Annotated in this window: 55 protein-coding genes (1 of these 55 running past the window's edge); 44 read left to right on the top strand and 11 right to left on the bottom strand. The window is 49.2% G+C overall.

What is annotated here, in order from left to right; genetic code table 11:
- The 3 genes from EV294_RS28275 to EV294_RS28265 form a co-directional block, all read left to right on the top strand.
- Positions 1–48: the end of a ThuA domain-containing protein gene (locus EV294_RS28275; RefSeq protein ID WP_132313112.1), read on the top strand. The gene continues 654 nt to the left of window position 1, outside the view; 48 of the gene's 702 nt are visible here — the last part of the coding sequence; its start codon lies beyond the left edge, outside the window; the stop codon is at positions 46–48.
- Complete coding sequence (locus EV294_RS28270) at positions 35–1,135, top strand: Gfo/Idh/MocA family protein (RefSeq protein ID WP_132313110.1); 1,101 nt, start codon at positions 35–37, stop codon at positions 1,133–1,135. Before EV294_RS28275 ends, EV294_RS28270 begins: the two co-directional genes overlap by 14 nt.
- A 128-nt stretch (positions 1,136–1,263) precedes the next feature.
- The gene (locus EV294_RS28265; protein WP_132313108.1) at positions 1,264–2,463 is read left to right on the top strand and encodes an alpha-D-ribose 1-methylphosphonate 5-triphosphate diphosphatase; all 1,200 of its coding nucleotides are present in this window, start codon (positions 1,264–1,266) and stop codon (positions 2,461–2,463) included.
- On the opposite strand, the gene sspI is transcribed toward EV294_RS28265, so the two are convergent.
- Positions 2,460–2,687 carry a small acid-soluble spore protein SspI gene (gene sspI, locus EV294_RS28260; protein WP_207918206.1) on the bottom strand — a complete coding sequence of 76 codons (228 nt, stop codon included), beginning with the start codon at positions 2,685–2,687 and terminating at the stop codon, positions 2,460–2,462. The two genes, EV294_RS28265 and sspI, sit on opposite strands and share 4 nt — an antisense overlap.
- Positions 2,688–2,844: 157 nt before the next feature.
- On the opposite strand from sspI, the gene EV294_RS28255 reads away from it, so the two are divergent.
- From EV294_RS28255 to EV294_RS28230, 5 genes are all read left to right on the top strand, one after another.
- Positions 2,845–3,510, top strand: coding sequence for a potassium channel family protein (locus EV294_RS28255; RefSeq protein ID WP_132313106.1), 666 nt, complete (start codon positions 2,845–2,847; stop codon positions 3,508–3,510).
- A gap of 8 nt (positions 3,511–3,518) precedes the next feature.
- On the top strand, positions 3,519–4,316 hold the full coding sequence (locus EV294_RS28250) for a TrmH family RNA methyltransferase (protein ID WP_132313104.1): 798 nt from the start codon (positions 3,519–3,521) through the stop codon (positions 4,314–4,316).
- A 673-nt stretch (positions 4,317–4,989) separates the two neighbouring features.
- The gene (locus EV294_RS28240; RefSeq protein WP_132313100.1) at positions 4,990–6,888 is read left to right on the top strand and encodes a putative thiazole-containing bacteriocin maturation protein; all 1,899 of its coding nucleotides are present in this window, start codon (positions 4,990–4,992) and stop codon (positions 6,886–6,888) included.
- Positions 6,885–8,822, top strand: coding sequence for a TOMM precursor leader peptide-binding protein (locus EV294_RS28235; RefSeq protein WP_132313098.1), 1,938 nt, complete (start codon positions 6,885–6,887; stop codon positions 8,820–8,822). Before EV294_RS28240 ends, EV294_RS28235 begins: the two co-directional genes overlap by 4 nt.
- Positions 8,823–8,879: 57 nt before the next feature.
- Entirely contained in the window at positions 8,880–10,466 is a 1,587-nt protein-coding gene (locus EV294_RS28230) for a SagB family peptide dehydrogenase (RefSeq protein ID WP_132313096.1), read from the top strand.
- A gap of 61 nt (positions 10,467–10,527) precedes the next feature.
- Here the strand turns inward: EV294_RS28230 and EV294_RS28225 are convergent, their stop codons facing one another.
- Entirely contained in the window at positions 10,528–11,037 is a 510-nt protein-coding gene (locus tag EV294_RS28225; protein WP_132313094.1) for a hypothetical protein, read from the bottom strand.
- 200 nt (positions 11,038–11,237) lie between these two features.
- Between EV294_RS28225 and EV294_RS28220 the strand changes: the two genes are divergently transcribed.
- A complete protein-coding gene (locus EV294_RS28220) occupies positions 11,238–11,462 on the top strand; it encodes an alpha/beta-type small acid-soluble spore protein (RefSeq protein WP_132313092.1) in 225 nt (74 codons plus the stop codon).
- A 97-nt stretch (positions 11,463–11,559) separates the two neighbouring features.
- Entirely contained in the window at positions 11,560–12,426 is an 867-nt protein-coding gene (locus tag EV294_RS28215; protein WP_165930834.1) for an ATP-dependent DNA ligase, read from the top strand.
- 41 nt (positions 12,427–12,467) lie between these two features.
- Here EV294_RS28215 and EV294_RS28210 read toward each other — a convergent pair whose 3' ends face one another.
- The gene (locus tag EV294_RS28210) at positions 12,468–14,621 is read right to left on the bottom strand and encodes a heavy metal translocating P-type ATPase (protein ID WP_132313088.1); all 2,154 of its coding nucleotides are present in this window, start codon (positions 14,619–14,621) and stop codon (positions 12,468–12,470) included.
- Positions 14,622–14,806: 185 nt separating this feature from the next.
- Between EV294_RS28210 and EV294_RS28205 the strand changes: the two genes are divergently transcribed.
- Entirely contained in the window at positions 14,807–15,214 is a 408-nt protein-coding gene (locus EV294_RS28205) for a YkvA family protein (protein WP_132313086.1), read from the top strand.
- A gap of 64 nt (positions 15,215–15,278) precedes the next feature.
- Here EV294_RS28205 and EV294_RS28200 read toward each other — a convergent pair whose 3' ends face one another.
- Complete coding sequence (locus EV294_RS28200) at positions 15,279–16,142, bottom strand: alpha/beta fold hydrolase (protein WP_132313148.1); 864 nt, start codon at positions 16,140–16,142, stop codon at positions 15,279–15,281.
- A gap of 403 nt (positions 16,143–16,545) precedes the next feature.
- Here EV294_RS28200 and trxB point away from each other — a divergent pair, with 403 nt between their 5' ends.
- From trxB to EV294_RS28180, 4 genes are all read left to right on the top strand, one after another.
- A complete protein-coding gene (trxB, locus tag EV294_RS28195; RefSeq protein ID WP_132313084.1) occupies positions 16,546–17,472 on the top strand; it encodes a thioredoxin-disulfide reductase in 927 nt (308 codons plus the stop codon).
- A gap of 52 nt (positions 17,473–17,524) precedes the next feature.
- Positions 17,525–18,046: a thiol peroxidase gene (tpx, locus tag EV294_RS28190; RefSeq protein WP_132313082.1), complete on the top strand. Its 522-nt coding sequence runs from the start codon at positions 17,525–17,527 to the stop codon at positions 18,044–18,046.
- A 183-nt stretch (positions 18,047–18,229) separates the two neighbouring features.
- A complete protein-coding gene (locus EV294_RS28185; protein WP_132313080.1) occupies positions 18,230–18,688 on the top strand; it encodes a MarR family winged helix-turn-helix transcriptional regulator in 459 nt (152 codons plus the stop codon).
- A 112-nt stretch (positions 18,689–18,800) separates the two neighbouring features.
- On the top strand, positions 18,801–19,307 hold the full coding sequence (locus EV294_RS28180) for a P-loop nucleotide/nucleoside kinase family protein (protein WP_132313146.1): 507 nt from the start codon (positions 18,801–18,803) through the stop codon (positions 19,305–19,307).
- A gap of 30 nt (positions 19,308–19,337) precedes the next feature.
- Here the strand turns inward: EV294_RS28180 and EV294_RS28175 are convergent, their stop codons facing one another.
- The 3 genes from EV294_RS28175 to EV294_RS28165 all read right to left on the bottom strand — a co-directional run bounded on the left by EV294_RS28175 (position 19,338) and on the right by EV294_RS28165 (position 21,764).
- Positions 19,338–20,177, bottom strand: coding sequence for a DUF2935 domain-containing protein (locus EV294_RS28175; RefSeq protein ID WP_132313078.1), 840 nt, complete (start codon positions 20,175–20,177; stop codon positions 19,338–19,340).
- A 120-nt stretch (positions 20,178–20,297) separates the two neighbouring features.
- Positions 20,298–20,945, bottom strand: coding sequence for a glycosyltransferase (locus EV294_RS28170; RefSeq protein ID WP_207918205.1), 648 nt, complete (start codon positions 20,943–20,945; stop codon positions 20,298–20,300).
- 150 nt (positions 20,946–21,095) lie between these two features.
- The gene (locus tag EV294_RS28165) at positions 21,096–21,764 is read right to left on the bottom strand and encodes an S-layer homology domain-containing protein (protein ID WP_132313074.1); all 669 of its coding nucleotides are present in this window, start codon (positions 21,762–21,764) and stop codon (positions 21,096–21,098) included.
- A gap of 201 nt (positions 21,765–21,965) precedes the next feature.
- Between EV294_RS28165 and EV294_RS30970 the strand changes: the two genes are divergently transcribed.
- Positions 21,966–22,094, top strand: a complete 129-nt coding sequence (locus EV294_RS30970) for a hypothetical protein (RefSeq protein WP_279513620.1) — start codon at positions 21,966–21,968, stop codon at positions 22,092–22,094.
- 43 nt (positions 22,095–22,137) lie between these two features.
- Here the strand turns inward: EV294_RS30970 and EV294_RS28160 are convergent, their stop codons facing one another.
- Entirely contained in the window at positions 22,138–23,022 is an 885-nt protein-coding gene (locus tag EV294_RS28160; RefSeq protein ID WP_132313072.1) for an AraC family transcriptional regulator, read from the bottom strand.
- A 148-nt stretch (positions 23,023–23,170) separates the two neighbouring features.
- Here EV294_RS28160 and EV294_RS28155 point away from each other — a divergent pair, with 148 nt between their 5' ends.
- The 6 genes from EV294_RS28155 to EV294_RS30965 all read left to right on the top strand — a co-directional run bounded on the left by EV294_RS28155 (position 23,171) and on the right by EV294_RS30965 (position 29,075).
- The gene (locus tag EV294_RS28155) at positions 23,171–24,085 is read left to right on the top strand and encodes a DMT family transporter (RefSeq protein ID WP_132313070.1); all 915 of its coding nucleotides are present in this window, start codon (positions 23,171–23,173) and stop codon (positions 24,083–24,085) included.
- A gap of 108 nt (positions 24,086–24,193) precedes the next feature.
- Positions 24,194–24,712, top strand: coding sequence for a spermidine/spermine N(1)-acetyltransferase (gene paiA / locus EV294_RS28150; RefSeq protein ID WP_132313068.1), 519 nt, complete (start codon positions 24,194–24,196; stop codon positions 24,710–24,712).
- 165 nt (positions 24,713–24,877) lie between these two features.
- Positions 24,878–27,052 (top strand): alpha-glucan family phosphorylase, encoded by a 2,175-nt coding sequence (gene glgP / locus EV294_RS28145; protein WP_132313066.1) that lies wholly within the window; start codon positions 24,878–24,880, stop codon positions 27,050–27,052.
- A gap of 178 nt (positions 27,053–27,230) precedes the next feature.
- A complete protein-coding gene (locus EV294_RS28140; protein ID WP_132313064.1) occupies positions 27,231–28,169 on the top strand; it encodes a glycoside hydrolase family 43 protein in 939 nt (312 codons plus the stop codon).
- Between the two features lie 123 nt (positions 28,170–28,292).
- Positions 28,293–28,856, top strand: a complete 564-nt coding sequence (locus EV294_RS28135; protein WP_132313062.1) for a hypothetical protein — start codon at positions 28,293–28,295, stop codon at positions 28,854–28,856.
- Between the two features lie 90 nt (positions 28,857–28,946).
- Entirely contained in the window at positions 28,947–29,075 is a 129-nt protein-coding gene (locus EV294_RS30965; RefSeq protein WP_279513619.1) for a hypothetical protein, read from the top strand.
- A 43-nt stretch (positions 29,076–29,118) separates the two neighbouring features.
- On the opposite strand, the gene EV294_RS28130 is transcribed toward EV294_RS30965, so the two are convergent.
- Positions 29,119–29,553: a DUF2663 family protein gene (locus tag EV294_RS28130; protein WP_132313060.1), complete on the bottom strand. Its 435-nt coding sequence runs from the start codon at positions 29,551–29,553 to the stop codon at positions 29,119–29,121.
- A 118-nt stretch (positions 29,554–29,671) separates the two neighbouring features.
- On the opposite strand from EV294_RS28130, the gene EV294_RS28125 reads away from it, so the two are divergent.
- Positions 29,672–29,905 carry an HPr family phosphocarrier protein gene (locus EV294_RS28125; protein WP_015842777.1) on the top strand — a complete coding sequence of 78 codons (234 nt, stop codon included), beginning with the start codon at positions 29,672–29,674 and terminating at the stop codon, positions 29,903–29,905.
- A 173-nt stretch (positions 29,906–30,078) separates the two neighbouring features.
- Positions 30,079–31,710, top strand: a complete 1,632-nt coding sequence (locus tag EV294_RS28120) for a response regulator (RefSeq protein WP_132313058.1) — start codon at positions 30,079–30,081, stop codon at positions 31,708–31,710.
- Between the two features lie 72 nt (positions 31,711–31,782).
- Here EV294_RS28120 and EV294_RS28115 read toward each other — a convergent pair whose 3' ends face one another.
- Positions 31,783–34,515, bottom strand: coding sequence for an alpha-mannosidase (locus tag EV294_RS28115; protein WP_132313056.1), 2,733 nt, complete (start codon positions 34,513–34,515; stop codon positions 31,783–31,785).
- Positions 34,516–34,713: 198 nt separating this feature from the next.
- On the opposite strand from EV294_RS28115, the gene EV294_RS28110 reads away from it, so the two are divergent.
- The 13 genes from EV294_RS28110 to EV294_RS28050 all read left to right on the top strand — a co-directional run bounded on the left by EV294_RS28110 (position 34,714) and on the right by EV294_RS28050 (position 51,117).
- Positions 34,714–36,519, top strand: a complete 1,806-nt coding sequence (locus EV294_RS28110; RefSeq protein ID WP_132313054.1) for a sensor histidine kinase — start codon at positions 34,714–34,716, stop codon at positions 36,517–36,519.
- 53 nt (positions 36,520–36,572) lie between these two features.
- On the top strand, positions 36,573–37,898 hold the full coding sequence (locus tag EV294_RS28105; RefSeq protein WP_132313052.1) for an ABC transporter substrate-binding protein: 1,326 nt from the start codon (positions 36,573–36,575) through the stop codon (positions 37,896–37,898).
- 162 nt (positions 37,899–38,060) lie between these two features.
- Positions 38,061–38,369, top strand: coding sequence for a PadR family transcriptional regulator (locus tag EV294_RS28100; protein WP_279513621.1), 309 nt, complete (start codon positions 38,061–38,063; stop codon positions 38,367–38,369).
- Positions 38,366–38,713 carry a DUF1048 domain-containing protein gene (locus EV294_RS28095; RefSeq protein ID WP_132313048.1) on the top strand — a complete coding sequence of 116 codons (348 nt, stop codon included), beginning with the start codon at positions 38,366–38,368 and terminating at the stop codon, positions 38,711–38,713. The genes EV294_RS28100 and EV294_RS28095 overlap by 4 nt, the downstream gene beginning before the upstream one ends.
- 32 nt (positions 38,714–38,745) lie before the next feature.
- Positions 38,746–39,075 (top strand): DUF1048 domain-containing protein, encoded by a 330-nt coding sequence (locus tag EV294_RS28090; protein ID WP_132313046.1) that lies wholly within the window; start codon positions 38,746–38,748, stop codon positions 39,073–39,075.
- Between the two features lie 208 nt (positions 39,076–39,283).
- Positions 39,284–40,267 (top strand): ABC transporter permease, encoded by a 984-nt coding sequence (locus EV294_RS28085; RefSeq protein ID WP_132313044.1) that lies wholly within the window; start codon positions 39,284–39,286, stop codon positions 40,265–40,267.
- Positions 40,268–40,282: 15 nt separating this feature from the next.
- Positions 40,283–41,164 (top strand): carbohydrate ABC transporter permease, encoded by an 882-nt coding sequence (locus EV294_RS28080; protein WP_132313042.1) that lies wholly within the window; start codon positions 40,283–40,285, stop codon positions 41,162–41,164.
- Between the two features lie 65 nt (positions 41,165–41,229).
- Entirely contained in the window at positions 41,230–42,822 is a 1,593-nt protein-coding gene (locus EV294_RS28075) for an extracellular solute-binding protein (protein WP_132313040.1), read from the top strand.
- Positions 42,823–42,918: 96 nt separating this feature from the next.
- The gene (locus tag EV294_RS28070; RefSeq protein ID WP_132313038.1) at positions 42,919–44,736 is read left to right on the top strand and encodes a beta-L-arabinofuranosidase domain-containing protein; all 1,818 of its coding nucleotides are present in this window, start codon (positions 42,919–42,921) and stop codon (positions 44,734–44,736) included.
- A 117-nt stretch (positions 44,737–44,853) separates the two neighbouring features.
- Complete coding sequence (locus EV294_RS28065) at positions 44,854–46,626, top strand: sensor histidine kinase (RefSeq protein WP_243711826.1); 1,773 nt, start codon at positions 44,854–44,856, stop codon at positions 46,624–46,626.
- On the top strand, positions 46,574–47,320 hold the full coding sequence (locus EV294_RS28060; protein ID WP_132313034.1) for a response regulator transcription factor: 747 nt from the start codon (positions 46,574–46,576) through the stop codon (positions 47,318–47,320). Before EV294_RS28065 ends, EV294_RS28060 begins: the two co-directional genes overlap by 53 nt.
- A gap of 6 nt (positions 47,321–47,326) precedes the next feature.
- Complete coding sequence (locus EV294_RS28055; protein WP_132313032.1) at positions 47,327–49,645, top strand: glycoside hydrolase family 95 protein; 2,319 nt, start codon at positions 47,327–47,329, stop codon at positions 49,643–49,645.
- A gap of 107 nt (positions 49,646–49,752) precedes the next feature.
- A complete protein-coding gene (locus EV294_RS28050) occupies positions 49,753–51,117 on the top strand; it encodes an MATE family efflux transporter (protein ID WP_132313030.1) in 1,365 nt (454 codons plus the stop codon).
- A 244-nt stretch (positions 51,118–51,361) separates the two neighbouring features.
- Here EV294_RS28050 and EV294_RS31155 read toward each other — a convergent pair whose 3' ends face one another.
- The gene (locus EV294_RS31155; protein WP_481856098.1) at positions 51,362–51,484 is read right to left on the bottom strand and encodes a hypothetical protein; all 123 of its coding nucleotides are present in this window, start codon (positions 51,482–51,484) and stop codon (positions 51,362–51,364) included.
- A gap of 119 nt (positions 51,485–51,603) precedes the next feature.
- Here EV294_RS31155 and EV294_RS28045 point away from each other — a divergent pair, with 119 nt between their 5' ends.
- The 7 genes from EV294_RS28045 to EV294_RS28015 all read left to right on the top strand — a co-directional run bounded on the left by EV294_RS28045 (position 51,604) and on the right by EV294_RS28015 (position 57,392).
- Entirely contained in the window at positions 51,604–52,509 is a 906-nt protein-coding gene (locus EV294_RS28045) for a DUF3885 domain-containing protein (RefSeq protein WP_132313028.1), read from the top strand.
- A 631-nt stretch (positions 52,510–53,140) separates the two neighbouring features.
- On the top strand, positions 53,141–53,614 hold the full coding sequence (locus EV294_RS28040) for a UPF0158 family protein (RefSeq protein WP_132313026.1): 474 nt from the start codon (positions 53,141–53,143) through the stop codon (positions 53,612–53,614).
- 149 nt (positions 53,615–53,763) lie between these two features.
- Complete coding sequence (locus EV294_RS28035) at positions 53,764–54,165, top strand: hypothetical protein (RefSeq protein ID WP_132313024.1); 402 nt, start codon at positions 53,764–53,766, stop codon at positions 54,163–54,165.
- A 153-nt stretch (positions 54,166–54,318) separates the two neighbouring features.
- Positions 54,319–55,137: a helix-turn-helix transcriptional regulator gene (locus EV294_RS28030; RefSeq protein ID WP_132313022.1), complete on the top strand. Its 819-nt coding sequence runs from the start codon at positions 54,319–54,321 to the stop codon at positions 55,135–55,137.
- Between the two features lie 85 nt (positions 55,138–55,222).
- Entirely contained in the window at positions 55,223–55,600 is a 378-nt protein-coding gene (locus EV294_RS28025; protein ID WP_132313020.1) for a VOC family protein, read from the top strand.
- 573 nt (positions 55,601–56,173) lie between these two features.
- The gene (locus EV294_RS28020) at positions 56,174–56,566 is read left to right on the top strand and encodes a stalk domain-containing protein (protein ID WP_132313018.1); all 393 of its coding nucleotides are present in this window, start codon (positions 56,174–56,176) and stop codon (positions 56,564–56,566) included.
- A complete protein-coding gene (locus tag EV294_RS28015; RefSeq protein ID WP_165930833.1) occupies positions 56,490–57,392 on the top strand; it encodes a hypothetical protein in 903 nt (300 codons plus the stop codon). The genes EV294_RS28020 and EV294_RS28015 overlap by 77 nt, the downstream gene beginning before the upstream one ends.
- Positions 57,393–57,671 lie beyond the last annotated feature (279 nt).

Raw genomic sequence — 57,671 nt, 5'->3', positions numbered from 1 at the left:
AAAACGGCAGCGGTAAACGGAGGGACTCACGCTCATGCAAAAGCTTAAGGTCGGCGTTATCGGAACAGGCAATATCAGCAGCGCGTATTTGAACAACGGCAATAAATTCGATTCGATGGAAATTGTCGCTTGCGCGGATCTGGATGTAGAACGCGCGAAGGCAAAGGCTGAGGAATTCGGCATCCGCGGCTGCTCGGTGGAAGAGCTGCTCGCCGATCCGGAGATCGGAATGGTCATTAACCTTACGATTCCGCAGGCGCATGCGGCGGTATGCCTGCAGGCACTCGAAGCCGGCAAGCATGTGTACGTAGAGAAGCCATTTGCGGTGACCCGCGAAGAAGCGCAGGCCGTGCTTGAGCTTGCGGCACGCAAAGGGCTGCTTGTAGGCAGCGCGCCGGATACGTTCCTAGGCGGCGGTATCCAGACCAGCATTAAGCTGATCGAAGACGGCTGGATCGGTACGCCTATCGGCGCAACGGCCTTTATGATGTCGGGCGGACATGAGATGTGGCATCCGGCTCCGGAGTTTTATTATCAGAAGGGCGGCGGCCCGATGTTTGATATGGGGCCATACTATCTGACCGCTATGGTAGCTATGCTTGGACCTATCAGCCGCGTAACCGGCATGGCCCGCGCTTCGTTCCCGGAACGGACGATTACCAGCCAGCCGAAGTTTGGTCAAAAAATTCAGGTTGAGGTTCCGACCCATGTCGCTGGCATTATCGAGTTTGCATCCGGTCCGATTGGAACGATTCTGCAAACCTTTGACGTGAGAGGCGGATCCACTTTGCCTCGCATTGAAGTATACGGCTCCGCAGGTACTTTGCTTGTGCCGGATCCGAATACGTTTGGCGGTCCAATCAAGTTCAAACGCGCGGGCTCTCATGAGTGGTCGGAAATTCCGCTCGTGTATCCGAACACGGATAACGTACGCGGTCTAGGTGCTGCCGATCTTGCGAAAGCGGCGCTTACCGGACGCAAAGCGCGTCCAAGCGGCGAGCTTGCTTATCACGTGCTAGAAGCGATGCACGGCTTCTTCGATGCGGCAGAGCAAGGCGTACATTACACGATGAAGAGCAGCTGCGAGAAGCCGGCTCCGTTTACGCTTGGTCTTCAACCGAACAGCTTGGACTAATCTCTTATACTCTCTGAAACAAGTCGGCGGCTAAACCCGCCGGCTTTTTTTTTTCGCCGGGACCCTCTTATGAAGAAAGTTAAATTATGGTATCTTTTGGGGAGAAGCATGAAAGGGGTTATGGCCTGATGACTGCTCAAACGAAAAACCGTCTTCTTATCCGGAACGGGGTTGTTGTGCTTGAAGACCGGCTCGTTTCGAAAGCGATCGCCGTGAAGGGCGGAATCATCGACGCGCTTCTGTCGGATGACGAAGCTATTCGGCAATATGAGCATAGCTGCGGCGATGAAGCTCTGCATCAGATTGATGCAGCAGGGCGATATGTTCTCCCCGGCATGATCGATATCCATAACGATGCGATCGAGAAGGAAGTGCAGCCAAGACCTAATACCTTATTTCCCCTCGCCATGGCGTTCCTGGAATTTGAACGCAAAATGCCGCTTCACGGCATTACTACGATGTATCATTCTTTGTCGCTTGGCGTTGGCTTAAGCCTGCGGGGGGATCATCTGTTAACCGGAATGGTTGAATGTATTGATCAGTACCGCAAAGAGCGCTCGGTTATCCGCAATAGGATTCATTTGCGTTACGAGGTTTCTTATTTGGCAGGCTATTCCATCGTGGAGCAATATATCAACGAGGGGAAAATCGATTATTTATCCTTCATGGATCATTCCCCGGGTCAGGGACAATATCGGGCACCGGGTTCTTTTGAACGATATGTGATGAAAAATCAAGGCGTAGGCATAGAAGAAGTACAGGTTATCGTGGAAGAGCTGCTCATGCGCCGAAACCAGATTGATTGGGAGAATCTCCGCGAGCTTAGCCGTTTGGCTGAACGGCAGAGCATTCGATTGGCCTCTCATGATGATGATTCGGTTGAACAGGTAGAGCGTTCGAGGGCCTTTGGCGTTTCGGTAACGGAATTTCCGATTAATATGGAAACGGCCCGCTATGCCGCAAATTCAGGCCTATTCGTATGCGTGGGAGCACCTAATCTCGTCAGGGGAGGATCCCATGATCATAACCTGCGCGCATTGGATGTCATTAAGGAAGGTAAGGCCGCTATTATTTGCTCGGATTATCATCCGTCCTCTTTATTAAAGGCTATCTTTATGCTTGCAGAGCAGGGAGTGTTGGATTTGCCGGCGGCTGTACGATTGGGGACGCTCTACCCGGCGCAGGCGCTTGGCATTGCCGATCATTACGGAACGATTGCGCCGGGTAAAGCAGCAGATTTAATACTCGTTGATCAATACCAGGGTCATCCTTGGGTTACGCATACCCTTGTAGGCGGTAAAACGGTCTATACAGCGGATGTGCTTTAGGTCGCAGCCGGCTTCAGTTGCTGAAGCTTAGAATGCAAGGCATCAACAAGCCTTGACTGCTCCTCGGCGGATATCTCATTCCAGATCAGCTCGAACAATACACCAAGTCCGGGGAGCGTTTTTTCCTCATTGCCGATGGAGTCCTCAATAACGTCCTTTATTTCTTCTTTTGTGTTGTTTCCGACGTTGTTGATTATGGCTTGACGCAAATCCAGATTAATCAATCGGATTCCCTCCAAGTCTTCTTTAAATTGTACTTCTTTACTGTTTCCGAATCGGGCGATTTTCATCCGGGCGCGGTGGATATGCTATAATAATCGGGATTAGGCAGTGTCGTAAACGCATCTTGCAGGTTTTTTGAAGGGAGTAGGATGAAACGAAATGGCCAAGAAACAGTTTGCAGTTATCGGAATGGGGCGGTTCGGCTCCAGTATCGCCAGTTCGCTAACGGAAATGGGCTTTGAGGTGCTGGCTATCGATTCGAGCGAAGACAAAATCCAGGACGCCATTAATAAAGTTACCCATGCCGTATCGGCGGATTCGACGGATGAAGAAGCGCTTCGTTCGCTTGGCATCCGCAACTTTGACGTTGTCGTGGTGGCCATCGGGGAAGATATTCAGGCAAGCATTCTGACTACGCTGATCCTGAAGGATCTCGGCGTTAAAATGATTGTCGTCAAAGCGCAAAACGATTTGCACGGCAAAGTGCTAACGAAGATTGGCGCGGATAAAGTGGTCTTTCCGGAGCGGGATATGGGTCTGCGCGTCGCTCATCATTTAATTTCCCCCAATATTCTCGAGTATATCGAAATTTCGGAGGATCATAGCATTATTGATCTGAAAGCACCGGAAGCCATGATCGGGAAGAGCTTGAAGCAGCTGGATATCCGGGCGAAATTCAAATGCAATGTAATGGCGATCAAGACTAATGGTCAAATGAACATCGCTCCTTATGCCGACGATCTTATCCGTCAGGAGGATGTATTGGTTATCGTTGGAAGAAACGCGGATTTATCCAATTTGGAAATAGCTTATTCGGAAGGCTGAGCGGAATTATGAATCATTTATTATTAACCTCCATCCAAAATGACCGGGTGAAGCAATGGGCTTCCTTGTTGGATAAAAAATACCGGGACCGGACAGGCCTCTTTATCATTGAAGGCGTCCATCTTGTGCTAGAAGCATTCAAGTCCTCCGCTGCCGTGCAAAGCGTCGTGTATAATACGGAGCGCGGCATTCCGCATGAGCTTGAGCAGCTCGCCCGGGAAGGCGGAGCGGAATGGGTGCAGGCAACGACCCAAGTGATGGCGAAATGCACGGGGACCGATACGCCGCCGCCGGTGTTCGCCGTGCTGGAGAAGCTGAAGCGGGACGATACCGCTTTGTTTCGCAATGACAGCCTTGTTGTTGTCCTGGACGGTGTACGCGATCCGGGCAACGTCGGCACCATCATCCGCAGCGCCGATGCGGTGGGCGCGGATGCGGTCGTGCTGGGCAAAGGCAGCGTTGATCTGTATAACCCGAAGACGGTGCGTTCCACGATGGGCTCTTTATTTCATCTGCCGATTATCGAGGCGGATCTTGCGGAGCTGCTGCCCGAGGCGCAGAGCAAAGGAATCAAGCTTGTTGGGACAAGCCTGCAAGCTACGCATACCTGCTATACCTATGACTGGACCGTCGGCACTTGGCTCCTGATGGGCAATGAATCGGAGGGGCTGTCCGAAGCGCTGAGACAGACGGTTGATGAGTCGGTTATTATTCCGATGCAAGGCGAAGCGGAATCGCTGAACGTTGCGATGGCCGCGACCGTGCTGCTGTACGAGGCTTTGAGACAGCGGAAATTTAACAAATAAACAATAATTGATTTGGCAGAAATAACAGGGCTATACTTACTTGCAGTCGTCTTGTCGGTATTTCACTTTGTTCAGCCAGGTAGGCTATTGGAGTAGTAACACCAGCGGAGATTTCTTCATACGTATATGTCATGAACGATTATCGGCATATGTCCAACTTAGGCTGTATCTTTTGCCTATTTTGCGGGGGGCTGATGATCATTACATGAACATATACGGAGGCTAATAAGATGAATGAGTTTAAGAACAATCTTCAAAATCTGAATACGGATGCGTTTAAAGCGAGCAGTTTGAAGCCTAATGCGGGGCAAGGTCAAGTGGATCCCAATAATGCTCGTCTATGTATAGGCTTTTGCATCGGATTTTGTATCGGGTTTTGTTCTTGCGGAGGTTGCGGGGGTTGTGGCGGCTGTGCGAGATGCGGAGGCTTTGGCGTCTGCGGTGGCTGCGCACGTTGCGGTGGCTGTGCCCGTTGCGGCGGCTGTGCCCGTTGTCGCTAAGAATTATCTATGGAATGTAAATAAAGCTTCAAGACACCTCTGCAAACGATTTAGGTTTGCGGAGGTGTCTTTTTGTGCATGCGCGGGCATGACGGACAAGTGGAATCACATACCATTGTAAAGGAAGTCATGTTTCGAATAGTTAGATTTCATCATGTAAGGAGGAATGAAATTTGGATCCTTCTACGCGTCTAAAAGTAAGAGGAGATACTTTTTTTCTCCCCGGCTCGGACGGAAGTGTCTTTTTTCGCAACAATATCGGTTCATTGCGGATGGAAGGCAGTACAATCGATCAATGGATTGAAAAATTAATACCCGTATTTAATGGCGAGCATACGATGCATGATTTAACGGATGGATTGCCGGAACAACACCGTAATCATGTTTATGAGATTGCTAAAGTATTGTATGCGAACGGTTATGTCCAAGATGTAAGTCGGGATCGTCCGCATCAGCTGCCGGAGAGCGTTGTTAAGAGATATGACTCTCAGATTGAATTTTTGGACAGCTTTGACGGGTCAGGTGCATACCGATTTCAATTGTATCGTCAGTCCAGCGTGCTTGTCGTTGGAACTGGCACTTTTTTGGTTTCTCTTGTCAAATCATTGTTTGAATCCGGCTTGCCGCAATTCCACTTTGTAGGCTTGAACTTGGAAACGGCGAATCGAACACGGATATGGGAGCTGGAACAGCATTATCGTAAGTCTGATTCAGAGGTCAAGGTGGACGAGATCGGACTGCCGAAGAATGCGGCTGTGGATTGGTCTTCCATCGTAGAGCCTTATGCTGCTGTATTATTCGTCTCGGATCGAAATGGAGAACCGGAGCTAAGATTGCTTAATGAGGTTTGCCGACAAAAAAACAAGGATCTACTGCTGGCTGTTATTTTTGAGCAAGCTGGGTTAGCGGCTCCATTTTCGTATTCTAATTCGGAAGGCGATTGGGAATCAGCATGGCGCAGAGTTCATCATTCCGCGATTTATAAGGATACGGATGTTCATGCTGCTTCATCCGTTGCGGAAGCGCTGCTCGCTAATGTAATCGTCTTCGAATGGTTGAAAACAGCAGCAGAGGTAACGAAACTTGAGAAAAACAATAAGCTGTTTCTACTTAATTTAGAGACGTTGGAAGGGAATTGGCATCCGTTTCTTCCCCATCCTTTAGTTAATGGTCACCGATTCATCGAGAGGATCGAGGATGCCCGGCTGCAAGCGGGAACGGATGCAGAGAAACCGGCTTCAAGCGATTTGCTGCCTTTTCTCAGCCAGCTGACATCAACGGAGACAGGCATCTTCCATATTTGGGAAGAAGGGGAGCTAGGGCAGCTTCCGCTTTCGCAGTGCTGTGTTCAGCCTGTTGATCCGCTATCAGTCGGCCCTGCGCTTCTTCTTCCTGAAATAATATGCAATGGTTATAAGCATGAAGAGGCACGAAGGGAAGCCGGTCTTAGGGGAATCGAGGCTTACGTGTCGCGAATGGCGAATTTTGATGAGATTGCTCATGTAGGTGCTGGCGAGACGATGGAGGAAGGCGTTTGCCGCGCTTTGCAAAAGTATTTAATGAATGCACGAATAAAATCATATGAAGCTCATACACCGTCGATCTCGCCGGTGAAGCTGAGTCATGTGGCCGATGAACGATGCCGTTATTATTTGAATGCCCTGACAACGATGCAGGGGGCCCCAACGCTTGGACTGGGTGAGGACGTATTAGGTTTTCCTGTCGTATGGTTACAGGCAAATGACCGGTGGTATGATGCCGCTGATCTTAATGTAACTCGGGCGCTTCGGAGCGTGTTAATGCATGCCTTATTTGATGCTCAAAATAATGCCGCTCAAATTGCGGGGAAAGCGGAACATGTTGCAATAAACGCAAAAGAATCTAATGTGGAATCTATTTTGATACCCGCGTGCGATCCATTCGAGCATCGAGGGGTATTGCAGATGGCCGTGAAGCAATTGAATCGCATCCACAAGCGTCTGCTCGTATTTGACTTAACACCGGAACCTTTTTTGAGAGAGGGACTGGCGGGCGTATACGGCGTCTCGCTTCGAGAGGTGGTAGAAGAATGAGCGCTATTGTGGCGATTGTTGGCGTAGGTCAGCTTGCGGACTATGTACACGATATTTTATCTGCAAGTTGTCAGCTTGTAGTGGTGAACGATCTGGCTTCCGAATTGCCGGAAACGACTGAGCTTGCGCTCGTGCTTAGTGATGGCAACGATGCATACTCTCATTTTACCGCTGAGAACGTATTTAAGAAATCGGGTATTCCTTGGCTGCGCGGGTTCGTAGCATTTGGTGAAGGCGTTATTGGTCCGCTTGTCGTTCAAGGGAAGGCAGGCTGCTCGCAATGCGCTGATTTGCGGCGTTTAATGGCAGGAAATGATCGGAGGGACATGTGGGAGCTGCAACAGTTTATGCATGGGGAAGCTCTCCCTGATATTTGGTCATCCCGCAACGGACTATTGCATATGGCTCATCTGATTGCAGCGGAAGCCCAAAATTTTCTTGTTCGTCATACGGCCTATCTTGAAAATCATATTAAGCTCATACACTTGCAAACGTTCAACAGCTCTGCCCATTTTTTTTTGCCGGATCCTCAGTGCACCGTATGCGGGGAAATACCGGATGATACTGCCATAGCTTCGCGAATAAAGCTGCAGTCCAGCCCGAAAGTCAGTGAAAGCAGCTACCGCACCCGTTCAATGGTTGAGCTCACGGCGGTTCTATCCAAAGATTATCTGGACAATCGAAGCGGCCTCCTGAACGGAAAAATGATTGACCTTATGTCGCCATTTGCCGACGCCAGCATCATTTTACCGATGTTCTCAGGTGATGAAGGCTGCGCAGGGCGTACGCATTCTTTTGCGGTCAGTGAAATGACAGCGATATTGGAAGGATTGGAACGTTATTGCGGCATATCGCCGCGAGGAAAGAAGACTGTGGTTCATGACAGTTACAATCATTTAACAGAGTTTGCGCTGGACCCAACTCGGGTAGGAACGCATGATAAGGCGCAGTATGAGCGGTCCGATTTTCCGTTTCAACCATTTGACCCAAGCAGGAACATCGATTGGGTTTGGGGATATTCGTTCTTGCGGGAGAAGCCGATTCTCGTGCCAGAGCTGCTCGCTTATTACAGCTCCGGCTGCGGTCACGGCTTTGTATATGAGACCTCAAATGGCTGCGCTCTAGGAGGAAGCTTGGAGGAAGCTATATTTTACGGCATATTGGAGGTTGTAGAACGGGATTCTTTCCTAATGACATGGTACGCGCAGCTGCCGCTCGTTCCTTTAGATCCCTATTCCTCGGGTGATCTTGAAATGAATTTAATGGTGGAGCGACTACGCGATGTCGTCGGTTACGATGTGCATTTATTCGATTCGACGATGGAGCACGGCATTCCAAGCGTGTGGGCGCTTGCTAAAAACAGAACGAATCAAGGCATAAATATGATTTGCGCCGCAGGGGCGCATCTTGATCCCATGAGGGCTGCAAAAGGCGCAATTCACGAGATAGCGGGTATGCTGCTCGCATTCAACGAAAAGTTAGAGACCAACCGCGAGCACTATCAACAAATGCTGCATGATCCTTATCTCGTTCGGCAAATGGAAGACCACTCCATGTTGTACGGCTTGAAGGAAGCAGAAGAACGCCTGAGTTTCTTGCTCGATAATGATCGTCCGGTCCTTTCGTTTAAAGAAGCTTTTAAACCAAAGGCACGGCATGCGGATTTAACGGATGAATTAAACCTGTTGATCAAGACTTTCAGCAATCTTAATCTAGAGGTCATTGTTGTGAATCAGTCAACTCCAGAGACGCTGAGAAACGGACTTCATTGTGTGAAAGTGCTCATTCCCGGCATGCTTCCCATGACGTTCGGTCAACACCTTGTCCGCTTGACTGGCCTAGAGAGGGTGCTGCGAATACCGGCAGAGTTAGGTTACGTGAAGGGGCAGCTTAAGCAAGAAGAGCTTAATCGTCATCCGCATCCGTTTCCGTAAGTAATTTCTTCTCATATGCGTTCGTTTTCCTTGTGCCGGGACTTAGGAGGGGGAGAAATGAGTCTGAAGGAATTTTTGTACCACTTGCAATACGAGCCTGACAAAACGAAACCGCAAGACATGGAGGTGGATTGGGAGAACGCGCCTCTGCCGTATAAGTTGTACCGTCATTTGCCTGTATTTCCTCTCCCTTCCGATGTTCCGTTAGATCTGACGGGTAAGCAAGGGCAAGAGAAAGAGAAACCAACTCTCCGGGATATCGGGTATTTTCTTTGGCACACCTTCGGTCTGGCACAGCTTAGTCAATCGGTTATTGAGCAATATACGGGGGAGAAATGGGAAAGCTCATTGCAGCTTTGCAGACGATTTGTTCCTTCGGGCGGAGGTCTTTATCCGAGCGAAATGTATATGTATTTGAAGCTGGAGGAATTGCCTTGCGGCATTTATCATTATGATGCGGCTCATCATCGTTTGATTTTATTGCGTGAAGGTCACTTTGATTCCTATGTGGGCAAGGCCTTAGGCAATCGCTGCGACGTAACAAGCTGCTTCGCGGTTGCTTTCGTATCGACTGTATTTTGGAAAAACTTTTTTAAATACAATAATTTCTCGTATCGTTTACAGGGGTTGGACGCAGGTTTGTTATTGGGCCAGCTGCATGAGGTGGCGAAGCGATTTGACTTTGAGACAGGAGTGTACTTTCAGTTTCTTGACCGTGCGATCAACCATTTGCTTGGATTACCTGAAGCAGAGGAAAGCGTATATGCTGTAATTCCGCTTGCGGTAGATTCAAGCATGGAATGGTTCCACCATGACATTGACCATAAAAATCGGATTTCGTCAGCAGAGTTATGCAGTCAGCTTCCAATCATTAGGCACGATCATTTTATGCGTTCAAGAAAAGTACTGGATTACCCAATGCTGACCCAATTGAATGAAGCGTCCCTGATGGATACCACCTTTTCATTTAAACGGCTTGGAAGAAAGCAAGAGACAGTCCCTCAAACCGATGTTCATGTTTTGCCTCAAGTAAACAGACTGACGTATGATTTAGCAGAGGTATGCAGGCAGCGTTACTCGCCAGAAATTGAATTTGTATTGGAAGCAGTGAGTCAGTCGGATTTAGCGGCACTATTGCAAGAGGTTATGATTTCCTATCGCTATCGAAATGATTTGGATGGTTCGATCCAGAGTCCAATGTCTCGAGTAAAACTGTTCGGGTGCTTTTATGGCGTTGAGGGCATTCGTGACGGTGCCTATCTTTATGATGAAAAAGCGCATACGTTGCAGCTGGTTAGGGCTGGTGATCAACGGCCATGGCTTCAGAATGGGATGTCGCTGGATAACTTGAACTTATTCCAGGTGCCGCTGAGTTTTCATGTGGCGGGTGATCGGGGACATCTTCACGCCGAGCTTGGTTATCGCGGTTATCGGATTCAACAAATGGAAACGGGAATGTTGGTTCAGCGCTTGCTGCTCGCTGCTTGCGCGTCCGGAATGGAAGGACGTCCGCTGCTAGGCTTTGACGTTAGCTCCATGAACGAACTTTATGGATTAACTCCGTTCGGCCAAACGAGTTTGATCCAAATTCCAGTCGGCCCATGCCGGAGTCGTTCACGGCTTGAGGGTAGTTTATCGCAATAACTGAAATAAAAGGCAGATTGAATGTCATTGCCATTCAATCTGCCTTTTATAATTTTTAACCTTAAGGCTGGTGAACTGCTGTCTTCTTCTGGAACTCACCGACTGGGTGATGCAGATGATGATGCACATGCATTATAGGATGGAACCAAGCATGATGATAATCTAATGTTTCGAGCTCCCATCCATCGTGATGATGATCGTAGTGCATGTGGTCATCCCACATTTCATGCATCATCGGATGATAGTCATGCATCATCGGATAATAGTCATGCATCATGGGATGGTAATAATGCATGTAGTGGAAGTCGTCGTACATGTAAGGAAAGTGATGCATGTGATTAGAATCAACGTCGTAATGATGAGAAGGGAGAACAGGCTGTTCATGAATGGCTTGAGGTCCCCAATTGGACTGGCTTGGACTTGATTGCATTTGAGGACTCCAATTGGCCTGATTCGGGCTTGATTGCATCACTTGTGGTCCCCAGTTGGCCTGATTCGGACTTGATTTCATCTGTTGGTAATAATCGGGCTTAACAGCCGATTGTGGCGTATAAGGTTGATTGCTTATCATGGTGCGCCTCCTTTTAATTATACACTACAATATGCTTTGAACGAAAAAGGGGCACTTATCCCTATAAAATGGGCGAGTAGATGTTGCGAAAACGGTAAACTCAAACAGCTAGTTTATTTAAAAAAATATTTTATTTTACAACGCATAAATTTCCATCCATTCCACAAAATAACCTCACATCCAAGAAGGAGTTGACTATTATGGCTAACCAATCCAACAATTTAGTTGTACCGCAAGCGAAAGAAGCTTTGAACCGCATGAAATACGAAATTGCTACTGAGCACGGCATTCCGCTCTCCGAAGGTTACAACGGCAATCTGATGACTCGCGAAGCGGGTACAATTGGCGGCAACATTACGAGACGTCTTGTTCAGATGGCAGAACAAACTTTAAGCGGAGCACAATTCTCCAATACAAGAAGATAGCAAGCAACACAGTCATTCCCCTCCATCTCGCGCATCACTTACCATCGGCTAGCAGTAAAGGGCGATGATATAATGGTGAGATGAGAGGGGAATGTTTATGTTCATCTCGCCTATGCTGCCTATGAAAGCCGAGGAGCCCTTCGACTCGGAGGAGTATTTATTCGAGCCCAAATTGAACGGTCATCGGCTAATGGTTTCTTTTATTAACGGCCAAGTGAATATGTACACCAGGAATAACAATGAAGTGACAAGACAGTACCCCGAGCTGTTTAATGTTCCGGTGGACAGCGGTATGGATGTCGTTTTCGACGGAGAGGTTATACGGCTCAGGGAAGACGGAACGAATGATTTCGATGAACTTATACAAAGATTCCGGATTGGCAAAGCAACCAAAATAAAGGAAGCGTCCCGAACTCGTCCCGTGCATTATTACGTCTTTGACATTTTGTATCTGAACGGAAAAAGCTTGGCTCATCTGCCTCTTGTGAAACGAAAAGAGATTTTGGCCAAGATCCTGCAACCAAGCATTTATTACCATGCAACCATGTCGATTGAGAACCGGGGCAGAGCGTTGTTCAAAGTAATGGAGGACAAAGGTCTGGAAGGCATGGTGGCAAAGAAGAAGAACTCGAAGTACGTGGGCAAAAAGTCCGAGAATTGGCTCAAGGTCCTTCACTATCGATACCTTGAGGTTTCCATCAGCGCTTACAGGCGCAAACAATTCGGCTGGCTCGTCGAGCATGAAGGAAAAACGGTCGGCTGTATTGAAGAGACGATTCCGACGGAGGACAGGAAAGTCTTTTACAAACTGGCTCAATCGCTTGTTACCGGGCAGGACAAACACTTTGTATATGTAAAACCCGTACTTAAGGTAAGGATAAGGTTCCGTGACTGGACCGCCAATCATATGCTTCGGACCCCCGAATATGTGGAATTTACCGGAGAAAAGATAAAAAGCCTCTAAGATAGATGGTATCTTGGAGGCTTTTTGCTGTGCATGCGTGGTTAGAGCTTTGCTTTCCTGCCTTCAATGAGTATGGTCAAGCTTACAAGCGTAACAAATATGGTGGCGCCCATATCCGAGAGGATGGCGATCCATAAGGTCAACCAGCCCGGGATGGTGAGCAATAACGCAATGATTTTCAAGCCGAGGGCAACGATAATGTTGAAGCGAATAATATAGTTAACGCGCTTGGCGACCGTAACGGCAGCCGGCAGCTTGCCTAAGTGATCCTGCATCAGTACAATATCTGCCGTCTCGATGGCGCTGTCCGTGCCTTTCCCCATGGCAATGCCAAGCTGGGCGGAAGCTAGAGCAGGGGCATCGTTGATCCCATCCCCGATCATGGCCACGACTCCCTTTGAGGACAGCTCCTTGATGCGATGGACTTTGTCTTCCGGAAGCAATCCCCCGTAGAAACTTGTGACGCCAACCGCCGAAGCAACCTTTTCCGCTGTTTTCCGATGATCTCCGGTAAGCATAACCGTCTTCCTGATTCCGAGTCTGTGCAGGGCGGCAATAACCGTTTTGCTTTCCTGACGGATCTCGTCCGCAATTCCGAATATCCCGAGTATTCGTTGTTCATCTGCCACCGCAACAAGCGTTAAACCATTTTCTTTAAAGAGATTGATTTGTTTTTGAACAGACTCGGGTATCGCGATATGCTCCATGCTTTTTTCATTCCCGAGCCAATAAGACTCGCCATTCACTTTTGCTTTTACTCCGCGGCCGGTCATCGTTTCAATCTCGTCAGGGTCGGGAGCCGTAATGTTTCTATCGGCCAATTCCTTCATGATTGCCTTGGCCAGCGGGTGAGAAGAGGACTTTTCGATAGCACCTGCTACGGTCAAGAAACGGTCCTCATCAAAAATCTCTAATTGCTCGACATGCGGCTCGCCTTTCGTTAACGTACCGGTTTTGTCAAACGCAAGGGTATCGATCTTGCCAAGCTGCTCCAGAAAAACGCCGCCTTTAACGAGAATACCGTTTTTTGCCGTACGCGTAATGCCGGAAACAATCGCGATCGGCGAGGATAAGATTAGCGCGCAGGGACAGCCAACGATTAAGACCGACAGTCCCTGATACAGCCATGCGATCCAGCTTCCATGAAAAAGAAGAGGAGGGACCACGGTTACCAGCGCCGCAACGATCATAATAAGGGGCGTATAGAATTTGGCAAATTTATTGATAAACAATTCCGTAGGGGTTTTTGTTTCCTGCGCTTCTTGAACGAGATGAAGAATCTTCGCCAAGGACGAATCGTTATAGGCCTTTTCGATCTTTACGATAAGCAAGCCTTCGTTGTTAATACTGCCGCCAAAAACAGGTTTGCCGGTCTCCTTCTCGATCGGCAGCGACTCGCCCGTAATAGCAGCTTCGTTAACCGAGCTTTTCCCTTCTACTACTATGCCATCGGACGGAATTTTTGCGCCGGGTTTAATCTTTACCAGATCGCCAGCCTGCAAGGAGGCAATAGGGACAACGCTTTCTTGACCATTCTCGAGCCTTATGGCTTCCCTAGGGGCCACTTGCAGCAAAGCTTCCATCGATTGCCGGGCTTTTTCCATGCCGTAGCCTTCAAGGAGTTCGTTCAAGCCGAATAAGATCGCAACTAGCGTAGCCTCTCTCCACTCGCCAATCGCAACCGCGCCAACTAATGCGATGGTCATGAGCGTATCAATATTAAAGGTAAGCTTGATCAGGTTTTTTAATCCGCGAAAAAAAGTGGGATATCCGCTTATAACGGCGGCAATGAAATAAAGGATAATAACAGGCCATTTCGGCAGAACACCATCCAACAAGATTGCCGCTGCATAAAGAATTCCGGAGGCAATAAGGAGCTTTAACGTTTGGTTGCCATCGCCATGCTCATGATTATGATCGCCATGCTCATGATTATGATCGCCATGACTGTGGTTATGACTATTGCGACTGTGCGCATGGCTATCCGCTTGCCTATTTAGCTGCTCGGAGACATAGGCTCCATCAGATTTAAGAATGCGATTAACCTCAGGCATTGAGATCTCCGGACTAATCTTCAGCTTGCCTGAGTTGTAGCTGAGAGTCGCGTCTTCACCGTGATCAAGCTGCTTGATCTCCTTTTCGATTCTTTGCGCGCAGCCGGCGCAGGACAGTCCTTTAATGCGGTATTCATTCATAAGAACTTCCTTCCTTCTTTATATGAATACTTGCTCATATATTATGTTGCGTGGCGGGAATTGTCAAACCTATTTTGCCCAAAAGAAGGAAAGCTGCTTCTGGAATTGAAGGTTATAATGAATAAACAGATCCTTTGGTTAGAAATCCACGATCAGGAGGACATGCAAAAAAGGATGATTGGACAATGGACGCTAAAACGAATGAAACAAAGCAGCCCCTGCTTTATAAATGGAAGGCGATGGCGAAGAAGCTGAAAGCAAACCTCATGGTCATGTATTTAGCCTATCGGGACCCCCGAGTACCGTTATTTGCGAAGATAGTTGCGATTTGCGTTGTTGCGTATGCCTTTAGCCCTGTTGATTTGATTCCGGATTTTATACCCGTTCTCGGATATCTGGATGATATCGTTCTTGTTCCGCTAGGCATCTATATCGCACTGCGGCTGTTTCCCAAAGAAGTGCTTGAGGAATACCGTGCCAAGGCAGAGGAGCAAAGAAAATTAGGCAAACCGAGGAATTGGCTTACAGGCACGCTTATCATAGCCGTTTGGGTTGTATTAGCCGCGTTGTGCGGCTGGTATATTTTGAATTAATGTAAATAGATATCGGAAACTGCAAACAACCCGCCGGCTAGCCGGCGGGTTGTTCCATTGTTCATTATGGATTAACGAATTTGACGATTTCCTCGTTGAATTTGTCTTTTTCTTCGTAGAAGAGACCGTGGCCGCTGTTTTGGAACGGAACAAGCGTAGAGTTCCGAATGCCCTTATGCAGCTGTTCCGCGATGGCGAACGGGACCGCGTTATCGTGAACGCCGTGCAAGATAAGGGTAGGTACGCTGATTGTTTTCAAGCCGGCGCGCAGATCCGTTTCGGCGACCGATTGAATGCTTTCGATCGTCGCGCGGGCATCCGAAGATTGACCCATTTGATCAAACCATGCCCGGAATGCCGGACTTGGCTGCTTGTAGAAGAAGTCGTCGCCGAAGCTTTTCAGCATGTTCGGGCGATCCGCCTTCAGATTGGCTACGATGTTATCGATATCCTTCCGCATAATGCCGTATGGATAGCCTTCGCGCTGGCTCCAGCTGGGGGAAGCGGCTCCGAACAGCATCAGCTTGGACACCGCATGTCCTTTATGTCTAATCATGTAATTTGTCGCAACCGTACCGCCCATCGAGAAGCCGGCAAGCGTTACGTCCTTTAATTCCAGCTTGTCGATAACCTGGCGCACGTCGTCCGCGAAGGTATCCATATCGTAACCATCGTAAGGATGATCGGATTTACCGAAACCGCGCAGGTCGATTCCGATGAATCGAATGCCTTTTTCAGGCAGCTCGGTTTGCTGGTATTCGTACATTTCGTGATTGGCCGGCCATCCGTGAATGAAGACAACGGGTTTACCTTCGCCTACGTCTTCGACGTACAGCTTCACGTTGCTGCCAACCGTTACATAATGGCCGCTGCCCGTATTTACGACACCGGACGAATAATGCTGCGCTTCCGCGACATGCGGTTTCATGAGGCTGGCTCCGATTCCCGTTCCCGTACCGATAAGCGCAATTGCGAGCGACAGTGTTAATACCTTATTGCTTGTTAGCCTTTTCATCATAATTTCCTCCTTAGAAATGTGGATTGTACGAACCGAAAAATTGCGCCTCCTTGCCGTGGTAAGTTTTGGTTTGTTTGCTCCTTCATATTATTTGCATACAAATCATTTGTCAACAAATTAAATTAAAAAGTTTTGCCGATAAAGCACTTTAATGTAGGGATAAAAATATGGATATTTGAGCAGTTGGGCTGCATTCGAATTTAAGTTGTTTAAAATTAATTTGTTGACAAAGTAATTCGGAATGAGTATGATTGGTTCATAAGATTTGTGCGCAAATAATTTGCTGGCAAATGAAAATGAGGAGGAATACACGATGCATCAACAAACGGTTATTATCGGAACAGGTCCTGCGGGACTAACGGCAGCGATTTACTTGGCTAGGGCGAACCTTTCTCCGCTTATTATCGAAGGATCGCAGCCGGGCGGACAATTAACAACAACGACGGAGGTCGAGAACTTCCCCGGTTTTCCCGACGGAATCACGGGACCGGAGCTCATGGATAATATGCGTAAGCAAGCCGAGCGATTCGGCGTGAGATTTCAATCCGGCTTCGTAACCCGCGTGGATGCCTCGAAACGTCCGTTCACGTTATACCTGGAAGGCGGCACCGAAATAACGGCGGACGCGGTAATCCTATCGACCGGCGCTTCCGCGAAAATGGTTGGCATTCCCGGCGAAGTCGAAAATATCGGCCAAGGGGTTAGCACATGCGCAACCTGCGACGGATTCTTTTTCCGCAACAAAAAAATTATCGTCATCGGCGGCGGCGACACCGCGATGGAGGAGGCGTTGTTCTTAACGCGATTCGCTTCCGAGGTTCGCGTCGTGCATCGCAGAGAGGATCTTCGGGCTTCCCAGATCATGCAGGATCGCGCGCGCGGAAACGCCAAAATCTCATGGAGCCTTAACGCGACCCCGCTGGAGGTATTGTCCGGCGACAAAGGGGTGACCGCTCTCAAAGTTCGCAACAACGCGACGGGTGAGGAAGAGGTGCTGGAAACCGACGGAATCTTCCTTGCAATCGGGCATCGTCCGAACACCGCGTTCTTAGGCGGGCAGATCCAAACCGACGAGCAAGGCTACGTGGAAGTCGTTCCGGGAACTTCCCGCACGAACGTTCCCGGCATATTCGCCTGCGGAGACGTTATGGATCCGATCTACCGTCAGGCGATCACGTCAGCGGGCAGCGGCTGCAAAGCGGCGTTGGATTGCGAAAGCTTCTTGTTTGAGCAGCACTAATTCAAACTTATAACAGCACATTAAAAAAATGATCTAATGGAGGTTATTTCTCATGACACAAGAACGCACAGGTAAAGCAACCGTAGGCGGACAACCGATTACGCTGGTAGGTCCGGAGTTGAAGGTCGGGGACAAGGCTCCCGCGTTCACCATTAATAAAGATCTTATGACCGAAGCAAGCCTCTCCGACTATACAGGCCACATCAAGCTTATTTCCGTCGTGCCTTCGCTGGACACCGACGTTTGCGACGCGCAAACGCGCCGGTTCAATCAAGAGGCGTCGAAGCTGGGCGATGGCGTGGTCGTATTGACGATCTCGGTTGACTTGCCGTTCGCGCAAAGCCGGTTTTGCGCAACTGCCGGCATCGAGCGCGTGATCACTTTGTCGGATTATAAACACCGCAGCTTCGGCGAGGCGTATGGCGTGCTGATCAAAGAACTGCAGCTGGATCAACGCGCCATCTTTATCGTCGACGCCGACGATACGATCCGCTATGTGGAGTATTTGGGTGAGATGTCGGATCATCCGAATTACGATGCCGCTCTTGCTGCGCTGCGCGAGCTGGCTCGGTAAGCGGCCAATCCGCAGGAAGATGCAGAGCCCTTTGACCGGCATTCGCTCAAAGGGCTTTTCTGTCATGGTTAAGCAGTATCCGTCTTGCAGCTTAGCGCTGCATTGTTTTTTTGGAAAAAGGGATGTAATATGAAGGGCGACAGACTGTCGAAGAACGAGGAAACGTTAGAGGAGGGATGACCGATGAAACAAGATAATCAAGGACCTCATATACCTTTGGATGCCCATTTATGTTTTTCGTTATATGCGTGCTCGAGAGCTATTTTCCGGATGTACCGTCCGCTGCTGGACGATTTGGACTTAACTTACCCTCAATACCTGGTGCTGCTTGCGTTATGGGAGCATGAGACGATGTCGGTCAAAGATATTAGCGAGCAATTGGTCTTGGATTCCGGTACGCTGACGCCGATGCTGAAACGAATGGAAGCTGCGGGACTTGTCCGGCGGGAACGTTCGAAGGAAGACGAGCGGGTCCTGCATATCCGGATTACCGACAAAGGAATTGCGCTTAAGGATCAATCGATGTGCGTGCCGATGTCGCTTCTTGAAGCGAGCGGGATGTCCGAAGCGGAAATCGGCGTATTGAACGGAGCGATCCAGAAGCTGCTTCATCAGATTAACGAAAGCTCATCGGCAAAATAAAATCCCTCGCGGAAGACAGCGCGGTCAGGTTGGGCAAACCTGAACACGGCTTTGTCGACCGGAGGGATTTTTGTGTCTATCTTTTTCGACATAAGTGAAGGAGGGGAGTTATATACTTTACATATTTAGCGGGCTGCCGGGCGCCGGGAAGACAACTTTATCGTCGGCTTTGGCCAGGGAGCAGCGGGCTGCGTATCTCCGGGTAGATGTCGTGGAGCAGGCTATGCGGGAAGCGGGAATGCTCGTCGATGGACCTCAGGGTTACATGGTGTGTTATGCGATTGCATCGCAGAATCTCCGGTTGGGTCTTGACGTGATAGCGGATACGGTCAATCCCATCCAAATAACGCGCGAGGCTTGGCGCAACGTGGCGGAATCTCTTGATACTCCGTTTGTGGAAATCGAAGTGGTCTGCTCCGACGAACGCGAACACAGGCATCGAGTCGAAACGCGCGAAGCCGATATTCCCGGCTTTGTTCTACCTGCATGGGAGCAGGTCAGGAACCGGCAGTACGACCCTTGGGACCGACATCATATCGTCATTGACACCGCTCATCAAACGGTTTCCGAAAGCTTAGAGACATTATATGAACAGTTAAACAACAGCCGGTCACAGTGACCGGCTGTTGTTCAAATAACTAAAGGAAGCTCAATGCAATGAATGATAATCAAAATCCGGCGGCCTATTCCCTTTCAAATGATTTTCGAACATATCGATAATTTCCAGGAAGCGCTCGGCTTCCCTATAAACATGATCGGCAAGCAAAGGATGAATGATACTCTTAATGCGGCAAGCCTCGATAAGATCCCGGGCCGTCTTCTTAAAATCACGAAGGCTGACAACGGAAACACGATTCTGATCCAAAAATTGAGTCAATAAGGGTTGGGTTTGTGACTGGGGTCTCATGGAGCTTAAATCCTGAGCCTGCCAAAGCAAGGTATCAAAATCATTGCTAAATTCCCGTGCTTGCTCGACTAATTTCCGTTCTGAAGGATCAAGTAAATGCCCTATGAATTTGGCGTGGTCAGCCATGATTTTCAAGAAGAATACATTCTCATCGATAATAGCATCATGCAGCGGTTCCAACTGACCGTTATTTAGTTCGGCGAGACGGTTTCTAAAGTAGTTGGCTTCTCTGCTGGTATGATCTACCAAGAGAGGGAAGTTGTTTGCGCCAGGGAGCTTGCAGTTAATGATTAAACCAAGCACCTTGCGTTTAAAAACATATATATGAACGGCTGCATTATAGACCTCTGCATTAAATGCCCTAATGGTTTGAGGGTCAGTGTTAGCATTATATTGATGCGCTTTGGTTTCAATCTGTTCAAACACGGAGTAATATCCGTTAGCCTCTTGAATGAGCTGGGTGTCATCGCAGCGAAATCCGAGTTTTAAGAAAAGCGAATGCTCTTTCATAATTCTGGACCAGAATCGAACCTCATCTAGCGAACGCGTTACAAATCCATTCAATTGTAACCACCCTCCCATATTTGCAGCTTATGAAGCCTATGATAGGCAGGCATTGTCCGATAACTGTAAAGTTTGGAAATATAAAAAGAGGCTCCAAGATGAAGGAGCCTCTTCGTACAAAATATTAATTTCAATCATCTAAAACTTATCCGGGAACTGCTTGATAATGCCTTCCGTCAGTATGTCCGCCAGATGGATCATATGTGTTTCATTCTTATCCGTGGCTGCAATATCTGCTTTCCAATCTCCCTTAATACAGTCCAGCACGATCTCCGTAATAAGCTGAAGGTGAGTGTACAGCATATCTTGCAGGGTTTTGAACGACCAGTTCGGATTTGCGGAGCTTAAAAATGCGGCGATATCATCCGCGTTTTTATGCCAATCCGCCTCTAACTTCTTCACTTCGTCTTGTTTGTTGGCTTTGGCAGCCGCTACGATTTTTGCTGCGATCATAATATGTTCTCTCAATATGTCAGCAAGCTTATTCCCGGCAGCTTCCCCATAGTAGGGCTTAATCACATTGCCTATGTCCTGTTGGTTTCTTAAAAGCCGGTCTAAAACGTCCTGCTGATCGTAACGATTCGATATCGCGCTTACGATATAGCTTCTCGTCCAAATCGTATGGTCGATCCAAACCCTCTGCATATCCGTTTTTAATTGGACCATTTGCGGAGTTATGCATTCCGCTTTCCGTTCCTTAGCGCCCTGAGCGGATATACCTGCCGGACTCAAGCTAATAACGAGCCCAAAGGTTAAAAGTAAGGCCAGCATCCATTTGATTTTCACGTTTATCTGCTCCTCTTATCCTTATGCATAATTAAATCATATTGCATGTATTATTATGGATAATTTATCCGGCCTTATGCACAGGGTATCCTACAAAAAGGAGCAACACAAAAACAGCTGGCCAGATGGCCAGCTGTTCTTCTTCAACCATTATTCAGCCGATGGAGCGGGAGCTTCACCGATATAAGCAAGCGCATTGTAAATGAGTACGGCTGCATCCGCGCGGGTAATATCGTCAGTAGGATTGAAGTTGCCATCCTGGTCAAGCTCGGCGATTTTCAGAACAAGCGCCCTTTGGATGGAACCGTCGTACGCGATGGATACCTCGTCTTGGTCGCTAAATTCCACCGGAGCAATCTTAATCATCGGCAGATTGCTATGCTGCTCAATGGCAAGGATAAGCTGGTGAGTGAATTCTTCTTTGGTCCATGTTTTGTTAGGATCCAGATCGTTCGGCAAGCCAATGTTATTGTTTGCCGCAATGATAAGCGCATCCGCATACCAGGCATTATCGTCCGCTTTCGGGAAATAGTCCGTAGCATGAGGCTCTTTGAAGAAACGAAGCGTATCGATGTTCAAATCAAGAGCATTGACAATAAGCTGAATACCTTGTGCTGCAGTTAGCGTTGCATCCGGGAAATAGCGGTCCTCGCCAACGCCTTGCACCAGGCCTTTATTTTGCAAAGCCGTAATTTTATCCTTAGCAGGTACATTGGCAATATCCGAGAACGGATTGGTTGCCGCAAAGCTCTGTCCTGCAATGGACAGGGTAAGTACGGCGGTAGCTGCTAAAGTAACGAATTTGAATTTTTTCGTCATGCTGGAATCACCTCATCAAGTTTTTGGAACGTTCCTTCCTCATAGACGGGCTATTCCAAGAAAGGTTGCAACACTACTTACCTTTTTTTATAAACTTAACAATACGTTAATAAACGATTGGGAGCAGCTGGCCTCCCTACATGGGGTGAAGTGGAGATGGAGGTCTGTGATGATTGTTTATTGAGAGATCAACCGGAATAAATGGGATCGCATCCGTACACTCGCGGCGGAGAAAGGCATTACCGTGAGCAGCTGGAGGATTCCTTAAAAGCCGATGAGATTCGTTTTACCGAAGCGGAATTGGCTTACCTGACTTTGCAGGACAAATAGACAAGGAAAAACCGCCAAGGCTTGGCGGTTTTATTATGCTTTGCTACTCCGTTCTGTTTTTACGGAATTCTTTAGGCGTAAGCTCGCGATCCTTTTTGAAGGCCTGGATATAATGGTTCACATGATTGAAGCCAACTTTGCTGGCGATTTCGGTTATCGTATATTCCGTCGACTGCAGCAGCTCGCAGCTTTTGTTAATCCGGTACTTCATGAGGTACGAGTAAGGAGTCATATGAATGCTGGTTTTAAAGCTGCGCGTACACTCCGACACGCTTAAATGCGCGGCATCGGCAATCTCTTTCAACGTTATCGGGTTGGAATAGTTCTGATGAATAAAGCTAAGCATGAGCTGGAGCCTCTCTTGCTTCAGCCGGTTACGCTTGGAGGATGCTTCCGACGGCAGCGATATATTCGAGATGAGAATCAACCATAACTGAACGGTTCTGATCGATATCCCATACTGCCATCCCCAGCTTTTTTTGATCTCGAATTCCGTTTTCATGGCCCAGAGAATGTGCAGAATTTGCTTTTGCCACTCCGTATCGCCTTTAATCTCGAAGGATAACAGATAAGAGTTGGTAAAAGGAAGGACGTAGTTTTTTTCCATGGCGCTATCGGAATAGAAGGCAAGCAGTTTCTCCGGGAAGTTAAAGCTGACGTACTCGCCTTCGGCGGTCAGGTGAGTCACGACGTGAAGGACGCTTTTGTTGATAAAAATTGCCTGGCCCGTACGTAAATGATAGTCGATTCCGTTAATCTGGATCGTTAAATTCCCTTTGGTCGCTAACGTGATTTGCAATTCTTCATGCCAGTGCAGATCGTTAAAACCCCTGCCTTCGGGAATCGAGCGGTGGATCGTATGCGTATACATGATGTACGGAAAGGTCTCATCCGGAAATCGTATCGCCTCGTACAGTTGTTTCCCCATAGCTATGCTCCTTAGTTGACGATATTTCGATATAAATGAAGGATATTATTACACTAAATAAACAACCGCGATGATATTATTATATCCAGCTTAGGCTTACCCTTACAATTCCCGTGCACGGGTTATTGTCTATCTGCTTGGAGGAACCATGCGTAAATTATCGAAATCTTCTTTGCCTTCCCATCCGTTTATTTTGTTATTTATCAGTATTTTGTCTGTTTCGGTATCCTCAATCTTAATCAAATTTTCGGATACGCCAACCTCCGTGGCGGGGATGTACCGCTTGTTTATTACCGTTGTCATCATGCTGCCTTTTGTGCCATGGAGGCAGCTTCGATCCATAAAGCTGAACAAGAAAGATTGGAGTATCGTGATCCTGGCTGGCTTATTATTGGGTCTTCACTTTTTGTTCTGGATGGAATCCCTGGTGCATACCTCGGTCGCAAGTTCCATGGTCATCCTGGCTTTACAGCCGCTGTTTGTTATGATCGGTTCATACTTATTGTTTAAGGAGATGGCTAACGTACTTACGGTATCTTGCTTGATTGCGGCTCTCTGCGGTTCGATCCTCATCGCTTGGGGCGATATAGGCGTATCGAAAGAAGCGTTGCTTGGAGACGGTTTATCGTTAATCGGCACGCTAGCCGTGTCCGGCTACTTGCTGGCGGGGCAGAAAGTAAGCAGCAAAATCAATGCCAATGTCTACAGCATTATCGTGTTTTTCATCGGCGGCATCGTGCTGCTTATCCATAATTTGCTGAACGGCTGCTCTTTCACGGATTATAACCCGTCCGATTGGATTTACTTCTTGCTGCTATCGATTATCCCGACTATTTTTGGGCAATTGTTATTTAATGTGCTGTTAAAATCCATCGGGGCGACTACCGTCTCGGTAGGTATTATCGGAGAGCCGGTACTTGCCATTATTCTCGCGTATCTGCTGCTGGGAGAAAATATTTCTTTATTTCAGCTTGCAGGCGGCATGATCACCTTATTCGGCATGGGCATGTACTTCTGGTCAAAGTCATGGATTGGCGGGCGGAAAGTAGGCAGCCATGGATGAGAGTCGGATCAGGCTCCAATTTTGTTGCAAATGCAACAAAATTTCGATAATATTTAGGATAACAAAAGGGCTGTAATAGGCCTTCATCCTTAAAGGAGCCATGCTCAAATGACTGTCACCATTCATAAATGCGACCGTGAAGATCTGCCGTTACTTCAACAGATAAGCATTGAAACCTTCTATGATACATTCAAGGACCAGAATTCGCCTGATCAAATGAAGGCTTATTTGGAACGGGCCTTTAACGCGGAGAAGCTGGAAGAGGAATGGTCCAATCCGTCTTCGGAATTTTATTTCATTGTTTGCGATGAAGAAGCTGCCGGTTATTTAAAGGTAAACGTAGATGATGCCCAAACGGAAAAGATGGGGGAAGAAGCGCTTGAGATCGAAAGGATCTATATTCGTTCCGGCTTCCAGAGACAAGGGCTGGGCAAGCATCTTTTTGACAAGGCATTGGAAATCGCTATCGGTCATCACAAAAAAAAGATCTGGCTAGGGGTTTGGGAGAGGAACGAAAGCGCCATTGCGTTTTACCGGAAGGCGGGATTCGTTCAGACGGGGGCCCACTCGTTTTATATGGGCGATGAGGAGCAGATTGATTTTATTATGAGCAAGACGTTGACATAACCTTTATTCCCCGGAGCGGCTAATCTGAATGATTGGCTGCTTTTTTGTTGCGCTGCTCTCAACAAAATGTATAGGCACGAGTACCATAAATCGGCATATAGTAGTAAGGCATCAAGTTTTTGTGGCGCTTTCATGGCGCAAATTGGCGAAAAACGAGGTGGAAACATGCAAAACAGCAAGATTGCGTATTTCTCGGCGGAGTTTGGACTTGATGAATCCCTACCGATTTATTCGGGTGGCCTTGGCATATTGGCTGGCGACCATATCAAGGCGGCAGCAGACTTGAATATTCCGCTTACGGGCGTAGGCATATTTTACGGTAAAGGCTATTTCCAGCAGCATATTGACGAGGGCGGCTCGCAGCACCATTGGTATCCCGAGGTCGATCTGGAGGCGAGTGTTTATCCGGTTGAACTCGTGCGGGACGGCAATGGTCATCCTGTTATTATCGAGGTTCCGCTGGAAGGCAGAAAGGTTTATGCGAAAGCGTTCTCCGTGCAGGTAGGCTCTGTCACTCTGTACCTGCTCAATACCGACGTTGAATCAAACGGCGAGGCGGAGCGCCGCTTAACTGACACGTTGTATCCCGGGGCGCAAGATATTCGCATCAGCCAGGAGATTCTCCTCGGCATCGGCGGCACGAGATTGCTTGCCGCGCTGGGTATTCAGCCAGAAGTGTGGCATATGAACGAAGGGCATTGCGCTTTTCTTGCCCTGGAACGCATCCGCATGCTGTCCGCCGAAGGCGTGCCTTTCGAGACGGCGCTTGAAGCCGTTAAGGCAAGCACCGTCTTCACGACGCATACGCCGGTTCCGGCGGGGCACGACGTGTTCTCCGTTGAGATGATGGACCGTTTTTTTGGCGATTTCTACTGGCAGCTGGGAGCGGATAGGGATCGGGTGTTAGCGCTTGGCCGCATGAACGGCGTGTTCAACATGACGCGCCTTGCCGTCAGCGCGTCCTCGAAAGTAAACGGGGTAAGCAAGCTGCACGGTGAAGTGACCCGGGAAATGTTCCACAGGTGGATGCCGTATATTCCGGCAAAGGATATCCCCGTCGATTCGGTCACGAACGGCATCCACACGGGGACATGGCTGGCCGCTGGCCTGAAAGAACTGTTCGACCGATATCTCCCGTCCGACTGGTCCCTGCAAGCAGCGGAGCCGGAAGCATGGGCAGCGGTTCGGGAAATTCCGAGCATCGAGTTGTGGGAGGAGCATCAACGGGCGAAAGCCAAGATGCTGCAAGCTTTCGGACTGCCGATCGCCCCTTCGGACGGTGTTCCGCTCATCATCGGTTTTGCCAGACGGTTCGCGACGTATAAGCGGGCGCTCCTTATCTTCAACGACGCGGAGCGGATCGCGCGGATCCTTGGCAATCCGGATCGTCCGGTGGTTCTTGTGTTCGCAGGCAAGGCGCATCCCTCGGACGGACCGGGGCAGGATTTGATCCGCAAAATTGTAGAGCTTTCCCAGGATGAAAGGTTCAAAAACCGTGTGTTCATGATTGAGAACTACGCGATGGATAAAGCAAAGCTGCTCGTTCAAGGCGTGGACGTATGGCTCAATACCCCGCTGAAGCCAATGGAAGCCAGCGGCACAAGCGGGCAAAAGGCTGCCTTGAATGGCGTGCTTAACTGCAGCGTGCTGGACGGCTGGTGGGTGGAGGGCTACAACGGGCGAAACGGCTGGGCAATCGAGAGTACGGTCGATGGCGACCCGTGGCTGCAGGCAAAGCAGGACACCGAAGCGCTTTACCGGCTGCTCGAGGAAGAGATTATTCCGCTGTATTACAAGCGGGAGGATCGGAATGTCCCCGTGGAATGGGTCAACCTGATGAAGGAATCGATCTGCTCGCTTGCGCCGGTCTACAACACCCACAGAATGGTAACCGATTACTGGAACAAGATGTACGTGCCAACGAGCTTGAGAGGAAAGCGGTACGCCGCGGACAACTTCGAGGTTGCGTCAAGAGTAGCGGCTTACAAGCGATTCATCCGCAGCAAGTGGTCGGGCGTTCAGGTCAGGAACGTGAATATTCAAGAAGACAATGGCAACGGAAACGGGGTAAACCGTTTCCGCGCCGAGATTCAGCTAGGCGACATATGGCATGAGGATGTTCGCGTGGAAGCGGTTGGCTCCGATGGCCATCGCGGCATCTGGAAGGTGAAGCTAGAGCCAATTCGGCAGCAGGCGAAGGGACATTACGTCTTTGAGGGAGCCTCTGCCGATATCCCGACGGACAACATCTGGGAGGCCGACGTCAACGTGCGGGTTACTCCGATCAGCCCCGATTTCGCTAATGAATTCGAGCTGGAGCTTGCTGCTTGGGGGGAATAGCCGGCAGCCTTATTAAATAACGCGAAAAGCCGGATCCTTTGTGATTCGGCTTTTTTCATACCATTGATGAGTGGAGGTATTGGCTGTTTGGAATAGGTTAGAGGCAACAGATGGTTTTCCGTTATAATAGTACCCAGGCATACGGAGTAAAAACTTCATTCCTCGAGGTGACGAATTCATGATGGATACTGGCACTGGCAATTATCTCAAACCTTGGATTGTAAACCGGGCGGATCCTTATGTGCTTAAGCATACGGATGGCTTCTACTATTTTACCGCTTCGGTACCGGAGTATGACCGGCTTGTGCTGCGCAAAGCCGCTACGCTGGAGGAGCTTGCTCACGCAGAGGAAACCGTCATTTGGCGGAAGCATGAAACAGGCGAGATGGGCAGCCATATTTGGGCGCCCGAGCTGCATTCGATCGACGGCAAATGGTATATCTATTTCGCAGCGGGGACGGCAGAGGATCAATGGGCGATTCGACCGTATGCGCTGGAGTGCGGCGATGAAGATCCGATTACGGGCACATGGGTGGAAAAAGGCAAAATCGAGCTCGACTTCGAAAGCTTCTCCCTGGATGCGACAACGTTCCAGCATAACGGAGAACGCTATCTGATCTGGGCGCAATATAAAGAATCCGACAGCAATCTGTACATAGCCAAGCTGGCTAATCCCTGGACGATTATAGGTCCGCAAGTGTTAATCTCCACGCCGGAATACGACTGGGAGATTCAAGGCTACCGGGTGAATGAGGGACCGGCCGTCTTGCTGCGCCACGGGCGGATTTTCGTAGCTTATTCCGCTAGCGCGACCGATCACCGGTATTGCATGGGCTTATTGGAAGCTTCTTTGGAAGCGGATTTGCTCAACCCGGACAGCTGGATCAAGCATCCCGAGCCTGTGTTCGAGACCAACGAGGAAACGGAAAATTACGGACCGGGGCATAACAGCTTTACCGTAAGCGAGGACGGCTCGACCGATCTTATCGTGTATCATGCGAGGCCTTATAAAGAGCTTATCGGCAGTCCGCTCTCCGATCCTAACCGCCATGCCCGCATCCAAGCATTCACTTGGAAGGAAGACGGAACGCCTGACTTTGGGGTGCCGGGGAAATAATGCAAAAAAGACGTATGGGGGCGCCCGTACGTCTTTTTATTTTTAATGCGGACAAGAAACAAATCTCCCTTATCAACCGTCTCTATTTTCAACTAATCTGAATGAGTTAAGGGGAGGCAGATCGTGAACTGTTTAAGACTTACACTCATATTGCTTGGAGTACTGATTTTTACGGCTTGCAGCAACGTTATGGCGGAATCTCCAAAGAAAGCAGTTTACAAAGACGACCCTGTTCTAGCCTTCCAAAAAGAGGTTATACCCGTCCAGGAGGAAATCTATCATAGGTATTTTCCTGATGCAGCTGCTGAGGAGAGATTCTTTTCTCAAGCGGTAAGTTATTTCGATAACGATAATCTAAAGCTGGTCTATATGGTCTACCAGTTGGATTCCGCAGAAATAAAAGACTACTTTAAGGAGCTAAAAGTGAAGCTTGGCGATAAAGTGGCAATCAAACAAGCCAGATACAGTCCCAAATACCTTCAGGATACGGCTAATGAGGTTGCGGAGTTTGTCCATTTGATTTGCGAGAAAGGTCATTCGTTCACTGTAAGTTATAACCCGATAGATGAAGTTATCGATATTGAAATGTTGTTGACCTTGCAGCAAATTGCAGATTTATATAAGAAGTTTGACGCGGACATCTTGAGAATTACGAACAAGGAACCGGAGCCAGCGATTCCACTTTAGGGTTGCCAAAAGGCTCTCTCCGTTATTGACCGAGGATGGCAAACCGATCTGGAAGAGATGTGGCGTTTATTTTATAAGGTGTATCAAGAAATGATCACTGTTGCGGGAAGGAGCATCTATTCTTCTTTTGATCTGGATGAGAAGCTGCACATGCTTTATTATCTAAAAGCCGACATTGGCCATGACTATGAGGACTGGTACTCCGATTTATCCGAATAACCCTGCAACAATCCCCCTGCCGCAAGCAACAGGGGGATTGTATTTAACCTTTATAATCGATATTAATATCGTAGCTGTTCATCTCGATGGAGATTTCGCTTCTTGTCTCGAAGTTGATGCTCTTCAGCCAGGTTGTATCGAATTTATCCACGGTTTCCATCCGCAGCGTCTCATATTTTTTCTTCGCTTTATCGATCTCCTTGGCCAGCCAATACAAGTAAACAAAGCTGACGATAAAGACGGCGAGCAGGAAGATAAGGAAGGAACTGTTCATAATGCTCTCATACAAACTTGCAAAGCTGCCGTGAATGGTGCCGTTATTGCGGAAGTAGACAATGCCAAACATTAAAAAACAAAACAAGCATAGCAGTGCGCAAAAAGCGGCTCTTGATTTGTACGTTTCCCACTTTTTCTTACGGTCGATGAGTGTTTCGAATGTTTTTCTTGCATCGTTTGGTACGAGTTCACGCCAAGCCATGCCAGCCCCCTCCTTTCAAACTTACCTGTCCAATACATGTTATGCCTGTACGCATAAAGCAATGTCTGCCGGCAAACAACTAATAAGAAAAAATTGGATGCCGGAAGGAGCTTGCCCGATGATCACGCCGATTAAAGTAAGAGACGTGAAGGACATTGAACAAATCAACCATATCGTATCCCGTTACGACTTCGATATCTGGATTCACGGCAAAAGCGGGATGGCCGACGCCAAATCGATTCTTGGCTTGTTTGTCCTGAAGCTGAACGAGCCGTTAACGCTTGTCATCCCGGATGACGTGAACTACAAGAAGCTTTTCAAAGAGCTGGAGCCGTTTCTCGTCATTGGATAGTAAGACCGGTACACGCAGCCAGCGATGCTCAACAATTTAATACAACCCCATAAAGTTTGCTTTTACCCCCGTGCAATCCAAAATCGGGTCGTTTAGTATGGAGGTAGGCTTATACAGCCAAGCAGGATATAATGGTCGCATTGCAACATCGATCATGGGGAAGGGTTGAGCGGATGCTGCGTGTATTAATCGTAGATGACGAGTTCGAGATTCGCGAAGGTTTACGTAACCGCTTTCCGTGGAGCACGTACGGCATTGAAGAGGTGCTGGTCGCCGATGACGGCGATACGGCGCTGATGCTGGCGAAGGATGAACGTCCGGACCTCGTTGTAACGGATGTGAAAATGAACCGCATGTCCGGGCTGGAATTTTTAAACGCCTTGGAGCCGGTAAAGGATTATCATCCGGAAGCCGTTGTGGTGAGCGGTTACGATGATTTTGATCTGGTGAAGCAGGCGATGAAGACCGGAGCGATCGATTATATTCTTAAACCCATCAATATAAGCGAGCTGGAGCAAATTGTCCGCAAAGCGGTCGAGAATATTCAGCGGAAGCGGCTCGAGCAGCATAATGAGCAGCAGTTGATCAACCAGGTGAAGTTTGCGATTCCGAAAATGCGCGAAGAGCTGCTTCGGGAGATGGTGGAGCAGGAGCATGACCCGTATAAGGAAACAAGACGGCGTCACCGGCTGACCACGTTAAACATGGAATGGATGACTGTCGATCATATGACGGTTATGGTCATTGTCGCCGATGATCTGAAAGCCATTGAGAATCGGCGCGGCCAGGAGAAGGACCTGATTTTGTTCGGGATCGGCAATGTCGTGAATCAGACGCTGGAGGAGGATTATCCTTATCCTTACGCGATCTGCATGGACAGCTCGGGCAGATGGCTTGTTCTGTTAAGCTGCCTGCGTTCGGAGCAGGCTGAGCTGACCAGCGGAATCGCGCATCTGTGCATCAAGCGGATTAATGATTTTGTGAAGGTGAAGGCAAGCGTTGGACTCCGGACCAACCCATGCACCTTCGAGAATCTGCACGAGATGTATACGGAAGCGCTTAGCGTTCTGGAGCAGAAGGCCGTCTATGGAGGGAACCGCGTGTTTACGCTGCAAGGCGGTTTCGAAGAAAACGAGCATGCCGATCTAAAGCTGGCAGAGCCGGAAGAAGTGCTGGATCTGGTCAAGTTCGGATCCGACGAGGATATAACCGCGGCCATGGAACGGTTCGAATTAATGGTGCAGGCATGGCAGCTCACGCAGCTTCGGGATATTCAGCAGCATATTTTCGAATGGCTGTTCGAGATTGTCAGGAAAGCCGCCGCGGCCGGTATTCCGAATAAAAAATGGGGCAGCAATCCGATTGCGCTCTGGGAGCGGCTGGAGCAATACGATACGCTGCAGTCGCTCAGGGAGCAGGCCGAACGATGCTTGAAGGAAATCGCCGCCGATTTCCGGAGTCTCTCCGCTACGCCAAGCCAGATTATATCGGAGGCGGAGAAAATATTGCAGCGGGATTACGCGGAGAGCTTAACGCTGCAAAGCGTGGCAAGCGCCGTGCATGTTACTCCCGTATGGCTCAGCAAGCTGTTCAAGAAAGAGAAACGGCAGACGTTCCTTGAATATTTGACCGATATCCGGATCGAGAAGGCGAAGGAGATGCTTGGCGACATCCAGTACAAGGTGTACCAAATCTCTTATCAGGTGGGCTATAAAGACCCGGTTCATTTCTCGAAGCTGTTCAAGAAGCAGGTTGGCTGCACGCCCAAGGAATACCGCAGGCAGCGCGGCATTATAGACGAGTAACGCATAAAGGCAGTATCCAAGGTGAATAACGCTTTCCCTTTGGAACTGCCTTTTGCCGTATCTAGACAAGGCTTACAACTTGATGCCGACCGTTACGATTTTATAGCCTTCCACCGGAATGCTGCCGCCCTCCGGCTCGCTCGCGGCGTCTTCCATAATGTTGCTTAAGTAGGTTTCCGCCGCCGAATTCGGCTGAACGGCAAGTACTGCGGAATTACCCGACAGATTGTACCAGCGGGCCATCAGGTCGCCGCGCTCCTCGTTGATCTTCAGGCTGGAGAAGGCAAGGCCGTCTCCGTTCCAGGCGAGAAATTGCTCCGCGTGAGGAAGCTCGCCTTCTTGCAAGCATACGCCAACGGTCGTCAGCGGTACAGGGAAACGGTAGGCTTCTCGGTAGGCGTCAAAGCGCTCGCTCTCGCCGCCGTAAGGGATGATCATCCATTCGGCAACATTAGAGCCAAGGCATTGCGCATCCGGAGTATGGAATACGCCCCAGTCGCCCAGCTCGCCAACGCAGCGGAGCAGCGTCAGCGCAATCGTATTCCGGCCATCCTGCAGGATTTCGTATTCGTTCAGGCCTTTGCCCGCAGCGGTCAGCCCTCTCGCTTTATCGTGAACGTCGATGAACGTCTGCAAATGCTGGCAGTTGCTTGGGTTCTCCCATACCGCGGACGGTGCCGTCTGGCGCTCGGCCACTTCAAAGATCGAATCGGCAAAATGCGTCGAGGCTATGGCATCGGAAGGCAAGAGTACCCGCAGCCGGTGATCTTTGGATCCGTTGTTGATTGTCGCATGGACGCGTACGCCCTTGCCGTTGCGGTCCAGGCTAAGCTTGGTGACGATAACGAGCGGGACCAGCTCGGCGGAGCGTCCGGCCTTCCGGTTGCGGAATTCCACCATCTCGCCGACCTCTCTGGCTAACCGTTCGTCAGCGCTTGCCGGGATGGCGAGCGAATGGATGATCTCGATGGACGCGCGGTACGGAGTATTCTCGATGATGTGAATAGCCGCTTTGAGGCCTTTGGTTGTAATAGCTTTATCGCCATTCGGCTGTTTGAAAATATATTCGTTGCCGATATCGCCCACGTCTTCATAGATGCCAAGCCCGCTGAAAATCTGGCCGCTGGTCTTGTGACAGACGGAATAGCTTCCGTCGTCTTCCACGGTCAGCCTCAGGTGGCGGTTCTCGATCACGCGGCCGCCGCGAAGGAGGGTTTTCGCTTCATCCGTACCAGCCTTTCCGCCAGCGGCACCGTCAAGGCTTGGAATCCAGGCGAACGTCTTATATCCGAGCTGAGGCAAGTTCACCGCTTCAAAGGTTAAACGAATGGCGCGGGCCATATAAGGCTGACGGAATTTATCGCTCGGCAGCTCGTAGCCGAAGCGTACGCCCAGATCTTCCGCGGAATGCGAAATCGCTGTGCCTTCTGTGTTGATGAGATAACCTTCGCCATGCGTACGCGCTTTTACCTCAGCGGCGATGGCTGCGGGATCCTCGCTTTGGTCGAAGAACCGGTGAGAGAATTCCAGCTCCAGCGTTACGACGGAGGAGCCTTCGTAGCCGCTTGTATGAAAGACGGCAAAAGGCACGGCTTCCGCGCTGTGCGCCGCGAACGAGGAGGTATCCATCTTGGAGGCGATGAACCGGACGCTTTCTTCCGTCAGCCGTTTGCCAACCTCCATGCTTTTGGCGAAACGCGTCTTCATCTCATCGTATACCTCATCCACGCTGCAGCCGCAGATGCTGTCATGCGGATGGTTCTGCATCAAGGTTTTCCAGGCATACTGCATCAGGCCGTGCGGATAAGGCTTGCCGAGCTGATGGGCCGCAGCGGCAAGAGGCTCGGCTACCTTTTCGAGCAGCGTCTGATTCTGCTGATTCAGCTGCTTGATATAGACGCGGGCGGAAGCGGTGTTCACGAGGGAGTACCAGCCGTCGGTCTGCTGGCCGCGGAGCTCGCCGCGCGTGACGCTAAGCGTAACCGGCCGCTCGCTCTCAACCGCCTGCACGTAATCGTCGAAGTTCGAATGAACAAACTCGTAATCCGGGAACAGCTCCCGTGCTACGCGAAGCGCTTCGGACAGATTGGTCTGCACCGGCTGATGGTCGCAGCCGTTCATCAGAAGCAAATGCCGGGTGGACGCGAACTGCTCGGCACGGGCGAGGCGATGCTCCCAATAAGGCTTTGCTTGATCCGGGTCAACCGGAATTTCCATGCCGTTGTTATACCAGTTGGCAAACAGGATACCCAGCACGGCTGAGCCGTCGGGCGACTGCCAGACCAGCTCGGAGAACGGAGATTCCAGTCCCGAGTCATCTACCCGGTTATTGAATCCGGTCGCTTTGACGCCCCTGCCAAATACAGCGGTGTCCATGCCGGCCTGCTTCAGAAGCTGCGCGGCCTGCCCCATATTGCCGAAGGAATCCGGGAAATAGCCAAGCTTCGAGATCGGCCCGAATTTCGCGGCGTCGCGGTGGCCGATCTGAAGATTGCGCACATTCGCTTCGCTGCTCGTCAGAAATTCGTCCTGCAGTATATACCAGGGGCCAAGAGAGAGCTTGCCTTCATCGCACAGCTTCTGGATTTGCTCCCGTTTCTCCGGGTACACCTGCAAATAATCGTCGAGAACAATCGTCTGCCCGTCGAGATAAAAGCTGCGAAAGTCCGGATCGGATTCGAAGGTCCGGAGCAGCGTATCCATCGTCTCGATCAGCTTGACGTGATGGGCTTCGTACGGCATATACCATTCCCGGTCCCAGTGGGTATGAGAGATGACATGAACAATGCGCTTGGAAGATGGCATGATGGTTCCTCTTTTCTCCTTTTCATGGAAGGTTAGTCATTACGGAACTAGTGTAAAGAATCGGGCATGCCGTCACAATGAGGGAAACGCAAACTTTTAGGGGGAATGTTAATGTTTTGAACTGGGAAGAAGGAATAGCAGAAGCGCATAGTGAATAAAGGGAGCTTTTCGTCCCTACAAGAAAGGCAGGTTAACCGTATGAGAAAAGTTTCGTTTCGGCTGGCGTCCTCCTTCCGCAATCGTATGATATTTATCTTCTTGCTTATTATCATTGTCCCGTTTCTGCTCTTCGCCTACTATTCCCATATCAAGTCGATTGAGGGGATATCCGAGACGAATACGAAGATGACCATGAGCTATCTTCTTCAGGCGAAGAAGAACTTCGAAATCTATTTAAATAATTTGAATGAACAGGTCAACGAGGTTATTGGCAATAAAAGCGTTCAAGACTTACTATACAAGGAGCCCGTTAACGAGCAGGATGAGGAATCGTTCGCGGTTAATATGCTGACGGCCCTGTATCACGCCACGCCGGTTATAGATGCGTTCCGGGTAAAGGTATATCCGATTAATCCAACGAAGTACCCTTCGTATATGCGGTCTATCGATGAATCCGTGCGGATTGGCGACCAATATTGGTTCCAGCGCTCCAAAGCAACGGTGGAGCCGACCTGGTATCTGACCATGCCGAAGCAGGGGAAATACGCAAAGCCTTTGCTCACTTACGTGAAACGGTTCTCCGGATTGTACGATTCCAAAGTGCGGGGACTTATCGCAACGGATCTTTCCGACGACTTTCTGGAGCGGTATTTCTCCCCCTCGGATCAGCTCAAGGATCAGAAGCTGCTGCTCGTGAACGACAAGGGCATTGTGCATTATGATTCGGCCGTCAATGAATGGACCGGTCAGCCGTTTCCTTCGGAGTCTTTCGTCAATTCTATGAAAAAAAGCGACGCCGGCTCGCAGTCCATCACCATCGGCGGACAAACCTACCTGGCAACCTACGTAGCGATGGCCAATCATCCGTGGACGATTGTCAGCTTGACTCCGCTGAAGGAGCTGACCGGCGCCATGAACGAGATTAACCGTGTCCTTATTATTTTTCTGATCGTGTATTTGCTGTGCTGCTTCAGCGTCGTTATTTATTTGACCGTAACCTATACGCAGCCGATTGCCCATCTTGTCCGCCTGATGCGCAAGCTGGAAGCGGATAATCTCCATTATTTATCGCCATGGTCCTCCCGCAAGGATGAGGTAGGCTGGCTGTTCCGGAGCGTTGGCAGCATGGTGCACCGGATAGACGGGCTTGTGAAGGAGGCCGCGCGTTCGGAGCGCAACAAGAAGGCGCTGGAATTCCAGGTACTCAGCCATCAGATCAATCCGCATTTTCTGTACAATACGCTGGAGTCGATCCGGTGGAAGGCGGAAAATCACGGCCGGAGCGACATAAGCGAAATGGTGTCGGCGCTTGGCAATCTGCTGCGTCTCAGCCTTAACCAAGGGAAAGAAATCACCACGCTGAAGCGGGAGTTTGATCAGGTGAAGGCGTACGTGGCGATCGAGCAGGCTAGAATGGGCAAAACCGTGCGGATCCTCTACGCCTGCGATGAGGAAACGCTGGAGCTGCCGTTCCTTCGGCTGCTGCTGCAGCCCCTTGTAGAGAATGCGATCCAGCATAGCGTGCGGGATAACTTCGACAAAGGGAAGATCATGATTGCCGCAAGGCAAGAAGAGGGTGATATCGTTATGGATATCGCCGATAATGGGAAAGGCATTCCGCAGCATGTGCTCGACCAGCTGGAGCAGGCGGAGGAGCCGGCAGGCAGCAAGTTCTCGCCGTCGCGCCGGGGCGTAGGGCTGCGAAACGTGAACGACCGGCTGAAGCTGTATTTTGGCGAGGCTTATAAGCTGAAGATTGTGACGGGACCGGACATCGGGACAAAAATTACGTTAAAGCATCCTGTACTGAAAGAAGGCCAGGAGCTGGATTCGACCTTTGAGTGAATAAAAGGGGAGTACGGTTCCATGGCATGCTGCTATAAAAGGAGGAGTATCAATTGAATAACAGACGTTACGTTATTGGAAGTTTACTCCTGACGCTTGTATTGGTCCTTGGCGCATGCTCCGGCCGTACGCCAGAGTCTTCCGCCAAGACTCCGGAGCATGCTCCCGTTACGCTCAGGCTGCTTACCTGGGCGGATGACCGATACCGGCAGCTGTACGAGATGTTCCATGAGAAGTATCCCTGGATTACGATCGAACCGGTTAAGGTGGAAGCAAACGAGAAGGATATTACCGCGACAATCAAAGCGCTGCAGAAGGCCGGAACCCCGGCCGATCTGGCCTGGATCGACGGAGACCTGCTTGCCTACGAGCAGCAAGGACTATTGGAAAACCTCAAGCCCTATATGGATAAAGACACTTCCTTTCAAGACAAGGTGCTTCCGGACGGCTACTTCGATACGATGGATTTCCGCGGGCGCAGACTAGCCGTGCCGTTCGTGGATGTGCCGATGTGGATCGTCGTTAATAAGGATTTATTGGCCAAGCATGGGGTTGAGATGCCGCCAAACAGCTGGACCTTTGATGACTTCCGCTCTATCGCCAAGCAGGTGACCGATCCCGCGTTGGGCGAATACGGACTTACGACCAGCAATGAATTTGTCATGCGGCTGCTTCCGCTCAAGGCGGCAGCCGACGGGCATGCGCCGAACCTGGCCTATTTGAACGAGAGCATGACGCAAAGTCTGTTGAATACCCCGGCCGTTCTGGACGATATCCGTTGGCTGACCGAGTTTGTGACGGAAGACGGTTCGATGCTTTCCTGGTCCAAGGCCAAGGAACAGCATGATGTCGCGCGTAGTTTCCTGAACGGTAAAACCGCCTTCGAGGTCGGGGGGGATTGGCTGCTGCCGCGCTTGCAGAAGGAAGCGCAATTCAACTGGGATATCCTCCCGTTTCCGCGCGGGAAGCAGAACCAGTATTCCTTCCATATTTACGGCCCGCTGGCCATGCTCAGCGGTTCGCAGCATAAGGAGGAAGCCTACGAATGGATCAGCTTCCAGTTCGAGCTGGAAGCGCAGAAGTGGAAGATCGACGAAGGCGCCAACGCTTCCGTCATTGATCCGGAGCTGACCGATTATATCGACATGGCGCCAATCTGGCAGGGCCGCAATATCGAGGCCGTCAAGATGACCAAGGACAACGTCCTGGTCCTCCCGGGCGCTACCATTCCCGGCTTCTCGGAGTACAACTGGGTCAACATGATCAACGAGATTGTTTTCAACGGCTATGACATTAAGCATCTGATCCCCGAGACCGAGGCTTGGAATAAAAAAACGCTCCAACTGCGCGAGCAGTGGAAGCAGCAAGCCGTCAAATAAGCGAGAAGCCGTCCACTGAGGGCGGCTTTATGTTGTTTATGGACGGCTGTAAGCCCATTGACAACCCAACTACTTAGTGATACTTTATAGTTGTAGTAAGTGATACTGCATACCAGTCATACGGAATAGCGAGAGGTGATTGTGCTGGAAAACATAACGGAAATGCTTAAAGGAGTGCTCGAGGGCTGCGTCCTTGAAATTATAAGCCGCAATGAAACCTACGGCTATGAAATTACGAGGCAGCTAAACGCCCTCGGCTTTACGGATGTTGTAGAGGGAACGGTATATACGATTCTGATTCGGCTCGAGAAGAATAAGCTGGTGGAGATCACCAAGAAACCATCCGACATGGGACCGCCGCGAAAGTTTTTCGCAATCAACGATGCGGGGCGCGAGGAGCTGCGAAGGTTCTGGGCAAAGTGGGAGTTCGTATCCTCGAAAATTAACGAGTTAAAGGAGAGAGAGCAATGAATTTTTGGCAGAAAATCACCGGCAGCGACATGACTAAAGAATTCAAGGCTTTTGAATCGCGGGCCAATAAGCTGCCGGCAGATTATCAAACGGCATGGGAGAAAATCAAGGCCAATCTTTGGCCGCACGCAGATTTGACGGGCCGCAATCTGATGCCGATTCTGGACGGCGTGCTTGGACTGCTTGAAGAAGCGGCGGCGGACGGTCAGCGAGTCCACGAGGTGCTGGGGGACGATCTTAAGGGCTTCTGTTCAGCGCTGGCGGGCGAAGAAGGAGCAATAACGTTTCGAGACAAGTGGCGCCAGCAGCTCAACCATACGATTGCCAAAAAATTAGGCAAGTAGCTTAAGCTCATCGTGCTATTAGGAGGGTAAACATGAGAATACAAGATATCATTCAAGGAAAAAAGGAGTGGCGAGCGCATGTGGCGCGGGTAAAAGCGCTTCCCCACGATTATCAGATCGTTTACAAAGAGATGCAAAAATATTTCTTTAAGGTTGGCCCTGTTGAGCTAACCGAGGGGACGGGGATGCTCTCCGGAATTGTCGATCTTTTTGAAGAGGGAGCGGCACGGGGGAAAGGCGTGCTCGAAGTGACGGGCAAGGACGTAGCTGCTTTCTGCGACGATTTGATTAAAGATTCAAAGACGTACGCTGATCTTTATCAAGAATCCATCGACAAGAAGGGCAACAAGACCAAGAAATAAGAGCTCCGCCCTTAGAGCATGCCTATCGAATAAGCGAGCGCCTTGAGGTACTTACCTCTCTTAGCCCTGCCGCAACACACAAAAGCCGTCCAATCAGGACGGCTTTTTGCATTGCGGCAATCTTCAAAAATGACAACGCTTTCTTAAGAATGTTGGCTTTCGACGGCTTTGTCTGGAAGAGTAAACTGAGAACAAAGGAGGAGCAGATATGGAGTTGGATACACGGGTAACGGGAAATACGGGAAAAACAGAACAACGATCGCAATTTTGGAAGCGGTTCAAAAAACAAAAAACGCTGCATCTGTTCGTCGGACTCGGCATGATTTTTTTGTTGGTCTTCGCTTATACGCCGATGTTCGGCATTCTAATGGCCTTTAAGCAGTATTCCATCTCTACCGGGATTAAGGGCATTTTCACGAGCGATTGGGTGGGATTAAAGCATTTCAAGGAATTCGTGGGCGACTACCAATTCGGAACGATTGTCCGCAATACGCTGGCACTAAGTCTTCTAAAAGTCTTCTTCGCTTTTCCGGCTCCCATATTGCTGGCGATTCTATTAAGCGAAGTGAAAGATTTGAAATTTAAGCGGTTTGTCCAGACCATCAGCTATTTGCCCCATTTCATCTCGTGGGTCGTTGTTGCGGGGATTGCTTTCGCCTTCCTGTCAACCGATGTCGGGATGATTAATAAGGCGCTGCTAGGGTTGGGTTTGATAGACAAACCGATTGACGTATTAACGAATCCCAGCTACTTTTGGGGGTTTGCGACGGGAAGCGCCGTTTGGAAGGAAATGGGCTGGTGGACAATCATCTTCCTGGCCGCAATTGCCGGGATCAACCCGTCGCTGTACGAGGCCGCGCAGATCGACGGAGCTGGCCGTTTGGCCCGAATACGCCATATCACGTTCCCCGGAATGAAAGGAACGATTGTTGTCGTACTTATTCTGACCATCGGGAGCATTCTGGGCGGAGGGTTAGTCGGCTCCAACTTCGAGCAGGCGTTCCTGTTCGGCAACAGCATCAACAATCCGACCTCGGAGATCGTGCAAACCTACGCGTTTAAGGTTGGTTTAAGGGATGGAAGATTTTCCTATGCGGCTGCCATTGATTTGATTCAATCCGTCATTTCCGTCATTCTGATCTTCTCCAGCAATTTCATCGCCAAACGTTCTTCGGGCTCAAGTCTATTCTAGGAAAGGGGAGCGGGCATGCAGCTCAGCCAGAAACAAAAAGACCGCATCATGGATGCCTTGATTTATGCGTTATTAACCATTCTTACGTTAACGATGCTTTATCCGTTTTATTACGTTCTGATTCTTTCCTTTAATAAAGGAACCGATTCGCTTCTCGGAGGCGTTTATCTGTGGCCTAGAACCTTTACCGTTGAGAATTACGTCAGGTTTTTGGATGATCCCCACTGGTACCGCGCTTTTTTGGTCACGATTATGAGAACGCTTGCAGGAACCGCCTTAGGCGTCTTATTTACCTGCTTGGTCGCTTACGGATTGTCGCACCGGGATCTGCTGTTTCGTAAAGGCTATTTCACGGTCATTATATTCGCGATGTACTTTTCCGGCGGCCTTATCCCGTATTACGTCGTTCTGCGCTCCGTTGGACTGTTGAACACGTTTGGGGTCTATGTGATTCCGTCCATGCTGAGTACGTTCTTCCTGTTGATAGCCATTTCGTTCTTTCAGGAGATTCCGGGCGAATTAAAGGAATCGGCTCATATGGACGGCGCCAGCGAGCTCGTTATTTTCTACCGGATCATTCTTCCCGTCTCCATGCCGCTCATTGCAACGATGTCGTTATTCCTGGGAGTTGGACAGTGGAACTCTTGGCTTGATTCCGCTTACTTCGTGCAATCGGAAGGTCTGCGGACGCTTGCCTTCCGGATGATGGAGGTCATCAACAAGAGCAACGCTCCGATGGACGCCATTGCCGTTGCGAACAGTGCCTCGGCGGGCGTTACCAGCTATTCGCTTCAGGTAGCGGCCATGGTGATCTCTATCGCGCCTATCGTATGCGTATATCCGTTTCTTCAAAGATTTTTTATTCAAGGCATTATGCTGGGTTCCGTGAAGGGCTGATTTTTAATTGGCATGATATTAAAGCGTTTGCTTTAATATAAACATCACTTGTTGGAGGGGTTACATTGAACAGATACAAAGGGAAGAAGGCTCTGCTCCTATCGCTCATCCTCATGATGACGATAACGTTAATGTCCGCATGCGGCGGAAACAACAACAACGACGGTCAGAAGAACAACGCAGCCGCCGCCGACTCTCCGGGGACAACCCCCGATTCGCCCGCAAAAAGCAACGAGGTGAAGGAGCTGTCCTTGTTTATCGATGCCTCCTGGTATCCGGTGAAGGAGTGGAAGGGAGCCGTTGCCGAGGAAATTACGAAAAAGACGGGAATTAAGCTGAACGTGACGGTCGCGACGGACGATAAGCAGCTTCCGCTGATGATCGCTTCCGGAGACCTTCCCGACCTGGTCTTCACTTATGCTAATATCGATCGGATGTCCGATTCAAAGCTTTCCTATCCCTGGAATGAACTGATCGAGAAATACGCGCCGGATTTTAAAATCGATCCGACAAGAATCGCGATACACACCATGGATGACGGCAACTTCTACACGGTGCGCAACTCCTTTGCCACGCAGGAGGAAATGGCGCAGAACAAATATTCGCTCGGAAGCGACGGCAACCCGGGTATCGCCGTGCGCGAGGATATTCTGAAAGAGCTTGGGAATCCCCCGATTGACACCATCGACAATTTTGTAAAGGTTTTGGGCATGGTTAAGCAAAAATACCCGGACATGGTTCCTCTCATTATGGATAAGGATTGGATCGAGCAATACTTCCTGCAGCAGTTCGGCGTCGAAGGCCTTCTGGACGGCTGGTACGAGCGGGACGGAAAAGTGGACTATGCGATAAGACAGCCGGAAATGCTGGAATTTTTCAAATTCATGAACCGTCTTTACCGCGAAGGGGATATACTGGCCGAGAACTTCGCCTATACGAACGATCAAATCGACGATCAGTATGCGACAAGCGGGAAGGCGTTTGCGCATAGCCATACGGTCAGCGTAGCGGACATGGACAATATTAAGGTCAAAAACGCGGGCGGCTCGTATACGTTCCAGATGCTGCCTAGCGCCATTTCGAAAAATGCGAAAGCGGTCAGCTCGGGACTAGGCTTCGCAGGCACGTTTATCACGAAGAATAACAAGGACCCCGAAGCTTCGATCAAATTCCTTCAGTATCTGGCAAGCGACGAAGGCAAGAAATTGACCATGTTTGGCGTTGAAGGCGAGCATTGGACTTGGAATGAAGATGGTTATCCGAATTTGAAATACGATCCGTCCGATGCCGATTTCGTCAACACGAACGGAATTAAATGGTGGTACCTGTACAACGACGGCGTTACCGAAGGAATGCTGAGTTACGTGCCGGGGGCACAGAAGACGAAAGCGTTGATGGAGAAAAAAGCGTTCACGGTCTACAAGCCGGAGCTTGGTTTGATTCAATTGCAGCCGGATTCCGAAGAGAAGACGATTAAAACGAAGATTGACGAGATGATCAAGAACGAAAAGGTCAAAATTTACTTGGCGAAATCGGAAGAAGAGGCCGTTGCCAATTACGAGACCATGGTGAAAAATGCCGAGAAGATCGGTTTGAACCGCTTGGTGGATTGGGCAAACCAAACGTATCAGAAGAAGAAGGATTTGTTTAAAAAATAAGACCAAAGTCCGGCAGCAGCGCGATGCGTTGCCGCCGGACTTTGTATGCTATACCGCTGGTGGATTTGCTTTTGCGAAGGGAGGAAGCACAACGCTATGTTCATTTCGTTTCAACTGGACGAAGTCCGATTAACCGACGATGTTTTTGCTTCCAGGAGAGAACGTGCAAAAACATACCTGCGAGAGTTTGATCTGGAGCGTCTGATGCACACGTTCAAGATTAATGCGGGAATGGCATCCGCAGCGGAGCCGCTGGGCGGCTGGGAGGCGCCGGATTGCGGCTTAAGAGGACACTTCGTCGGGCATTTTCTGTCCGCGTGCGCCAAATTCGCTTATGGCGATGGCGACGAAACGATGAAGACGATGGCGGGTGAAATTGTCGGCGTCATGCAGGCGTGCGCGCAGCCAAGCGGCTATTTGAGCGCCTTCGAGGAGGATAAGCTTGACGTACTGGAGCTCGAAGAGAACCGCAGCGTGTGGGCTCCCTACTATACCCTGCACAAAATCATGCAAGGCTTGATTGATTGCTATAAATATTTGCGTCATGCGCAAGCACTGGAGCTTGCGGTCAATCTTGCCCATTACATTCGGGGAAGATTCGAACGTCTTTCCCATTGGAAAATCGATGGCATTCTTCGCTGCACGAAAGTAAATCCCGTAAACGAGTTTGGCGGTTTGGGAGACTCCCTTTATACGTTATACGAGTTGACCGGAGATGCCAAGCTCCTCGGATTGGCCCGTATTTTTGACAGGGATTACTTGCTCGGGCCGCTTGCGGAAGGCCGGGATGTATTGGAGGACCTGCATGCCAACGCTCACCTTCCGATGATCATTGCAGCCATGCACCGCTACAAGATAGGAGAAGAGGATTCCTATAAAAAATCGGCACTCCGTTTCTACGATTTCTTGAAGGGGAGAACCTTCGCGAACGGAAACAACAGCTCCAAGGCGACGGCCTTTATCCGGGGCGGAGTATCGGAGAAAGCGGAGCATTGGGGCGGTTACGGTCAATTGGCGGATGCGCTGACCGGCGGGGAAAGCGAAAGCTGCTGCGCGCATAATACGGAAAAGATTGTGGAGCGCTTGCTGGAATGGTCCCCGGAGACCGGGTATTTGGACCATCTGGAATCCCTCAAGTATAACGCGGTCTTGAATAGCGCCAGCGCTAAAACGGGTCTTTCCCAATACCATCAGCCGCTCGGAACGAATGCGATGAAGAAATTCAGCGAACCGTATGATTCCTTCTGGTGCTGCACCGGGTCAGGGATCGAAGCCATGAGCGAACTGCAAAAAAACATCTGGTTCAGGAACGGAAACGCCATTCTTCTTAATGCTTTTGTTTCCTCGACGGCAGCATGGAAGGATCGTGGAATCGTTATCCATCAGCGGACGAGTTATCCGGACAGTCTGACTTCCGCGTTGCATTTTGAAGCGGATGAGCCGGTGGAGCTTCGGATGATGTTCAAGGAAAAGGCCGTCAAGAACATAAGATACAACGACGAAGGCATCCATCTCCGAAAGGAAGAAGGGTATATTGTAGTCGAACGCTTATTTCGTAATGGGGATCGGATGGACATTGAAATCGAAGCTCCCTTGAGGCTGATTCCGCTTCCGGGATCGGAAGCAACGGCAGCGCTCCTATACGGCAGCGTGCTCCTCGCCAGGGTTGATGATGACATGCCATTGACAGGAATATCCGATCGGAATCTAGAGGAGAAGCTGGCCGGCAGGATAAAGGATGGTAAGCTGGAGGTTATCGTCGAAGACGATAGGGGGACTCGAGCCAGATTCATCCCTTTATTTAGAGTCGAGGAGGAATCGTATTCCGTTTATATCGATTGGTCGGGACTTGGGGCGCCGGAACGCGGCTTTTCCTTTGCGGCGGTCGGAAGAGCGGCCTATGGAGGAAGCTAACGATCGGTCTGCAACCGATCGCTCCGGGGGAAATGCGACTCTAGCGGAATTCTTGAGTACGTGATACGTTAACGATATATGGATTCCTTATTGGAGGGAAATGCATCCGTGAGCATCATGCGCAAGATCGTGCTTGGTTACGTCATTATGATCTTTATCCCGGTTATCGCTTTCGGGTATCACTATTACACGCAAATCTACGGAAACTTGACCCAACAATTCGTAGAGAGCAGGCAAAAGATCCTCGAGCAGGCCTACGCCAATATGAAGACGGATTTCGCCAGGATTCAATCGGTTCACCGGGTGATGCAATACAATCCTTACCTGACCGATTATCTGGATGGCGTCTATGATTCCGACGCGGACAGCGTCTACGCATTGACACGGTATATTCTCCCGCTGTACACCCAATCCATGTTCGCCAATCCGGAGATCGAATCTATCGTGATCTATAAAATGAAGGACCGGGTGCTGCCCATAACCAATCTATTTCGGGACTGGTCCATGCTGGAGCCGCAAACAGAGGCCACCGTCGCGTCTCTGAAAGCCGGTCAGGGGATATGGCTGCGCGCCGATCCTCAAGTATCGGATCCGGACCTGATTTATTACCAGTACATCTACAATACGCAAATTACGGAGCGAATCGGTCTCCTTGAAATTCGGGTTAGCAATAGCTTAATCCGCAACTTTTATGCCGCTGCGGGCGTGGAGGGCAATTGGAAAGCCAATCTGCTTACCGGGCAAGGCGATTTGCTGAGGAACGAAGCGGCAGGATTGGACAATAAGACGCTGACTCTTCTGCAAGCGGAGAAGCGGAATTTTTTTATCAACCGCAATATGATTGTCAATCAGCTAAAGCTTGAGCCCCTGGGCGTTCGCGTAATCATCACCGGTCAGGTGGGAGACGTATTCCGTTCCGTGAAGCAGAAAGAGGCCGTATTGGTGACGATCATCGTGCTGCTGCTCATCGCCTTATCCATCGCCTATTATTTGCTGGCTTCTACGATTACGAAACGAATTCTCCGCTTGGCCCGGCATATGCGCACTCTGAGCGACAATAACCTAAGGCAGCTGTCGATCCAAAGCGGCAGGTTTGAAAAGGACGAGATCGGCTTCCTGATCGTTACCTACAACTCCATGGTTAGGAGAATGGACGAGCTCATTAATAATGTCCACCGGGCCGAGCTTCGCAACAAAGAAGCGGCATACCAGGTGCTGCAAGCGCAGATCAAGCCCCATTTTCTATACAACACGCTGGAAACGATCCGAATGGTCGCGGAAGCCAATAACGACAAGGAGGTTGCCGATATATCCTTCTGGTTCGGGAAGCTGATGCGGTACAGCTTGTCGTCCGCGCAGCAGGAAACGGTTCTCGCGAAGGAAATCGAGATGGTTGCCTTTTACATGAACATCCACAAAATGAGGCTTCAAAGCAGGCTGACCTACGAGATTGACGTTCAGCTCGAGGCCGACAGGCTGTCCTGTCCGCGCTTTCTCCTGCAGCCTCTTATTGAAAACAGCATCGTGCATGGGGCTTCCGCCGTTCTGCGTCCCGTCCATATCCGGCTGCAAGCAACGGAAACGGAATCGGAGGTCACGATCGAAGTCTCCGACAACGGAAACGGGATTCCGCCCGAGAGGCTTCTCGAGCTGCGCGAACGGCTGACCAGGCACGATGAATTCCGAAAATCGGATGAACCGGCCGGCGTAGGCTTAAAAAATGTCAACGAAAGAGTCAAGGGTTATTTCGGCGGAGATTCCCGATTGGAAATCCTCAGCGAGCCGGGTCAAGGAACCTGCTTGCGCATTATCATTGAGAAAAGGACGGCGGTGGACGATGAAGATCTTGATCGTAGACGACGAACCTTTGATTCTGAAAGGGTTAGTTAAAATCGTAGAAGAGGTGGCGCCGGCAGGGTCCGACATTTGCTCGGCCTTCAACGCATTGGAAGCGCTTGAAACCATGAAGCGCTTTATGCCCGATGTGACCGTAACCGATATTAACATGCCGGAGAAGAACGGTTTCGAATTGATTCGGGACGCCAGGCACGCGGGATTATGCGACCGGTTCATTATCCTGACCGGATACGACGAGTTCGAATACGTCCGCCAGGCTCTTCGCTCTGGTGTTGTGGATTATTTGCTGAAGCCCTTGGACAAGAAGGAAATCGCCGTTCTGCTGAGCCGCGTTAAGGAAGAGCTGCCCGCCGCATCGGATTCGGAATACAGCCGGCACGCCGAACGGATTCTGGCCTATTTGCAGTTGAATTACATGAAGGATTTGTCTCTCGATCACCTGGCGGAACGAATGAGTCTGCATCCGAATTATATCAGCAGCCTGTTCAAGAAGGAGACGGGGGATACCTTTGTTAATTACTTGAATTCGCTGCGGATCCGGGAGGCGCAAAAACTATTGAAAACGCAGCCGCATCTGACGGTTTGCGCCATCAGTCAGCAGGTCGGCTTCGACACCAAGCATTACTTTGCGAAGGTGTTCAAAAAGTACGCGGGCACGACTCCCGGCGCTTATCGCGGAATTCAGGAAGAAGACGAAACGATTCCATCAATTAACGGAAGGGATTGAACGCAAATGCTGGAGAACAATCGCGAATACGAGGATACGCTGCTTTATCATACTCCTGCCGGGAAATGGGAAGAAGCCTTGCCGATCGGCAACGGACGCCTGGGAACCATGATATTTGGCGATCCGCGTGCGGAACGCATGCAATTAAACGAGGATTCCTTATGGTACGGGGGCCCTAGAGATCGGCATAACCCGGATGCCCTGCCGAATTTGGCCGAAATTCGCAAGCTTATATTCGAGGGAAAGCTGCGGGAGGCCGAGCGTCTGGCCTCGATGGCCCTGACGGCCATTCCCGAGACCCAGCGTCATTATGTTCCGCTGGGCGATCTGTTCCTGCAATTCGAGCACGCCGGCGAAATTGAGAATTACGAAAGACGGCTTGATTTATCCGAGGCCATTGCTCGCGTTTCCTATAAGGCGGGAGAAACCCATTTCGTCCGCGAAATTTTCGCGAGCTATCCGGACAGAGCCATCGTGATTAGGCTTAAGGCGGATGTTCCCGGCCAGATTTCGTTTACCGCCCGAATGGGACGCGAACGGTTCCGCTATGTAGACCAGATTCGGGCCGAGGACGGTAAGATCGTCATGAGCGGGAACAGCGGCGGAGGCGTCCGGTATTGCGGGGTCCTTGCATGCAAGCCCGAGGGGGGGAGCATGCGCACGATTGGCGAGCATCTGGTCGTCTCGAATGCCGACGCCGTTCTTCTGGTCGTGACCGCGTCGACCGATTTCCGCGAAGCCGACCCCGAAGCTGCTGCGATTGGAGACGCCGTACGCGTTTCCGCAAGCGCTTATGCGCAATTGCGGGCTTCGCATGTCTCGGATTACCGCATACTGTACGATCGGGCAAGCCTCTCGTTAGGCGCCGAATCCGGCTTGAAGGCCAGGACGGAGGATACCTCTGAACGTCTCGCTAACGTTAAGGCCGGTCGCGAGGATCACGGTCTTACTGCCTTATATTTTCATTATGGCCGGTACCTTCTGATCGCCTCGAGCAGGCCCGGATCGCTGCCCGCTAATTTGCAAGGGATATGGAACAAAGATATGCTTCCCGCCTGGGACAGCAAATTCACAATCAATATCAATACCCAGATGAATTATTGGCCGGCAGAGAGCTGCCATTTGGCCGAGTGCCACTTGCCGCTCTTCGACCTGATCGAGCGCATGATTCCCAACGGCCGTCATACTGCCCGGACCATGTATGACTGCCGCGGAAGCGCCGCTCATCACAACACGGACATTTGGGCGGACACGGCTCCTCAGGATTTGTGGCCTTCGTCGACCTATTGGCCCCTTGGTCTCGCTTGGCTGTCCCTTCATCTTTGGGAGCATTACCGATACGGGGAAGACAAAGCGTTCCTGGGGCGCGCTTACCCGATGATGAAGGAGGCGGCGGTCTTCCTGCTTGATTATCTGGTCGAGCTTCCCGGCGGGGAATGGGTCACCTGCCCTTCCGTCTCTCCCGAGAATACCTATCGTCTGCCGAATGGGGAGACGGGTGTGCTGTGCTACGGGCCGTCCATGGACAGCCAAATCGCGCGCGAGCTGTTCCAGGCTTGTACAGCCGCGGGAGAGCTGCTCGGATCGGATGACAAAGACTTTCTGGAGGAGCTGAAGCAGGCCATTGGCAAGCTTCCTCCATCCCGTATCGGACGTCACGGCCAATTGCAGGAATGGTACGAGGATTACGAGGAGGTGGAGCTTGGGCATCGCCACATCTCGCATCTGTTCGCCCTGCACCCGGGAACCCAAATTACGCCGGATCATACGCCGGAACTTAGCAATGCCGCTCGCCGAACGCTGGAGCGCCGCTTGGAGAACGGGGGAGGGCATACCGGCTGGAGCCGGGCCTGGATCGTCAATTTCTGGGCAAGACTGCGAGACGCGGAAGAGGCGTATAACAACGTAACCGCGTTATTGTCCCACTCTACGCTGCCGAATTTACTGGATAACCATCCGCCGTTTCAGATCGACGGCAATTTCGGCGGAACGGCAGGCATTGCGGAAATGCTACTGCAGAGCCACGAGGCTTGCATGCATTTGCTGCCCGCCCTTCCAAAGGCATGGCCGGACGGCGAAGTCCGGGGACTGAGGGCCCGCGGCGGCGTGACGGTGGATATCGTTTGGAGAAAAGGGGTCATCCATCAGGCAATCCTAACGCCCGATCGTAAAGGGACTTACCACGTGCGCTGCGATCATCCCGTGTGTTTGTCGGAAGAAAGGTTAGCCTTTGAACCGGAGAAGCCGGGTGGCCATTTGTTGTCGGTTGACGGGGAAGCAGGAATTGCAATCGTCATCCATGCTATACCCAAGGATAGTAACTGATCTTCATATCACTTCTTTTCAGCGGTAAGACTCCCTCCTATAATGAAAGCAGGTTTTGCCTATGATCAAAGATGGCAGAATCGAATTCCCTGCGAAGAGGTGCAGTCTTGCTGTTGGTCAAACGAATCCTAACATTAGCGATCCCGTCTATCGCCACCTTCTCCTCCATGACTTTTACCGGATTGCTGGTGTTAATGATCGTCGGAAATCTTGGTGCGGCGTCCATTGCGGTTGTCGGCATTACGAACATTATCATTTACAATCTATGGGCCTTATTCTCCGGCGTGCAGGGAGCGATTAACTTTCTCGTCGCCCAAAACTATGGCTCCGGCAATATCCGGCAGGGAAACCAACGGATGCAGATTGCGCTGATCATTACGGCCGTACAGGGAATTACCCTGCTCATAGGCAGCTTCCTGCTTCCTTACGGTATTCTCAACCTGATGGGCTCGAACGAGACCATCCTTACCCTTGGCTCACCTTACCTGCTCGTGAGAATGATTGCGCTAATCTTTACCATGTTTAATACCGTATTCTTTGCTTATATGCGGGCGGTCGGGGATACGCGTACGCCAATGACTCTCTCGCTCATTAATAGCGGGCTGGTCGTAAGCTTGACTTATGTCCTTGCCTATGGAAAGTTCGGTTTTCCGGAGCTTGGGCTTCAAGGAGCGGCGTGGAGCATGGTAGCTGCCGAAGCGGTAACCTTTTTGCTAAGTTTAATCGTCTATTACGGTTTCATGAGCATCCCGTACGCAACAAGGGGCTGGATACGCATCGAGGCGCAACAGGTGCGCCTGCTGTTGTTCGAGAGCGTTAAGCTTGGCATAACGGAGCTGTCCAACAGCGTTGGGATGCTTGTGTTTACCGCATGCATTACAAGGCTTGGCACAACCGCTATCGCCGCCAATGAAATCGCGCTTAACATCTTGTCCTTCGGGTTTATGCCTTCGAATGGCTTCGGCGCTGCGGCTACGATCGGGATTGGACAGGAAGTGGGCAAGGGCAACAGCGCTGCTGCCCGAAGATTCGGGATTGTGACGGTTTATCTGGGCCTTATCTTTATGGCGTTGATCTCGGTCGTCTTTTTCTTGTTCGCATTGCCGATCGCCAAGCTGTATACCTCGGAGACGGCGGTGTACGAAACGGCGATTTCGCTTATCCATCTAACCGCTTGCGTTCAGCTGTTCACAGGAGCAAACATTATTTTCGGCGGCGGACTTCGAGGCATAGGGGACACGACGTTCTTGTCACGGACGGCGCTTATCTTAAACTGGCTGTTATTCATCCCGCTAACGATTCTGTTGACCAGGGTGCTCGATTGGGGGCAGACCGGCGCTTGGTCCGCGCTATGTTTGCTAATCGTGCTTTCGGCGGTTGCCAACGGGTGGCGTTATCTGACGCTCGACTGGTCCCGAGTAAAAGCGACGACGGGCAAAATACCGGCAGCATCAGCTGCCGGACATATGTAAAAATGAGCAAACAGCCGGTTATCTCGACCGGCTGTTTGTTCGTGCAATTTAAGTAATTAGTTGCAGCAACCCACGGCCCAGCCACCAAAGAATAACGACATAATATTCCCGATTAGAATCTTAATATTAACAAGCTTTTTTCACATGTACGTATTTTCTTGTCGTTTGTTTCAAGCTGAAAAGAGTAGCAGAGGTCGGGAATAGTGTGGCCCTCTCCGTTACACACGCACGCCCAGTTGTATGACTATTTCGGCTTTGCGATCCCATGGATAATGATATTCCATACAGTATTGAAATTGTCATCAATCGAACTAGATGTCCAATCCTGAACATGAGCGGGATGATGAAACCGCGCGGTGGCTAAAATAATTCCCTACGCCACCATTTCGGGGAAAGATGCAGCAGATCAGAGTTTAATCCAAACATGAAGGATCTTGGTCAGTCAGATATGGTAAAATGGAGAATAAAAGCTAAGGTAAATCCTCAATGAACATTGTAAAAGAAATTAAAGCTCAAGGTCCTTATATCCGTTTTGAATTAGGACTCGAAAGTTTGACGGAAGAGGCGTACCGGAACGAAAGCTTTCGTCGCGCGAGTGCTATATATCGTTCAATCTTCGATCCCGAAGACGATGTGATTTTTATGCATAGGACCAGCTTTGGAATAAATGAAAAACGGAAAAGTAAGATACGATTAAAGCGTTTTTTCCTAACGCGGTTGAATAACACGACATCGAGCACTTTACCATATGAGTTTGATGAGTCTGATGTCGATTTCTACACTAAAGAATGGACCGTTGAAGTTAAAGCGAAAGAAATCAGAAAGTCGTATTTAATTGAATCCATTGAGAATGCCGACTTCATGCGCAAACCGAGCGCCGACGGTGGGATTTACCTGTATAACAAAACAAAAGGCATCTTGTTTCACATGTATGACGATCGTGGCTGCGATGTCTTTAGTTCGCAAATAGGTGCCCTGTTGCCTCTATACCATCTACACCGAAAATGGATCTTGGATTTTAACCGATACGAAATTGACAATCTTTTTGGTGAAGGACTCGCGGGTATCATCGAAACGGATGAAGAACTTAAGACTCGAATGGAACATAACAACAAGAAAATTACTAATTCCGGAATCAATCTAAGGCGAGTTAACACCTGTCACATAACACATCATTTTGAGATTCCGTTCGTATACGCTAAAGAATTTGAAAAAGAGATCGGGTTGACGTCATTCTCGATTAAGCAGATTTCAAAATTGGATGACCGGGTCAGGTTTATAGCTACTAAAACACAAGCTTTAGCACTAATCGGTTACCAAACGCACCTCATGAGTATGTACGGTAAAAAATATGGTGCTTATGAAGGTTGGAGCTTTGAAAGAACAGTTTGATTAGGGTGGCAGGTCTAGAAAATAACCTTACAAGAATATATTTCGCTAACGCAAATGATTAAGCTAGGGTAACTATAGTTCAATCAATAAAGCAGCAGCACATCTACCGGTCTGGTGCAGCTTTTGTTGAGTAAAGGGAGGATACTTTAATCACATCACGAATAAGTGTTAGAATTAGCGAGTTTTAAAAGAGGCGAAGATATTGCCCGAATTCGATCATTCAAGAATTAAAGGTATAACTACGAGTGGACTCCGTTACATGGATGATCAAGATAAAGAGGTCTTTATCGACTTTTTTGAATGTAAAAATAACTGTCAATTATGCAAATGAATCACATTCGTTTGCAGGAAACCATCGAAGTGTTGAATCAACTAATGATGTGATTTTTGTGGTCAAGGAGCGGACTGGACAGAACCAGTTTCCGATATTGATGAAAATGGTAAAGATATTGAGCTACGTTCCTGTTTAATGTGTTCGTTTGACGGAACAGGTAATGCAAGTAGGGAAGAGATTCAAGAAGTTATGAATCAGATGAAGAAAAACAAATAAACCAAGATAGCGATACTTCGGCAGTGTGCTACGAGGAATGATCATTCAGTAAAAAGGATGAGTTGGAAAGGAACGATTTTATTGGTTAAAGTACTCGTCAGTTTAGATCAATTAGTCAGCGAGATTGAGATTGGGATTGAGGATACGTTTACTTATATAGATGTAACAACAGGTGAAGTGATTACGTTAACTAGAGAAGAAATTCGAGCTGCTGAAGATGAACAGCCGCTTGAAAATTTCCCTGAATGGCAAAGAGAGAACATTCAAAGGGCAATTTGCATACTCGAGGATGAACAGGAAAAATATGCTGATTTCACGTTAAAAAACGACTACAACGAATATGAACTCATAGAAGAGTTCATTTCGACTCTTGAAGATGAAGAGATGAATGAAGCGCTAAATACCGCAATTATTGGGAAAGGTGCATTTCGCAGATTTAAAGATAAAATAATACAATTTGGCATAGATAAGCAATGGTATACCTACAAGGAAAACAAGATAAAGGAATTGGTGATTGAATGGTGCATCGAACATGACATTGAATTCCAAAAATAATAAACTAAAAATGAAAGCTGCCGTCATGGCAGCTTTATTATATTAAGGGCAGGATAGTGGGATGAACTATAGTTGAAAGAAACACTTTCTTTCATGTTAAAATTTTAAATAGAAAGATTTAAGGCTGAAACAACTTTGAGGTGAATTACATGGAATTTCGGTATCAAGTAGATAATTATGTAATGGAAGACATTAATCCAGAAGCCGATTTTGTTTACGGCTTCCTCTATCAAATGAACAATAGTACAAGCTCATTTTGTACACTATCTTTTAGTGATTCTTTATATATTCAATGTGCAGGTTCTAAGTCAAGAATGACAATAGAAATCAGAACACCAGATAAGTATGGATTTAGGCATTTTGTAGTCGGTGTAAAGAGTCTGTTAAAGACAAGCACAAAGGTTTCATACAGCGGTGGTGAAATAAAAGTTAAGTCTAATGAAGTCTTAAACCATAATCAGGCAGTTGAACTATTTAGAGCGTTTATTATTGAAAAAAGGATACCAGATGAATATACATTAAGAGAAACAACAGAAATGTTTAAAGATTAACGAGAATGGAGTATGTATTTGCTTGAACTTATGGAAAACGTTGATAACAACACGACAGCAGCTGGGCAGTGTTACAGTCATTGGCGAGGCAAGTTAGCCTTGAAAGCCGCTAAGTTTTCAAGATTTTTCACGTAATAGGAGGAAGAAGCGCAGATGAGCCATCCTTACCGGCCCTTGCATGCTCCCCAATTGCAGCCGCAGTTGCATATCCACTCGCACAACTTCCGGGAGTTTGCGCCAAGCCGTCGCCTGGCGTCGCATGTCGCTGCCTATTGGACGGTGGATTTCCTGCCGGTGCCGGGAAATCCGGGACATCGAGTCATCCCCGATGGCTGTGTCGATATTATAGTGGACCTGTTCGCTTCATCAAGCAGGCAGGCCGCTTATGTCGTAGGGCTAACGACACAAGTCGAAGTTTTGCAATTTGCAAAAGCACGCTCGGTATGGGGTATCCGGCTGTATTCGGAGTCGGCCCGCACGATCCTGAAGTCTCCAATATCGACATTAACGGCAAATCGTGTGTTTTTGGAGGATCTCTGGGGACAAGAGGCCCTCGATTGGGTCGAAAAGCTGCTGACTGCCCAATCGTTACCAGACAGGATCGAGGTCGTGGAGCAGCAATTGGGCCGAATACTGGCTGCGAGCGAGGTGCCTGCCCTCACTTTGGTCTACCAGAGCATGCAGTATATATACGAGGTCAAAGGTAATCTTTCCGTAACGGATTTGGCGGATAAGGTAAACTTTAGCGAGAGGCATCTGCGAAGATCCTTTGAACTGGAGCTTGGCCTCAGCCCGAAGGAGATGCTCGGCATCGTCCGCTTTCAAAGCGTGCTGGAGGAATTGTACAGAGGGGACTATTTCAGCTTGACGGATTTGGCACTTCAACACGGGTACTACGATCAGTCGCACTTCGCTGGCGTTTTTAAGCGATATTATGGACTTCCACTCAAAAGGCTGACCAAGCAGGAGTGAGGAAGTCCGTTTTTTACTATTTTGCAATGAAGGACAATTACTATAATGGGAGTGAAATCAAGCAAGGCGAGGGGAGCTGCATTACATGACGGTAAAGTTGAAACGAATCGCGATTTACGTAGAAGAGATGAAGAGGGCGTTGGATTTTTATCGTGTGTTGGGGCTGGATATTCCGGACGGCGCCGACGAAGATCATCACGTAGACGTGGAGCAAGAAGGAATTGTGTTTGCATTCGATATGGTGGAATCGGTAAAGCGTGTTTTTGAAGGCTGGGAAGATCCTGTCGGCTACCGGACCGAGCTCGCCTTTCAGTTCCCCAGCAACGAAGCGCTGGATGACGTGTACCGTCAGTTGACGACGCTTGGGTATGACGGCTTTCTCGAGCCGCAAGATGCACCGTGGGGAGAGCGATATGCGATCATAAAGGACCCCGATAACAATCTAATCAGTCTCGTCGCTTAACGAACTATCGGTGAACCATAGTTAAATAAAACAGTGGTAGTCTCGGACTTTGTTTTTTAGTCCTAGACTACCGCTGTTTCTTTATTCTGAACAGTATTTGTAACTTGCCGATCCAAATCAGGCGAATTGTGGCACGGTGGAAGCACTTGGGAGAGGGGCTGTTTGGGATTCAACGATTAACGAATCGATCAAGACTTGTTATGATCGTCTTAACTTGCGTTGCATGAAGTCTCATTTCAACAGCGTTTAACCGAGCAAGAGGTTCACGATCTTATTGCAAACAAAGAAAACGTAAAGAAATCTACACCGACCTATTACGGGGTGATTATCCGGTACGACAGGGGCGCGGGACAAAAACACCATATTGCACTAACTGGGAAGCTCAAAGGAATTTGTCTCCATGGGGAGCAGATCCCCTTTCTGCTTTATAAAATGCCGGAGAGAGGCTTTGTTTGGTTTGTGCTGTATTTTAACTCGGTAGCCATAGGATTGTTGGCTACTATTTTTATTAAGATTTCAGCCGATAAACTAAAATAAGAGCGATTCTTACTACTAAGAATAGGATGTGTCACAATGTTCAAGAAGCTTATTGGTATATTGATAGTCCTCTGCATGGTCGTATCTACTCCACAAGTAGAGGGAGCTGCTTCTGTAAGTAAGCAAATTCAATTGGTAGTGAATAATAAAAAGATTACTGGTGTAAATCCGATTGTAAAATCGGGTGTTATGTACGTAGCTTTTCGCAAATTTTCTGACGCAATGGGTTATAAGGCCGCCTATGATCCAGATACTGGGATAATCTCGGGAAACATAAACGGTGTAGTCATTCGATTCGGTACCGGTGAAGATATTATTGAGTATAACGACGCTGGTAGTTACTATTTAACCAATGCAATTCTTGAAATTAAAGGACAAGATCCCTCTTCGCGAATTTGGAGATATCGCGAAGTATTCGATTTATTATGATGAACCGAGGCTCACCGTAAGTATACAGACATATGGTTATGGTCAAGAAGCCGCTATTAAAGAGCTCATAACGAAATATTTCGAAGCATTTACTCCAAAATTACTGACATCTGATAATTTGACATTGGGATACCATAATCCTGAGTACGACTATGAAGCGAATCAAGTCAATAGTGAAATCCCAGTCCGAGAATCCAAGCTGAGCATCGATCGAATTGAATATACAGCTAAAGACCAAGCAACGCTTCAAGTAACTTATATAAAGAATACGGAAGAGTTGAATCGTAAAGATGTGGAAGTCTTCGTCATTCGGTATGAACAAGGACAATGGAAGATCGCACACGATGGCTGGTTTTATAACAAACTGGAACTTCCGGGGGATATCGACCAAAAGGCTGCAGCCATCTTAGAGGACCATTTTATTGAGCAAAATAACGTACTATCTGATTTAAGAAAATACTACGCAGCGTATAATGCAGAAAATCTTGATCAAACGATTCAATACACAGCCCCCTCATTCATTAAAGAATGGGAAGGTATTGTCATTGGGTCAAAAACCTGGAAAGACAACCTTAAAGAATTGTTCTCGCATAGCGACAATAGATACAAATTAACTAATGAACGAGTCGTCTTTCTTGGAAAAAAGGAAGCTGTGGTCCAAGGGACTCTTAGTTGGAGCGATATGACAGAAGGTGTTACAGAAGGTGATGAGGTATTCGAAGCTCTTATTTATATGGAAAACGCTAATGGACGATGGACGTATAATTACGAGCTTGATCTTGATCAGGATTTCGATACTCGCGAAGAGATCGCGGTATTCGATTGAGTGGTTGAGTAGTAGTTAATGTAAAGGGTTTGTTTCTCCAAGCTGATATTAAGCTACCCCGAAAATTACTCTTAGCTCAGACCCAAAAATGGCAGCACGAAAACAAGCCCAGCTTTTATGTTTTTTTAAAACTGTGCTTCTTCGAAATTATGAGAGATTAGGACGGTTAAGAGGCCTCTGAGGCAGAAAGAGCAACCTGAAAACCAAGACTCTCAAGCCTGCGAACAGCTTGCTTCATAATGGCTTCTTGCTGTCGCTGTTCAAAGTAATGACTGCCTA

The sequence above is a fragment of the Paenibacillus sp. BK033 genome, assembly GCF_004345425.1.
Classification (GTDB): Bacteria; Bacillota; Bacilli; order Paenibacillales; family Paenibacillaceae; genus Pristimantibacillus.
Note: the sequence above shows the minus strand (reverse complement) of the source record. Positions and strands in the feature narration are given on the sequence as shown.

Excerpts from the sequence above, each read along its gene's own strand:
- EV294_RS28270 (WP_132313110.1), top strand. The coding sequence starts at position 35 with ATGCAAAAGCTTAAGGTCGGCGTTATCGGAACAGGCAATATCAGCAGC.
- EV294_RS28265 (WP_132313108.1), top strand. The coding sequence starts at position 1,264 with ATGACTGCTCAAACGAAAAACCGTCTTCTTATCCGGAACGGGGTTGTT.
- EV294_RS28255 (WP_132313106.1), top strand. The coding sequence starts at position 2,845 with ATGGCCAAGAAACAGTTTGCAGTTATCGGAATGGGGCGGTTCGGCTCC.
- EV294_RS28250 (WP_132313104.1), top strand. The coding sequence starts at position 3,519 with ATGAATCATTTATTATTAACCTCCATCCAAAATGACCGGGTGAAGCAA.
- EV294_RS28235 (WP_132313098.1), top strand. The coding sequence starts at position 6,885 with ATGAGCGCTATTGTGGCGATTGTTGGCGTAGGTCAGCTTGCGGACTAT.
- EV294_RS28230 (WP_132313096.1), top strand. The coding sequence starts at position 8,880 with ATGAGTCTGAAGGAATTTTTGTACCACTTGCAATACGAGCCTGACAAA.
- EV294_RS28225 (WP_132313094.1), bottom strand. The coding sequence starts at position 11,037 with ATGATAAGCAATCAACCTTATACGCCACAATCGGCTGTTAAGCCCGAT.
- EV294_RS28220 (WP_132313092.1), top strand. The coding sequence starts at position 11,238 with ATGGCTAACCAATCCAACAATTTAGTTGTACCGCAAGCGAAAGAAGCT.
- EV294_RS28215 (WP_165930834.1), top strand. The coding sequence starts at position 11,560 with ATGTTCATCTCGCCTATGCTGCCTATGAAAGCCGAGGAGCCCTTCGAC.
- EV294_RS28210 (WP_132313088.1), bottom strand. The coding sequence starts at position 14,621 with ATGAATGAATACCGCATTAAAGGACTGTCCTGCGCCGGCTGCGCGCAA.
- EV294_RS28205 (WP_132313086.1), top strand. The coding sequence starts at position 14,807 with ATGGACGCTAAAACGAATGAAACAAAGCAGCCCCTGCTTTATAAATGG.
- EV294_RS28200 (WP_132313148.1), bottom strand. The coding sequence starts at position 16,142 with ATGAAACCGCATGTCGCGGAAGCGCAGCATTATTCGTCCGGTGTCGTA.
- trxB (WP_132313084.1), top strand. The coding sequence starts at position 16,546 with ATGCATCAACAAACGGTTATTATCGGAACAGGTCCTGCGGGACTAACG.
- tpx (WP_132313082.1), top strand. The coding sequence starts at position 17,525 with ATGACACAAGAACGCACAGGTAAAGCAACCGTAGGCGGACAACCGATT.
- EV294_RS28185 (WP_132313080.1), top strand. The coding sequence starts at position 18,230 with ATGAAACAAGATAATCAAGGACCTCATATACCTTTGGATGCCCATTTA.
- EV294_RS28175 (WP_132313078.1), bottom strand. The coding sequence starts at position 20,177 with ATGGGAGGGTGGTTACAATTGAATGGATTTGTAACGCGTTCGCTAGAT.
- EV294_RS28165 (WP_132313074.1), bottom strand. The coding sequence starts at position 21,764 with ATGACGAAAAAATTCAAATTCGTTACTTTAGCAGCTACCGCCGTACTT.
- EV294_RS30970 (WP_279513620.1), top strand. The coding sequence starts at position 21,966 with ATGGGATCGCATCCGTACACTCGCGGCGGAGAAAGGCATTACCGTGAG.
- EV294_RS28160 (WP_132313072.1), bottom strand. The coding sequence starts at position 23,022 with ATGGGGAAACAACTGTACGAGGCGATACGATTTCCGGATGAGACCTTT.
- EV294_RS28155 (WP_132313070.1), top strand. The coding sequence starts at position 23,171 with ATGCGTAAATTATCGAAATCTTCTTTGCCTTCCCATCCGTTTATTTTG.
- paiA (WP_132313068.1), top strand. The coding sequence starts at position 24,194 with ATGACTGTCACCATTCATAAATGCGACCGTGAAGATCTGCCGTTACTT.
- glgP (WP_132313066.1), top strand. The coding sequence starts at position 24,878 with ATGCAAAACAGCAAGATTGCGTATTTCTCGGCGGAGTTTGGACTTGAT.
- EV294_RS28140 (WP_132313064.1), top strand. The coding sequence starts at position 27,231 with ATGATGGATACTGGCACTGGCAATTATCTCAAACCTTGGATTGTAAAC.
- EV294_RS30965 (WP_279513619.1), top strand. The coding sequence starts at position 28,947 with ATGATCACTGTTGCGGGAAGGAGCATCTATTCTTCTTTTGATCTGGAT.
- EV294_RS28130 (WP_132313060.1), bottom strand. The coding sequence starts at position 29,553 with ATGGCTTGGCGTGAACTCGTACCAAACGATGCAAGAAAAACATTCGAA.
- EV294_RS28125 (WP_015842777.1), top strand. The coding sequence starts at position 29,672 with ATGATCACGCCGATTAAAGTAAGAGACGTGAAGGACATTGAACAAATC.
- EV294_RS28120 (WP_132313058.1), top strand. The coding sequence starts at position 30,079 with ATGCTGCGTGTATTAATCGTAGATGACGAGTTCGAGATTCGCGAAGGT.
- EV294_RS28115 (WP_132313056.1), bottom strand. The coding sequence starts at position 34,515 with ATGCCATCTTCCAAGCGCATTGTTCATGTCATCTCTCATACCCACTGG.
- EV294_RS28110 (WP_132313054.1), top strand. The coding sequence starts at position 34,714 with ATGAGAAAAGTTTCGTTTCGGCTGGCGTCCTCCTTCCGCAATCGTATG.
- EV294_RS28100 (WP_279513621.1), top strand. The coding sequence starts at position 38,061 with ATGCTTAAAGGAGTGCTCGAGGGCTGCGTCCTTGAAATTATAAGCCGC.
- EV294_RS28095 (WP_132313048.1), top strand. The coding sequence starts at position 38,366 with ATGAATTTTTGGCAGAAAATCACCGGCAGCGACATGACTAAAGAATTC.
- EV294_RS28090 (WP_132313046.1), top strand. The coding sequence starts at position 38,746 with ATGAGAATACAAGATATCATTCAAGGAAAAAAGGAGTGGCGAGCGCAT.
- EV294_RS28085 (WP_132313044.1), top strand. The coding sequence starts at position 39,284 with ATGGAGTTGGATACACGGGTAACGGGAAATACGGGAAAAACAGAACAA.
- EV294_RS28080 (WP_132313042.1), top strand. The coding sequence starts at position 40,283 with ATGCAGCTCAGCCAGAAACAAAAAGACCGCATCATGGATGCCTTGATT.
- EV294_RS28070 (WP_132313038.1), top strand. The coding sequence starts at position 42,919 with ATGTTCATTTCGTTTCAACTGGACGAAGTCCGATTAACCGACGATGTT.
- EV294_RS28065 (WP_243711826.1), top strand. The coding sequence starts at position 44,854 with ATGCGCAAGATCGTGCTTGGTTACGTCATTATGATCTTTATCCCGGTT.
- EV294_RS28060 (WP_132313034.1), top strand. The coding sequence starts at position 46,574 with ATGAAGATCTTGATCGTAGACGACGAACCTTTGATTCTGAAAGGGTTA.
- EV294_RS28055 (WP_132313032.1), top strand. The coding sequence starts at position 47,327 with ATGCTGGAGAACAATCGCGAATACGAGGATACGCTGCTTTATCATACT.
- EV294_RS28045 (WP_132313028.1), top strand. The coding sequence starts at position 51,604 with ATGAACATTGTAAAAGAAATTAAAGCTCAAGGTCCTTATATCCGTTTT.
- EV294_RS28035 (WP_132313024.1), top strand. The coding sequence starts at position 53,764 with ATGGAATTTCGGTATCAAGTAGATAATTATGTAATGGAAGACATTAAT.
- EV294_RS28030 (WP_132313022.1), top strand. The coding sequence starts at position 54,319 with ATGAGCCATCCTTACCGGCCCTTGCATGCTCCCCAATTGCAGCCGCAG.
- EV294_RS28025 (WP_132313020.1), top strand. The coding sequence starts at position 55,223 with ATGACGGTAAAGTTGAAACGAATCGCGATTTACGTAGAAGAGATGAAG.
- EV294_RS28020 (WP_132313018.1), top strand. The coding sequence starts at position 56,174 with ATGTTCAAGAAGCTTATTGGTATATTGATAGTCCTCTGCATGGTCGTA.
- EV294_RS28015 (WP_165930833.1), top strand. The coding sequence starts at position 56,490 with ATGCAATTCTTGAAATTAAAGGACAAGATCCCTCTTCGCGAATTTGGA.